Here is a 57,671-nt window from a genome sequence, read left to right on the forward strand (position 1 = left end):
AGAAACGGTTAACATGAATATTTTGCACTCGTGCCGCCATAAAGTGACCGAGTTCATGGACGAAAATCAAAACTGCAAGAACTGCGATCGGTGCCAAAACGGACATGAATATACTTCGCTGAAACAATAAGTGTATTAATTTTATTTATTGTGACACACTTTATCCAGTCACCCGTTAGGGAGATGGGGAGGTGGGGAGGTGGGGTGCAGGGGAAGAAACTGTTTACTGAAAACTGAAAACACACTCTGACTGGTGACTGGTAATGAGTGACTGTAAAAGACTCCCAACTCCCGACACCTTAGTTCTGACAACTGCGGCAATTTACCGATAAAATCGAGAGAACCGAGCAGAATAATGGGATAGATGACCTGTGGCTAAGTCAACTGAAGTTAAACACACAGAAACCGAACACAATGAGACACAACCGCTTTCTCGTACTCCTTTGTACGATGTCGCTGTAGCACTCAACGCTCGCATGGTTCCGTTTGCCGGATGGGAGATGCCCGTGCAATACTCAGGAATTACCAAAGAGCATGAGGCGGTGCGTTCACAAGCGGGAATGTTTGATATTTCCCACATGGGTAAGTTTATTTTGATCGGAGAGAACTTAATTGAAACGCTACAACCGTTGGTTCCTTCTGATTTGAGTCGTTTAAAACCCAATCAAGCTCAATATACCGTTTTATTAACCGAGCAGGGCGGTATCCTAGACGATATTATTTTTTATTATCAGGGCGAGGATGCAGACACGGGGACTCAACGAGGGGTGATGATTGTCAATGCGGCGACTTGTTCTCGCGATAAAGCTTGGATCTCAGCCCAGTTAGAACCAACCGATATTACCCTCGAAGATTTATCAAAATATCAAGCGTTAATGGCCGTTCAGGGGCCACAAACTCTCGAAAAGTTACAGCCTCTCGTGACTGAAAACTTAGATTCTATTCCGTTTTTCGGACATCTCAACGCTACAGTTTTAGGACATCCCGCCTTGATCGCCAGAACTGGATACACCGGAGAGGATGGCTTTGAAATTATGGTTGCTCCCGAGGTCGCAGTACAATTGTGGCAGCGTTTGTTAGAAGCTGGAGTTACCCCTTGTGGGTTGGGGGCTAGAGATACTCTGCGTTTAGAAGCGGCGATGGCGTTGTATGGTCAAGATCTTGATACCACAACAACCCCTTTGGAAGCCGGATTAAGTTGGTTAATTCACTGGGATAGCAAGGGTGATTTTATTGGTCGTTCTATCCTCGAAAGTCAGAAAACAGAAGGAGTATCCCGGCGACTGGTGGGGTTGGAAATGCAAGGTCGTCATATCGCCCGTCATGGGTATCCGGTGAAGCTCAATGGAGAAATCATCGGGGAAATTACCAGTGGGACTTTATCTCCGACTCTTGGAAAAGCGATCGCGCTCGCCTATGTTCCCACAGATTTTGCTCGAATTGGTCAGTCTCTTGATGTGGAAATTCGCGGGAAAACTTATTCTGCGGAAGTTGTTAAGCGTCCTTTTTATCGTTCAACCTCTCGTCTGTCAAAAATAAAACGGTGATTTTCTCTGAGGGGGTTATCTTGTTTCTAACTGACCTGGAATTTTCATCGTTATCAAAAAAAAGCCTAAAACCCTTGTTATGTGGTGAAAGAGCAAATTTTATTCAGCATTAGCTTTCCCTGGGAATGCTAACCTATAACCTTTACATAACCCTGGTGAATGTAAAGAAGATCTGTTTAAAATGTAAAAGATTGATGAAAAGATCCCTGCTATCCTTGCATTCTCAGGAACTATTCGTATACTAAGTGATAGAAGTGATAAATTGACATATCAAAAAAACTTAGCTTAACAAAAGCTAGGTCACAAAATATCACTCAACTCACTTAGGTTTTTCTTGCCTAAGTGTTTGTTTTGTATAGAGCCATCCTTTCAGAGTGTAGACCTTCAATATGAGAACATCTTTTCTAATGTCGGGCGTTTTAGCAGCAACGACTGTGTTTGCCGTCTCTACTCCTGTTTTTGCTTATAGCATTGGCGGAAATGGTGATTTTATGGGTATTAATAGCGGTGATATTAACAAATATTTCCAGGTCAACTTTGATGGTAGTGTCGAGAAAACAGACGTTGATGGACTCTCAGGAAGTGCTAAGTTTACATTAAACGATTGGGGCTTAGAAAATATCAACGGAAACGACTACACTGTTGCTTCATTTAAAGTTGATTTGACTAACACTTCTACTGATCCTATTACTTCAAGAATTTCTCGTTTAGGGTTTGATACTGACCCGAATATTGACAAAGTAGCCTCCAGCGTCACAGGAACGTTTACTGAGATTAGTACAGACAAAAACATTAAATTTCCCAATGGAGTGGGTAATCTGGAAGTCTGTCTGACTCCTGACAGCACAGGTAACTGTACAGGTGGATCCGGTGGAGTCGAAACAGGAAATACAGGAACTTTTAACCTCAAGTTAGCTTTTGCAGATACTTCCCTCAACAGCTTCAACTTTAGTAATTTCCACCTGCGTTATCAAAGTATTAATGGAACTTCTCTCGGAAAGAGTGGTACAGGAGACGGTTTAGTCATGGCGAGTTCAACCGATGCTCCCGAACCCCTGACAATTTTAGGAACTGGAATGGCACTTGGATTTGGTGGATTATTCCGCAAAGAACAACAAAAACAGAAGCAAAAACAGCAAATTAAAGCTTAATGACTTAATTGTGAGTTAGCCCCTCGACTACTTCTCCATTCTTAAGTTAAATCTTGAGGCTATGGATAGGAACGAGGGGTATATTTTATTGTATCTCATAATTTGAACAAAAATATTATTGATTTAGATTCAACAGATTATAAATATCCCTAAATCACCAGTCTAAAGTTCTGTTTAAATGAAAGTCTTTTAAACTCTCCAATGACATTAAAATGAGTTGGAGGGTTTATCATTAGGGTGAAAGGTTGCATTGCTCAAGTGACACTCAATGAAAACACTAGATTCACTCTCCCTCAAATCTCTTACTGAATCTTGGTTCTGGCTGTTAGGGATTGCAGCCGGATTGATGGCAATTCATCTGACACTGACTCTATATCGAGGAAGTTCAGATTTACAAGCAATTAGTTTATTATTCTGGTTGGCGACGGCTTCACTCCTCTGGCAAAAACGCGATCGCTTACATCTAGAAAGCGGGATTTTTCCGAGTATACTGGGTTTGCTGATGATTGCAGCAGTATTACTCAAAAGTTCGACTCTGGCGACTTCTAACTTTTTAGGCGTATCACCTTTTATCAGTGGTATCGGTTTAGCACTCTTAGCGTCGGGTTTTCGAGGGTTTCAATATTATTGGCGGGAATTGCTAATTTTATTTTTTCTCGGAGTCCCAAAAGTTTTAATTTGGCCCGTTATTGACATTTCTGGATTAACAGCCCGCTTCACTACGTTTATTCTTTGGTATTCTGGATTTAATGTCTCTCGTCGTGGTTTTGAAGTGATCATGCCTGGGGGCGGAGTTAATGTAAATATGGGATGTTCAGGCTTTGCTGGAATGTTTTATTTACTCGGATTTGCGGTATTGTTTCTGATCATGTTTCCCCTCAAGAAACTGGAGAAAAAGATACTGGTTTTGAGTGCTTCTGTTGTGATTGCTTTTATTGTCAATGGCTTTCGAGTCGCAATTATGGCACTTTTTGCGAATGTTCAAGATAATGAAGGCTTACAATATTGGCACGTTGGGGAAGGTTCACTCATTTTTATGATGATTTCTGTGGGAATTTTTGGTTTACTGTGCTGGTTTCTACTGCGTCAAGAGGAACCTCAACCCCAGGAAATATCAAAGCAATAAAACACTATGAAGTTATGGCACTCTCTGCGGACTTCCTTATTAATTTTCACCTTTGGAACCGTTTTTTTTGTTTTAGGAAAATCGGCTATTAATCCGGCTCCAAAACAATTGATAGAAACACCTTTTATCTTTCCTCGTGAAGTTCCTCTCTCTGAATGGAAAGCTGTTCAAAGTAAAAATTTTGAAGATAAAATACCGAGAATTTTATATGAATATACGGCTTCCAATCTAAAACTAGAGATTGAAATGAAGTATGTTGATCATCCTCATGTCAATGAAAAAATATTTCGTCAATATGATCCCCGTTTATCTAAGTTTGGTTTAGACAAACCCCAAATGAAACAGCAAGATAAGACAGGTTTTTATAGTGTAGAAAAAGTAGAAGATCGAGTCTATTTGAGGTCTTGTATTAACCCCCGCGCCCCAGGAGTGATCACCTATGAACAGTTCATCCAAAACCGCTATACTTATGATTGGCAGCCCTCTCGTTTACTTCCTGTGCTTTTGGGTCAGGAACCCTTAAGAGATCATCGCTGTTTATGGACTTATTTATCAGTACCGCTAGAGAATCTTTCTGAGCAACAAGCCTATTCAATTTTAGAAGAAGTTTGGTTATCTTGGTATCAATGGTGGCATCCTCGCTTTCCTAACATTTAATGCTCATCATCAACACTATTTTCATTCGTTAAACCCATGACTTCATCTCCCAATAATCCTTTAGCCGAAAAAGTCGATACGCTGTGGAAATTTAGCTCAACTTTACTTCAAACTATTCCTCCTTTACGTTGGGTTGGCTATACCCTTCTATTCTTGACGCTGATTGATTTAATTGTTTTAGTTATTCCCCCTCAATTTACTAACCCTGTGTGGGAGTTTCAAACCATTGGTGCTATTGTTGAACGAGTTGCTGTTCCTTTAATCGGATTTGTTTTAGTATTTTATGGCGGACAGAATCTGCGAGCAAAATGGGAACTTCCTCTGTTAAAGATATTATCTCTTTTAACCTTATTATTTGGTATTATTCTCCTGCTGTTTATTCCTCTAAGTGTGATCAATACCTTCAGAATCAATCAACAGAGTAATACTCAAATAGAGACTCAAGTTGAACAACGAGTTACTCAAATTCAGCAAGTACAACAACAACTTCAACAAGCCACCACACCCGAACAGATGGAAGAACTCTTAAGTCGTCTCGATACTCAAGGACGTTCTCCAGATATTCAATCTGCACAAGAGTTAGAAGAAATCAAAAATCAACTCTCTGAGTTTGTTTCCCGCTCAGAAAAAGCCACCCAAACTCAAGCCCAAACCACCCGTAAAAACCGCAAAATAGTGTTATTCAAAAACTCGATTAAATGGAATTTAGGTGCCTTAATTTCTGGGATACTCTTTATCGCCATTTGGAAAGCCACAGCTTGGACACGCCAACGCACTTAAACCCTTGTCCCTTGATTACCCAAAATCCCGTCTAGAAGCCACAGATTTCATTATTCAAACCCAGAATAAACGATGGGCAGCTTTAGTGATTGCTGGAGAGATCACCGAACAGGATACAATATTGAAATGAAGAAATGGCTTCAACGCGAACTCGACAGGGTACAAACTCAATGCGCCCTAAAGCTGTTAGTTGTTATCATGCTCAAGTCCAATCTGCATTCTTAACTCCGACAGGACTGAATCAAAAAAGAAGTTCTGATTGAGATAGCTTTTGATAAAAGAGAATGTTACGCATTTTTAACTCAGTCGCTTACTAAGTCCAGATCAAGGGTTTTGCTCAGTTTCGACCCATGTTAACCTAAACTGTCCCAATGGTTCAACACAAGCTGAATCTCAAAAATGTCAGAGATATTAAGACCATGAAAATTGCAATCTTATCCCAAGACTCTAACCTTTACTCCACAAGACGACTCCGAGAAGCTGGAGAACAACGGGGCCATGAAATGTATGTGATTGACTATTTACGTTGCTACATGAACATTACCTCCCATAAACCGATGGTAATTTATGGCGGAAAACCCCTAGAAGGATTTGATGCTGTGATTCCTCGGATTGGGGCTTCACAAACCTTTTACGGTACCGCAGTGGTGCGACAGTTTGAAATGATGGATGTGTTCACAGCCAATGAATCCCAGGCGATTTCTCGCGCCCGTGACAAATTACGCTGTTTACAACTCCTCGCCAGAGAAGGCATTGGTTTACCTGTGTCTGGTTTTGCTCATTCCACAAAGGACATTGACGGTTTGATTAATACCGTTGGGGGAGCGCCCTTAGTGATTAAACTGTTAGAGGGAACTCAAGGCATTGGAGTTGTATTAACGGAAACCTACCAAGCTGCAAAATCTGTAATTGAAGCCTTTCGGGGGTTACATGCTAATATTTTGGTGCAGGAATTTATTCAAGAAGCAAAAGGGGCTGATTTGCGCTGTTTTGTGATTAATGAACGAGTTGTCGCCTCCATGAAACGACAGGCACTAGAAGGAGAGTTTCGCTCAAATCTACATCGGGGCGGAACGGCGGAGATGGTTAAATTAACTCCCGAAGAACGTTCAACGGCAGTACGGGCGGCGAAAGCTATGGGACTGAAAGTGGCGGGTGTCGATCTGTTACGATCAAATCATGGCCCAGTTGTGATGGAAGTGAATTCTTCACCGGGACTTGAAGGGATTGAAAAAGCAACGGGGACTGATGTTCCTGGGAAGATTATTGAATTTTTGGAGAAAAGTGCAACCAAAGGAAAATCCCGCGATCGCATTCAAGGTTAAGGATGTTAAAAGTTTGTTATGAACCAATAGAAGCCAATCAATGTTATGCTAAGGCTTATTGATTTTGATTGTTGACATCGAGGCTGGGTATCATGGAAGTTAATGATCTTGGATTTGTCGCAACTTTATTGTTTGTGATTGTTCCTTCTGTTTTTCTATTGATTCTGTTCATTCAAACTCGTGGTGAGACTGAAGGATAATCATTCATCAAATGAATTGAATTGTTGAGAAAAGCGCGGCGAAGCTATTAACTTCACTGCGCTTTTTGTAATCAAATTAATCTTCTAAGGGGCAGATGTTCTTGCCAATAACACCGGACATTCAGCATGAACCCGAACGTAATCAGAAAGTGATCCTCCCACTAAACGATCCAAATCAACTAAATTTTTCGCGACAGTCGGACGGCGATCTGGAGATCCTAAAATCAATAAGTCCGCCCCCACTTCATTGGCAATCCGACAAATTTCTGGCCCCGGTTTACCGATCGCACTGACACAACGATAATTCACACCCATCCTTTTTACAGATTCAAGGGCAGCAGCGATAATGGGATCAGCTTGGGCATTATCCGAAAAATCTTCACTGGATTTACCCGAAATATCTTTGTTGACATGAGCTAAAATCAATTGTCCGCCCTGAACATCCTTCACCAGCGACAACGCCAAATCTAGATATTCTTTCGAGGAGGTCGAAGCGTCCAATGCAATCATAATATGCTTGAGCTTCTTGACATAAGTATCATCTTTGACCAACAACATCGGTCGGGAAGTCAACTGAAAAACGTATTGACTAACGGAATTTTCCAAAATCGCTCGCAGTCCTTGTAACCCTCGTGATCCCATAATAATCAAGTCAGAATTTTCTTCATCTGCGACTTGACAGACAATATCTTTGGGATCTCCTTGCTTCAAACGGGGATTCACTTTAGTCGGATCAACCTTAATCGACTGTACCGCTTGAGCTAAGATTTTACCTCCCTGTTCTAATTTTTCTGACATCCCTTCTGCGGAAGCTTGAGAAGGGACAGCGTGTAAAACGGTTACAGATGCTTGCTGAATAGACGGAATATCCATCAACATATTAAGCATCTCTTCACAGAGTCCTCGTCCGGCTACTGCGACTAGAATTTTGTTGATATTCATTGCTTTTCCCTATTGTGTCGTTCAAGTGATTTGTTGAATGTGCTTTGAGTACCTGTTATCGCGTCTAGTGTAAGAGTGACACTTCACTTTACAAAAATCAGTGTTGGAGGGGTTTAATCAAACGGTTGATCAATCATTTGAGGGTGATCCTTTCGTCTCAACCAATCCCAACACAGATCCTTGATAATACGTCACTCTGTACTATTGACGGATAACTGGTCTATACTTCAGCATAGGCCTGATGACTGGCTGATAATTTGTAGAAATGTAGCGTTTTAAAACAATTTGTAACGTGTCCTTTACTCAACCTTCTCAACCTCAACCCCATTCTTCTCTGATTTCCTTCTCCGACGGTTGGTTTATCCTCCCGAGACGAGTATTTCCCCATCATACAGACTATGCCGGGATTGTCTGGCATGGTACCTATATGACTTGGATGGAGGAGTTACGGGTTGAGGGTTTACACTGGCTTGGGGTTAATTATAGTGACTTAGTGGCTATGGGGTGTGATCTTCCCGTGGTAGAGTTGAAGGTACGCTATCATTTATCCGTAAAAATGGGGATGACAATTTTAATTAAAGGACAACCACTCCCAATCAAAGGCGTGCGTATGGTTTGGGACTATCAAATTGTCTCCGAAGATCATCAACAACTCTATGTCAGCGGACAAGTAACTTTAGTTCCTCTGAGTCGAGAAACGGGTAAAATTATGCGTCGTCTTCCTCCCCTTTTACAAGATGCGATTGCCCAAATTCAAGGATAAAAAAGCACTCTAGACAAAAAAATCAAGCTTAATTCTTTATTTTAAATAATCTTGGGTTAACTCATTTTCCAACAAAATCTCCGTATCATACTCTATATTATCGAGCAAGATTGAAAAATTCGTGCGATCATATTCTCCTTCAAAAAAAGTCTCTAAAATTAAATCATCGTCTTCATCTATATAAGCTTTCAGAAACGTAAAATACAAATTCAACTCATTCACATATTCTAAAATATCTAAGCGCTCAAAATCTGGCTCAAACGAATAAACAATACTAATCAAAACTCCGCGATCAGAAATGGCATTTAAAATTAAATTTGACTTGCGAGAATGACGACAGTAAAGCCGATCTTCTATTTCTTCTACCCGATAACCATAAAATTCAAGATGGTTACGATACTTCGCTAACGGATGAGAAGTCGCCTCATTCAAATCCAAATCACTCATCGTTCACAACCCTTTATCTAACCGGACACTATTCTATTATAATCTGATTTGTAGCCGCCGTATATTCGGAGTAAAACATCTAAAAGAGAGGAAAATGTACGGTAAACTCACCTCAATCACTAGATAACCCCCAAAATAATAAACAAAAGTTATGATCAAAAACTGAACTCAATTCAGTTCAAAACTTGACTTGTTCTCTGTGCAGTATGGCATCTCAAATTCAACCCTTACCCGAAGATATCATCTATTTAATCGCCGCCGGAGAAGTCATTGACTCTCTAGAAGCCGTTGTGCGAGAATTAGTCGAAAACTCCCTAGATGCCGGAGCCACTCGGATCAGCATTTCAGTTTCACCCGAACAATGGCTCATTCAAGTCGCAGATAACGGCGTTGGTATGGATTTAGCGAACCTCAAACAAGCCGCTACTGCCCACAGTACCAGCAAAATTACCAGCATTGCCGATCTTTCCCAGATTACCAGTTTAGGATTTCGGGGAGAAGCCCTACACAGTTTAGCCCAGTTAGCCCAACTCGAAATTCTGAGTCGTCCCCAGGGAGAAATCGGATGGCGAGTCGTCTACAACCGCCAAGGCGAACCCCTAGAACCTGAAGCCGTAGCGATCGCCCCGGGCACCGTCGTCACCGTCTCTGACTTATTTGACAATTGGCAAGGGCGTCGTCAAGCCTTACCCTCTGCCACCCAACAACTGCGAAGCATTTATCGGATCGTCAGTCACATCGCCCTTTGTCATCCTCACGTTAACTGGCAAGTCCGTCAAGGTTCGACTTCTAGGTTGCAAATTAGTCCAGGTGGCGCGGCTGCCTCTATTTTACCGCAGATCCTTCGGGGTGTGCGTATCGGTGACTTACAACGTCTTCAAGTGGAACTCAACCCTCCCACCGCCGATATAGCCTCTCCTCGCCCCTCCTCCCTAGAAGGAGTTTTGGGTTTACCTGATCGCTGTCATCGTCATCGCCCGGATTGGGTTAAAATTGCTCTCAATGGTCGAGTGGTGCGAACAAGCGAACTTGAACAATCTATTTTAGCGGCTTTTAGCCGTACAGTCCCTCGCGATCGCTTCCCGGTGTGTTTTATCCATTTACGAATTAATCCGGCTGAGATCGACTGGAACCGTCATCCTGCCAAAGAAGAAGTGTACCTCCATCATCTCAACTATTGGCAAGAACAAATACAAGCTTGTATCGATCAGACTTTGCGTTTGAACCCCGCAACCGCCGAAGCTAAACTTCAACGTGTGGATCAATTGCTGAAAGTCTCCGAAAAACAAGGCCATTATCATACAACTCGTTCTATTCAGGCGAAAAAAGATCAAACCTCCACTGAACAATTAAGTTTAATCGAACTCCAAGCGATCGCCCAAGTTCATAATACCTATATTGTGGCAGAACATCCTCATGGTTTATGGTTAGTCGAACAACATATCGCCCACGAACGAGTCTTGTATGAACAACTCTGTGAGGCTTGGAAACAAGTTAGTGTTGAACCGCCTATCCTCTTGCAACACCTTTCACCTTCTCAGTTAGAACAACTCCAAGGTTTAGGTTTACAAGTTGATCCCTTTGGCGAAGGGTTGTGGGCAGTGCGAACAGTACCGGAAATGTTAGCCCAACGAGAGGATTGTCATGACGCCTTAATTGAACTGAGTTTAGGTAAAGATTTGCAAGCAGCTCAAGTGGCAACGGCTTGTCGGAGTGCGATTCGCAATGGTACACCTTTAAGTTTAACAGAAATGCAAACCTTACTTGAACAATGGGTGAGAACTCGTAATCCTCGGACTTGTCCCCATGGGCGACCGATTTTTTTGCGTTTAGATGAATCTTCTTTATCGCGATTTTTTCGCCGTCATTGGGTGATTGGAAAAAGTCACGGGATTTAACAAGGTTTGGTAAAATTTAACTATAAATTCATTCAGGTTATTCCCGTGAATTCTGAGCCACCATCTCCCCCAGTTCCGACTCATTCTGAAGACTCTCAATCGTCTTCTCAGTCTGTAGAGCGTTCGGGAAGTTATGCTGAAAAAACGGCTCGAATTTTAGCTTGGGTGCAAATCATTCGTTCGATTTCTCCCTTGATTTGGGTGATTGTAATTCTGGTTGTGATTATTCCTTTAGGGGGAGAATTATTTATTCATCAAGCCTTTTCTTCTGATCCAGTGAACCGCCAATCTAAACTTCCTCAAACTGTGGTGATTGAGTCAAGTCAAGTCAATTGGCAAGATGTCGATCTAGCAGTCGCTCAAGCGTTAAAAACGGCTCACAATCAAGCGGAAAGTTATGCGTCTCAAAACCTCGATCTTTGGATAGATGATTTAAAGGGTCGAATAGACGATAATTTCCTTGATTGGTATTTTGGTTATTTTAATCAAAAACAGATAGAATTCAAAAGCGTTTTTGTACAATTGAGTTCAGGTGTTGTTAATCTACTGAATCCAGATTTACCCAGTCCGTCGGAGAAGGTTGCAGAGGTGATTACCCGAGATTTTCAAGAAGAATTTTCAGCGCGAGTTCTTCGTCCTCAAATTGCTCAACTTCAACTAGAACGATTGACTCAAACAACAGTCAAACAGTATTTACAAGACTTGTCGGTAAATCTCAATCAGATCCCTTTATCCTATCAAATTCCTCAAGCCGATTGGAATCGCTATTTAAGTGATATTGCGATTAGTATTTATGAGACTGAGGGTGAAGTTTCAACGTTATCTCTAAAAGTGTTAGTCGGAGGAAGTGCTTATTTAGCCATGAAACCTTTAGTGGCACCTTTAGTTTTAAAAGTCGGGAGTAAAGTCGCGGCTAATCTTGCGGGAAAAGCCGGAGCAAAAATTGCTGTAAAAACGGGTGCTAGTTTAACCGGAAAAATGACAGCAGGATTATTAGATTGTACAGTAGGAGTCGGGATTTTACTGTGGGATATTTGGGATACTTACCACACAGCGAATATCGAGAAGCCAATTTTACGAGAGACTCTTACTGAATATTTAGAACAGGTGAAAGCTTCAATCTTAGATAATCCTGAAACGGGAATAATGACGGCAATTGATCAACTGGAAGCTAAAATTATTGATGCTCTTGATTTTTCCGAAAAAATAAGTTTAGAGTTAGATTCTTTCAATGGATTGATCGCGTCTAAATTATGGAATACAAATTAAAAAATAAGTGACTCGGAAAAAAATATGAACTTTTCACAAGCAAGACAACAATTTCATCAAGAAACCCATCAGTCAAATCAACAGATTGATTTGGCAAAAGCGGCTCTTTATATGGCTCAAGAACAGTTTCCGGATCTTGATCCAGAAGAATATCTAAAGGCTCTCGATGAAATGGCAGCAGAGGTGTTAGAAAGACTCGATGAAGAGCGATATCCTTTGCGAGTGATTCAAACTATCAATCAATATTTATTTGACGATTTAGAATTTGTCGGAAATGAGAGTAATTACTATGATCCCAATAATAGTTACTTAAATCAAGTGATTGATCGACGCACGGGAATTCCAATTACCTTATCTGTGGTTTATTTGGAAATAGCTAAACGCATTAACTTTCCGATGGTTGGAATTGGAATGCCCGGACATTTTCTGATTCGTCCTGATTTTGAAGACGTGGGAATTTATGTTGATGTTTTCAATCGAGGAGAAATCTTATTTCCAGAAGATTGTGAAGCAAAGTTAGCAGAAGTTTATGCTCACAGGGTAAAACTGCGTCCTCAATTTCTCAGTCCAGTAACATCTCGACAAATTTTAGCCCGGATGTTAACAAATCTCAAAGTTATTTATATGAATGCGGGTGAGATTTTGAAAGCCGTATCTGCGATTGAACGAATTTTGTTAATATTTCCAGAAGCCCCGAACGAACAACGCGATCGCGGAATTCTCTACTATCAACTTGAACGATGGACAGAAGCCCGCCAAGACTTAGAAAATTATCTTAAAAATCAACCCCAGGCTCAGGATGCGATGATTATCCGCCAACTGCTTGATCGGATGAATTCTAACAGATGACCCTTTTAAAACTGACCTGTAGGGAACATTAATCAAGTTTTAGCAGACACATAAAGGATATGATCAAAACAGTCATTTCAGACTTAAAGCAATTGTGAGGAATGAATTAATGAATCTTAATTTTGGGTGGCAGTCTTCGCGCCTTCAGCATTTGTTGAAGTGGATCAGTCGAGGAGTTTCTAAGTATATCGCTTTGGGATTAGCATTGGTATTGGGCTTAACCGCAAGTGTAGCAATCTTTACCCAACCGGCACCCGCCATCGATGAACTTCAACTCAGATACGGTGCGGCGAATATTCCCCTCGCCTTTGAAGAACTACAAACCTTCGCAGACACAGGAGAACAATCTAACCAATTGCGATCGCTATTTACCCTTGCCGAACTGACTCCTGAACAAATTGCGAGCTTTCGGACAGCATTGAACTATGGAGTTAACGTTCCTTCTGATATTGTAGACAGCTTATTGAATTCTAGTTATGGCCGATTGGCAGTTGGAGCATTAAATCTGTTTATTGCTCCTGATAGCGAGATTAGTAACATTGTCGATGGTTTGATTCAGGGTTTACAATCGGCCGCTAGAGACGGCAATATTACCCTAGTGGAAGTCATACTGAGCTATCAAGGACTAGAAGTAATCTCAGTCGATGTTGAAGATCTCGTTGGGCTTTATAATGATGTAGCAGCACTCGGAGACCAAGCGATCGAGTTTCTCAAAGCACAGCCAGAAGTTCAAGAACTCCTGTGCAACTAATAGAAACTGCTCAGTGTTTTGATTGATTTTTTAAGGATTTTTAAGCGATCGCAAGCCCTGATATTGTTCTTCCGCCACTCGTTTGAAACGGCGGAGTTGGGCTTGCATATCTGCTTTTGTCCAAGTCGCTGCAAACTGATTAAACCCAAACTTGACTACAGGGTTCGGAATCTGGAACTCAAACCGATTCAAAAGCAAAGTTCCTTCAGTTGTCGGTTGACATTCCCAGCGATCGCTTCCCTGAAAAAAGCCTTGAAATCCCCAAACAACGATCCCCGGTTCCCGCTCGATCACCACAGCCTTTAAGGTGGGTTCCACGAGGGGAATATTAAGGACAAAGCGAAATTTCCCTCCGACATCAGTATTCCATCGCCCTACAGGATCACAGCGGAGAGCGGGATTAAGCCAGCGGTGCATCAAATCGCGATCGATGATGCAACGTTCAACCGTCGTGGCACTGGCACAAATGTTAATCGATTGTTCAAATACTTGACTAGATGGCATTTACCCTGCAAGCTATAGGCAGATTATGACTCACATAACGGATTATAAACCGTTAAATAGATTAGGAGTCTGGAAGAACACCAAAAAACGAGCAATTTCTCTCTGAGATCCTGCTTTTTCAGAAAATATAGGGTTTTTCCCTATTCTGATGTATTTTATGAGTTGAGATGGGGATGGCAATTTTAGCTATGAGGTTTAAATGACCCACCTTGATCTTCAACATCTTAGGTACAATTGCTCGAAATCTCCAGCATTTCTATCTAAAGCCAGATGTGAAGAAAACAACTTTCTCTCACAATTCTAGACTTCAAGATTATCTCACAGAGAACTATGAATGGAACTTGGCACGAAATCACATCAATATTGGGGATAACAATACCCACCCTTTCTCATCTGAGATTGGCTCAGGAAACAACATCTAATCCTTTTGACTTAACGACCTACTCATTAGGTTCCGTTAGCTTAGTTGATCTGGGATTTGCCCTACTTATTTTGTTAGTAGGCTATTTAATTGCTCTATTTGCCCAGTCTTTAGTCAAGAGTCTCCTGAAGAAAACCGAAGTGGATAATAAGGTTGCTTCTTGGGTCACAGGACGTTCGGATGGGGGTGAGAATATTCCCGTTGAGAATTGGGTGGGAACCATCGTATTTTGGACTATTTTCCTGTTTGCGATTATTGGTTTTCTCGAAAGACTACAACTCTCAACGGTATCTAGCCCGCTGACCTCTTTACTCAATGAGGTTACCTCTTTCTTCCCCCGAATTATAGCGGCCCTGATTTTATTGGGGATTGCTTGGGTGGTGGCGACTCTCTGTAAAGCAGTGACAGTCAGAGTCTTGAATGCGTTTAGAATTGATGAACGCCTCAATCAGCAAGTCAATGATGGCACGACTCAACCTCGGTTTTCTCTGAGTGAAACCTTTGGAAATGCCATTTATTGGTTTATTTTCCTGCTGTTCTTACTGCCGATTCTCGATACTCTGAGCTTACAAGGATTATTAGACCCTGTGCAGCAAATGCTCAATCAGGTGTTGTTTATCCTACCCAATATTTTAGGTGCGATTATTATTGCGGCAGCCGGATGGGTGATTGCTCAAATTGTGCGTCGCATCGTTACCAATTTGTTAATCGCAGTCGGTACTGATCGCGTGGGTGATCGTTTTGGCTTGGGCGAAACCACAGGCGGTCAAAGTTTATCTTCAATTATTGGAACGGTTGTTTACGTTCTGATTTTAATCCCGATTGCAATTGCAGCTCTTAATGCTCTGCAAATTGAGGCGATTTCTGTTCCGGCGATTGAAATGCTCAGTCGCATTCTCAATATTATTCCTCAGTTGTTTGCAGCAGCGGTGATCTTAATTGCTGCTTATGTGATTGGACGTTTTGTTAGTGATTTGGTCACAAGCGTTCTAACAAGCCTGGGATTCAACCGATTATTTTATTGGTTAGGCTTGCAATCAACTCCACCCGCAGATCCTGGCGCACCTGATCAAGTCCAAGTTGTGGATAGAACTTCCACCACTCGCACCCCTTCAGAAATTGTCGGTATTATTGCCTTTGTCGGTGTGATGCTGTTTGCTGTGGTTACGGCAACAGATATCCTACAATTAACCTCACTGACATTGATCATTGAGCAGATTATTCTCATCTCAGGTCGAGTCCTGATTGGAGCAGTTATCTTTGCGGTTGGCTTGTATTTTGCCAACTTAGCTTATCGCTTTGTACTGAGTTCGGGTACGGGTAACTCTAAACTATTGGCTCAAATCTCCCGAATTGCGATTATTATCTTTGTCGGTGCGATGGCTCTCCAACAGATGGGCATTGGTACTGATATTGTTAATTTAGCTTTCGGACTCTTACTCGGAGCAATTGCTGTTGCTATAGCGATTTCTTTCGGCTTAGGTGGACGAGATGTAGCGGCGGAAAAAATCCGGGAAGCACTCTCGAAAGTTCAGCAAAAATAGAATTTAGCGCTACGAGTTGGGTTTTTAGCTACTCTGTACTCTTTTAAATGTTGAGAAGTCGCTGGTTTATTTGACCTCACGGGGTTGAGTAACCAGCGACTTTTGATATTCAGTTGATTTTCGGGTTTAGTAGTTGTTGTAGATGCTTTCTGAACCTGATGAGGGTTCACGAGAACCTTTAACCCGAGCTTTAGCTTTGGATGCACTCCGTTTGAGAGCTTGTAAACGGGCTTCATAACGAGCGCGTTGTCGCTTTTTGGGAGTTTGCTCAATTAACATTTTTAAAGCACTTCCTAAGCTCTTGTAGGCGTTCGGTAGACTATAACCAAATCGAGTCGCGATGGCGATCGCTTTATCGTCTGCATCGATTGATTCTTCTAGGGTTTTCTCGCCGTTATTTTTTTGGTAGAGGCGATAACCTGAAACCCCACACAAGGCTAAGGCTAACAATAACAAGAGTCCATCTTGTACCCAAAGTTCGCCGACGGCTCCCCCTAAACCAATGGCTAAAGCAGCCATTTCCCAACCGTCTCGGGGAATAGTATCATTTTGAATACGAGCGACTTCATGCCAAAATAGCAGGTTGCGCTGATCCATTGCCAGTTGTTCCCAACGAACTAAGTCTATCTGGATTTCGACTTGATCTTTGCCAATTTCTTCACTACGGACTAATAAGGGATTGACTTCTATGGTTTTCTCAACCGTCACCCAACTCTGTAACTCTGGCGGTAACAAGCCTTTCAGTCGCCGCAGTTCACTCATCTCGGCTCGGGCTGTGGAGGTTGCATACGATGTCATAGTCTCGGCTCTATAAAATTTGTTATACAAACACAGTGGATCTAACTATCCTATCTCAAACGATGACGGATCTCCTTTCTATTCTACCATGCGAGCTTCAATACTTTGGGGTTTCCTAGTATTAATGGGTCTAGGATGGAAGGCTATTTTTCGGTGTTGAATCTCATTCCAGATTAATCCGATTTGAGTTGTAGAGTTTCAGGATTGATTTTGAGAATCTAAATTATTTTGTTTTACAAAGCTAAGAATCTAAGGACAAATACATTCTGAGTATTGAATTATTGTTTTTGTGCTAAAAAACCAATATGTCCGGCTGAAAACGTCAATTTATCATAACTTTCAAGCATTTGAACCTGAAACCCAATCTGGTTTAATTCTGCAATAATTTCTGATTGTTCTAAAAGTTGTAAATGATGAACTTCGCGATCACGGCGATCAAGTTCCCCAACTTTCCGAAAAGTAGTGATCCATCGGGTTAATTGTTTTTGTTGCTTATTTTCCTTTGCTTCAACTAACACCGCCCAATCTTCAGTTTGAGTAAAATTTCGATAATTTCCCATTCCGGGAATTCGTCCGGGTTCAGCAATATCAAAGACAAATAAACCCTCAGAAGACAAACTATCATAAACTCGCTGAAATAACTTTAAACGTTCTGTTTTTGTGTCCTTGTCATCAACCAAATAATTCAAACATTCACCAATAGCAGTCACCGCAATACAAGGAGGAATTTCAGCTATTAGAGATTGGATTTGTCTTGAACTGAGGGAAGACAAACGACCGCATTCGATACTTGTTTTTCAAGCGAGGAAAACCGTAACCCTTTTCTTTCATGCTGTTAAATGCTCTTTCTAAAGTTTTCAAAACTTGTTGTAAAACTTGAGCATTTACTTTCTTTATTTCCGGGTTGGTTTTTTTTGCTTTTGTTAAGTTCGCAGCTTGTACGTTGTAGTTGGGGTAAGGAGCATCTGCTGAGATGATGTATTCTTGTTGCAATGAACAATAATTAATCGCACACTTTCTACTGTTTATCCAGTCTTTTCGCTCTCTCAAGGCGTAATTCCACACCTTTCTACAGACCACCAACATATTCTCAATGATGGTAATCTGTTCTTGAGAGGGGATTAACTTAAATTCGTAGGTTAGTGTTAACATTCCAGTATGTTAACATAATTCTATCCCGTTATTCTAACCCGTTAGACTTTTGTACAGGAGAACTTCCGTCGGACTTCCCAAAACCGAGTCTTTTTTGTTGGTCGCAGTCCTCTTGCTCCATTACGATAGAGGACAGAGAAAATTGATAATTGATCACGGGTGGTTACTGGTCACTGTTGAGTAATCTCTTGTCACCTCTACAACCATCAGATAAGCTAAAGTAGGGACATCTCCACCAAACGTTGCTACTATGCTTCAAACAGCCACGCAAAATCCAGGTGCGATCGGGACAGACTCTCAACTCGATGTCGAACTTCGCAAAGTCTTCAAAGTCTTTAACGGAGAAACAGCCGTGCGGGGTGTCGATTTAGAGGTGCATCGAGGGGAATTTTTTAGTATATTAGGGCCTTCTGGCTGTGGTAAAACCACAACACTGCGTTTAATTGCTGGGTTTGAAACCCCCTCAGCAGGTGAGGTTTTAATCCGAGGACAGTCAATGACCCGAGTTCCTCCCTACCTGCGTCCAGTCAACACCGTCTTTCAAAGTTACGCACTCTTTAGCCATCTCAACGTTCGCGATAACATTGCTTTTGGCTTACGAGTCAAACGGCGAAGTCAATCCGAAATCGAGGAAAAGGTCAAAGAAGCCTTAAAACTGGTGAAAATGGAAGCCTTTACGAGTCGGTTTCCGGGTCAAATGTCAGGAGGACAACAGCAACGAGTCGCTTTAGCCCGTGCTTTAGTTAACCGCCCTGCGGTATTGTTACTCGATGAACCCTTAGGCGCCTTGGATCTGAAGCTGCGGAAGCAAATGCAGGTAGAACTGTCCAATCTACACAAAAATCTGGGCTTAACGTTCGTCATGGTAACTCACGACCAAGAAGAAGCCATGAGTTTATCAGATCGAATTGCGGTTATGCACGAAGGCCGGATCGAACAAATTGGAACACCCAACGAAATCTACGAACATCCTCAAACTCCCTTTGTGGCTGACTTTATTGGTGATACCAACTTATTCACAGGACAAGTAGAAGCAGTCGATCAAACCAGTCAACTGATCGTTACAGAAACAGGTTTAAAAATCGAAGCCTACCCCAACCAACACACTCAAACCCCGCCCAACTCCGATATCCAAGTGGGAGATGCAGTTGTTGTTAGTGTAAGACCCGAAAAAATTTCTTTAAATTCCTATCCGGTTAGCGGTGCGGTGAACTGTTTTGAAGGACGAGTGATGAACACCATGTATTTAGGAACTCACCTACAATACATTGTACAATTAGTCTCCGGTGAACAACTAACCGTTCAACAGTCCAAAACCAATGAAGCGATCACCGATGGGGAGACAACCGTATATGTTTGCTGGAAGCCAACAGACTGTTTAGCTTTGAGTCAACAAAACTAAAATCCGACTTGGCTGAGTTCACCTGCTCTTGAGCAACAGTCGTTTGTGAGAAAATAAAATCTGTTAGTTTCAATGCGTTCGACTCGAACTGTGCTGAGACAGTAGCTCCAACCATCAGACCATTACCCAATATGATCAGGGCGGTTCTTACCCGACGTCAATTTCTTCAGACTACACTTGTGACTGCTGCGGCTTCTACCCTTTCTAGCTGCGGTTGGACTCTGGCTGAGGTCAAAACCACACCCAACACCAGAGTAGACTCAGATACCCTTTATATCTATACTTGGACGGGTTACACCGATCGCGATTTACTGGATCGCTTTACCCAAGAAACGGGGTTAAAAGTGGTCGCAGATGTGTTTGACTCCAACGAATCAATGCTTGCTCGTATTCAAGCCGGGGGAGCAGGAGCTTATAGTATTATCTATCCTTCTGACTATATGGTTCAGAAGATGGCAAATCTAGGCTTTCTCACGGAGTTGGATCACTCGCTGATTGTGGGTTTGGAAGATCTGTTCCCGATGTTCCAAAATCCAGTTTATGATCCCGCCAACCGCTACAGCGTCCCCATCAGTTGGGGAACAACGGGATTAATTTACAACAGTCGTCTACTCAAAGACGTTCCTCAAGACTGGAAATATCTGTGGGAACATCAACGCGAAATCTCCAAGCGATTTACCCTTCTCAATGATGTTCGTGAGGTGATGGGTGCGACGTTGCGAATGTTGGGCTATTCCTACAACTCGACTGATCCTCAACAAATTCGCCAAGCCTATGAAAAACTGGCTGAACTCCAACCTGCAATTGCTTCGTTTACCACAGATGCTTGGCGTCCTCAGATTATTGTCGGGGATTTGTTGATGGCGATGTGTTATTCAGCAGATGCGGCGGAAATTATGCCGGAAAACGAAGATTTGAGGTACATTACTCCTAAAAGTGGATCATCGCTGTGGACAGATACTTTGGTGATTCCCAAATCGGCACCCAACCCAGATGGGGCTTATCAGTGGATGAATTTTATGCTTCAGCCCGAAATTGCGGCTCAAGTTGTCGAACGCCTCAGTTTTGCAACTCCTTCCCAACTGGCTTTTAGAAAACTTCCGAAAAGTTTGCGAGATGATCCCACCCTGTTTCCGCCTGAGTCTGTGATTGAAAGAAGTGAATCTTTAGCTCCTATTTCAGCAGAGGTGAGTGAAATTTATGATCGCTATTGGACAAAACTTACCAGTGCTTAATCAACATGGCTGTATCGAGTAAAAATCCGTCAAATCTTCCTCATCCGACCCCCAAAACAGGTTTAAAACAAAAAGCAGGGGATCTACTCGGCCCGTTGGTGTTGTTGGGGCCTGCGGGGTTGTGGCTATTGCTGTTGCTCGTTCTCCCGACGTTAGTGATTTTTCAACTCAGTTTAGTTGAGAATATTCGACCCGGTGATGTGGTAATTCCCGATGGAATTGCTAACTATTTACGAGTTTTTGATCCAGTTAATTTACAAGTGATTGGGCGATCGCTATTTTATGCTTCAGGAACGACGGTTTTCTGTTTAATCTTGGGGTTTCCGGTTGCCTACTGGATCGCGATTAATGCTCCGGCTCGTTGGCGAAATTTGCTGCTGTTGGGGTTTGTTTTACCCTTGTGGACTTCTTCTCTATTGCGAACCTATGCCTGGATTACCATTTTACGACCCACAGGTGTATTAAACTCGTTTTTAGGCTTTTTAGGTTTACCTGCGTTGGAGTTGCTCAACCGAACTCCGGCTGTTTTAATTGGGATGGCTTATAGTTATTTGCCTTATATTGTCACGGTTCTTTATGCGGCGTTAGAAAAGCTAGATCGGCGTTTATTGGAGGCTTCTGCTGATTTAGGGGCAAAACCAACGGAAACGTTTTGGAAGGTGACTGTACCCCAATCTCGGGCGGGTATTGCGGCGGGATCGTTATTGGTGTTTATTAGTGCTTTAGGAGATTTTGTCGATCCAGAACTGTTGGGTGGTGCTTCGAGTATGACGGTTTCTCGGTTAATTTACAATCAATTTTTGGGAGCGACTCAAAATTGGGGCTTTGGTTCGGCGTTAAGTATGGTGTTAATTATGGGGGTGAGTATTGCGATCGCACTGCTGTTGAAATATGGGGAGGGTAGACCATCGAAGTAGGGAGATGGGGAGATGGGGAGATGGGGAGATGGGGAGATGGGGAGATGGGGAGATCGCCAGATGGGGAGATGCCGAGATGGGGAGATGGGGAGATGGGGAGGAATTACTTCTGAACTTTTCCGATGGGCGATTGCCAGACTTGATCTAACTTAATAATTTTCTCATGCAACAAGATTTAAAACAATCACATCAAAATGAGGATATTCCAATAGAAATGAGAGACACCAAACCGAAATTAAAGGTTTCTTGGCAGGTCATTTTTGTGGGATTGATGTTTTTTTATATGTACCTGCCGATTTTTGTTTTAACGTTTTATAGCTTTAATAAATCTCGGTATAGTGCGGGATGGCAGGGATTTACATTAGAATGGTATACTAAACTGTTTCAAGATACTCGCATTTTATCGGCGCTACAAAATAGTGTAATTGTGGCATTTTCTGCGGTGGGAGTATCGGCAGTGATTGGGACTTTAATGGCGGTGGGATTGGCTCGGTTTCGATTTCGAGGAAAAAGTTTATATCAAGGGGTTTCCTATTTACCGTTAATTGTTCCTGATATTGCGATCGCTGTTTCTACATTAGTTTTTTTGGCGGCGGTGGCAATTCCTTTAAGTATTTGGACTATTGTTTCGGCTCATATCGTCTTTTGTTTGGCTTATGTGGCGTTAGTGGTTTCGACTCGTTTAGCGGATCTCAATCCTCATTTAGAAGAAGCAGCTTTAGATTTAGGGGCGACTCCGGTGGAAGCGTTTATTCAGGTTTTATTACCGGAATTAATGCCTGGAATTTTATCGGGTTGTTTGCTAGCTTTTGTGCTGAGTATGGATGACTTTTTAATTGCGAGTTTTACGGCGGGAAGTGGCGCCACAACGTTACCGATGGAGATTTTTAGCCGCATTAGAACGGGTGTTAAACCGGATATTAATGCCTTGAGTGTTATTTTAATTATCGGTTCGGGATTTGTGGCTTTTATTGGTGAATTTTTGAGAACTCAAGGCGACAAGAAACGTCAAGGCTAACTTTGACTTTTAGGGTTTAATCCCAATGATTGTACGATGACGGGGATCACTCGCAACAGTCGTTTTATACTCAAAACCGATGTCTTTTAAAGCGGCTTCTACCTCAAAGGTATAATAATCATCACTCCAAGGTTCGGTACTTTTCATTAGGGTAAACAACACAGGCGGTAAATTCTGAATAACGGGAGATTTGGGATTATTATCAACGAGGGCTAAACATCCACCAGGGCGAAGAATTCTCAAGACTTCTTGAAAGATATTTCGTGTAGCTTGACGGGGAAGTTCATGGATGAGAAATTGGAGGGTAACGACATCAAAGGAATTATCGGGGAAACCTGTATTTTCAGCGTTGGCGTGTTTCCATCTTATTTCCGCTTGAGTATCTTGGTGTTTGGCGACGGCTAACATATAAGGTGATAAATCTAAACCGATAGTCTGAACGTTGGGGTGAGAATTTTGTTGTAGATAATGATGTAAACTGCGGGTAGAAACTCCGACTGAACAGCCAATATCCAAGACATGATTAACCGATTTGGGGAGATAGTCTTGGAGAACTTGATGAAAACTAAAACGTAATCTCTCGTGGGCGGTTTCCCAAGTAATCTGTTCATTTTTCCAAACTCTCAACCCCATTGAATACGTTGCAGACTCGGCTTCAAATGCGGCTTTCCAACATAAGTTTCCGGCTTCGTAAGCATGAAAAGGTTTTTGATAGTAGTCGGGATAAATAATATTTTGATTGTTGATTTCTGAGAATATATTTTTAACTTCAGAGGCTGCTAATTGTTGATAATGTTTTCGCCAGGGAATGCCATTTTTTTCGGCTGTTTTAATTAAAACCTGTCGGGCTTGATGTTTCATTACGCTGTAAATGGGTGGAGTTTTAATCAACACATTCACCAATCGAGATAACACATCGCCCCCCGCCCAGTCTGGTTTTATTTTGACATTCATAGGTTAGAAAAAAAGTAAAAAGACACCCGAGAGTTTTATTAATTGAGAATAGATTAATTTTAAGTCAACTCGATCAAAAGACCTCTAGATTCTTCGCGTTGCTCAGAATAACAACAGACTTAGTTGTAGGATTCAAGTTTAGCTCGAACTCCATTTCGATTGAGCAATTGTATCACTTCGTCGGCTTTATAACGACTTTGAAAAGCACCAGCTTGAATAATTGAACGTCCTCCAACCACTGTCCGAAACGCATCGGGAACTACCCTTCTCACCTGTCGATAAACCCGTTCACTATTGTTCTCAATCACAACCCGATACTGTAAACTTCCTCTCAAAGCTGTTCTCAGAGGAGTCAACTGACGGGTCGCCGGACTCGCAGAAGGCCCAGTATTCAACCCGGTGGGAAGATACCCCTCACCGCTAATCGGAATGCCAGAACCCGGAACAGGTAATACACCCGTGCTGAACGCCTGTGGGGATGTATTTTGGGCGGGATAGGGATTCAACACTCGTCCGTTTTCAGGGGGCGGAACCGTGATGGGAATGGCGGTAGACTCATTGGTGGGGCTTGAGGAGAGGTTGGAAAGTATTAGGGGTTTGTTGGGAGAGGGATTTGACCGACGAGTAACGGGGGGCGGTGTCGAAATCGGTTGAGTTTCTGGAGGGGGAACCGCAATAGACACGGGGCGAGGGGTTTCTGCGGAACGACGACGATTGCGGGTGGAAGGGCGAGAAGTGGATGGTTCTGGGACAAAAACAGGTAAGGCGGCGCTGGTATTAATCGGAGAAATGGCAGAGGGGTTATTAGAAGCGGTTGAACGGTCAGCAGAGTCGTCACTAATGCGGCTAGCGAGGAGTTGTTGGGCGATGGGAGAGGGCGCATCTGGGGCGGTATAGTTACCGCTAACTTGAACTGAACCTGTGGTATTGGCGAGGGTCAGTTGATTTCCGTAGGCTTGAATAACTTGGGTTTTAGTCCCGTTGTTGATGTCATAACGGCCATTACTGCGAATCACATTTTGACCCGGTTCGCTCGTTGTTCCTAAGTCGGGTAAGGCGGTGGCGATCGCCACAATTCCATCTCGTTCGTTGCGTTCGATATAATTATCTCTTAAAATCGGACGGGCGTTGGCTTGGATAACTACACCATCTTTATTAAAAATAATCCGATTTCCGGCAATAAACGGAGCGGCATTTTGGGAGATATTAATTCCAAACCCAGTATTTTGAAATTCATTATTGCGAATTTCAGGGCGAGAGGAACCAAACACTGTAATTCCATTGGCACCATTGGCGCTAAAATTATTTTCTTGAATTAAAGGCGCCGCTGTCCCGACAATGGAAATCCCATCATGGGTATTCCCTGTAAACGTGTTGTTGGAGACAATCATCGAAGTCGATTCCACCCATAATCCATACCCTCTAGGATTGGGATTTGTGACTGTCACCCCGCTAATTCTTGCCCCGTTGGCACCGAGAACCGCAATGTCTTGTTTGGCAAAGGTGCGACTGGTATAGAAACCGCCACCCGAGATGATAATCCCTTCTCCGCGAGTGTTGGGGTTTCCTTGAACGGTGATATTGGGTCGCAGCATCAGGGGAAACTGTTCGCCTGTTTGGGCGCTGTAGGTTCCCGGTGCGAGGATAATGGCGGTATTGGGTTGAGCCAGGTTGAGCGCTTGAGTAATGGTTCTCAAGGGAGACTGTTGGGAACCGTCCCCGCTATCATCTCCGACTGAAGCACTCACGTAAATAATATTACTGGGAGTATTGGGAGACTGGGGGGTTTGAGCCACTTGTTGGGTGAGCAACGGTTCTGCTAATGTCTCTGTAGGAGCTATACCCAGGTGAAAACCGGTTAGAGCAACGAGCAAAAGCGAGAGTCTTTGAAATCGAGAACTCCATCGCCGATGAGTAGACTCATAGTTGAGATTAGAGCGATGAAGTTTAGAACGTTTAGTCAAGCTCAACTTTTGATGATCAAGCTTGAGATTGAGATTGTGTGAGGTAAATTCACAGTTGCGGTGGGATGCTGAACTCACGGCGGTACTCCGACAAACTGTTGTAGAATTGCAAAATTTAACGAAAAATTGGAATTGCGTCATCCGTTCACAGCCTTGAAAGGGCGGTGCTTGCGTATGACTCGATTCCCGAGTCAAGTATGCCCTATTATGGGACGCTTTAAAAGCTTCGGTCATTTTATATCGTTAAGAATTTTTAAGGTATGTACTCTCCAAAAATCTGATATAGTAGCCTGCGGTTCTTTTGTAATCGGGTAAGGTAAATACAGATTGAGGTGGGTTTGATGGCCGATCAACAAAGTTGGGATAAACGGGTACAGCCCGCCCTCTATCGCATTCTAGACGCAAATTTAGATCGCGCTCGTGAGGGATTGAGAATTATTGAAGAATGGTGTCGCTTTGGACTCAATAGCGCGGAGTTGGCGGAGGAGTGCAAACAGTTACGACAAGAATTGGCTCACTGGCATACGATGAAATTGCGTCTATCTAGAGATACTCCCGGTGACTTAGGGACGGAGTTAACTCATCCCCAAGAAGAAAAACGCGATGGAATTGATAGCGTATTACAGGCGAATTTCTGCCGCGTAGAAGAAGCTTTACGGGTACTGGAAGAATACGGCAAAATTTATCATCCCGATATGGGTGTCTCGTTTAAGCAAATGCGCTATCGAGTTTATACTCTCGAAAGTCGGTTATTGGCTTATCAACGGTATCAACTCCTTGATGATGCTTATTTGTATTTAGTGACTTCTCCATCGGATAAAATGTTCTCGATAGTGGAAGCTGCTCTGCAAGGTGGCCTGAAATTGATACAATATCGAGACAAACAAAACGATGATGAAACTCGGCTTCAAAATGCTGAAAAACTTTGTGAACTTTGTCATCGGTATAATGCTTTATTTATTATGAATGATCGCGTCGATTTAGCGATCGCTTCTAACGCCGATGGAGTTCATCTCGGACAAAAAGATATTCCGATTAGTTTAGCTCGTCAGTTACTCGGCCCGCAACGAATTATTGGACGTTCAACCACGAACCCCCAAGAAATGCAAAAGGCAGTTGAACAGGGTGCGGATTATGTTGGAGTTGGGCCTGTGTATGCAACCCCGACGAAAGCGGACAAACCTGCTGCGGGCTTAGACTATGTGCGTCATGCGGCTCAAAATTGTACAATTCCTTGGTTTGCTATTGGGGGAATTGATATGAATAATTTTGATGATGTGATGTCTGTTGGCGGAGAACGAATTGCGGTTGTTAGAGCGATTATGCAAGCCGAACAACCAACATTAGTGACGCAATATTTTCTGTCTCAACTCACTCGTGTTCAAACGTTACGGGCTTACAATATTTTACCTAATCCTTCATAAAGTTAACCGTTCAACTCCGATGTCTGATCAAATACAACTTCAGGTTAATGGAGACGTAAAAACCTGTTCTCCTCACACCAAATTACCTAATTTTTTAGAGCAAATGGGGTTAAATCCCCGTTTGGTAGCTGTGGAATATAACGGCGAAATTTTGCATCGACAATTTTGGGAAACCACAGAGATGAAAGCGGGAGATATTTTAGAAATTGTCACCATTGTTGGTGGGGGAATCACAATTTAATCAATGCTTTTTAGTCTAATTATCAGGGGTCTGAATTTAAAGTTAATTAAAGATCGCTTGAGCGTTTGAAACTGATAGTTTTTCAGGACAAGGAATTCCGGTGTGAATCATAAACACAGAACAAGAGGCGTTATTCAAGACATAACTACTGACGCGCCGTGAGAGAAATTCTGACCATTTGAAGCGGTTTCGTCGTCCGATCATCACTAAATCTGCACCCCAATGTTCAGCTTGCTCACAAATTGATGCACTCGGATGTCCGACTTGATATTTGTATTCTACGGAAACCCCTTGAGAGATTGCCTGATCCCGATAAGCTTGTAAACTGTGACGAACTTTGTCTACTTCCTCGCTCCAACTGTCTTGACAAAACTTTTGTAGGGTTTTGTGTAAGTTGATATTTCCTAATGCTCCAATTCCCACTAAAGGATTGATTGTTTCTTCGTTTTCCCAAGAAATACAATGAAATAACATCAATTTACTTCGTTCTGTTTTGGCGAGTTTGAGAGCTTCTTGAAAAACTGTTGCTGCTTCTAAACTTGAACAGTCTAAGGCGACTAAAATTTTCTGAAAAGCCATGATTTTTTCCTCTCTTAATATTAGATATTGATCTTGAACTCTATCTTTAAAAATGTAAACTTTTGCTCAAAGTGAGATTACACAGATACCCGGTATCCATTTTTCACTTCTAGATTTGAGCCGTGCATCTAACGATAAACTGAGTTTGTGAGCGGGTTTGATCGGAAGGAGATTTTTTAGGAATAAATTCAGATTTGAACGGATAATTGGTAGCCTAATCTACAGATCCATTTATAACTTATCTTCATTGTGACCGAAAATGGAGATTTTAGATAGCTATTTTTCAGTTTATTTACAAACTCTTGTCAAAACCTATACTGTGTAGTAGTTAATGACAACTCTCAATTTTTAAGGCTGAGAATTTTCTCTCATAAAAGAAAAAAAATAACCCAAAAACTCTGGGTTAGACATAATTTCAACTTATACAAATTGATAGAATTTTATTGACTGTTTTTCTCTAAACAGATAAAATCTTGTGGTTATAAAATTGGGTTAGTCTTCCCGCCAATCCTCAGAGCCAATCAAGTCAATAATCCGATCTCGTAGTAAAAAGTCGTGATCTTCTAATTCACACTCAACGCATTCCCAGTCTCGGGCTGAAATATATTGACAAAGGGTGTAAATGGGTTGATGACAGCCAACAACGCCCTGACAAACAAGCTGACGGGCTTCATCTTTGATTAGATCAATGGAATAAACTTTGGTTTGAAGCATTGTTCATCTCTCTCCCCTGATATTAAAAGAACTATCTAACGCCATTTCAACTCCGAACAGAACTCAAGAACAAAACGGCTGGAAATCAAAATTCAATTTCCAACTCAATTGTCCTCGATATTGAGCATTTTTATCTATTTACTTTAAGATTGTTAACACAAAGTTTCTATCGCTTAAATTAGCAATCTACTCAAGGTTTGTGTTAAGCTGTAGCTAGAAAGATAAAATGGGTCGTTATTTTGCCAGTTGAGCTTTAGCGGCTTGCCAAAGGGCTTCTAATTCTTCTAAGGTGTAGTCCGATAAAGGACGATTACAAGCTTGTTCCAGTAAAGAAAATCGCTGAATAAATCGCTGATTCGTACCTTGTAACGCAGCTTCAGGATCAAGTTCAGACCATCGCGCTAAATTCACCAAAGTAAATAAAATATCTCCTAGTTCCGCTTGTTGGTTAGCTTTTTCCTCATACAAAAGAGCGTGTTTAAACTCAGCTAATTCTTCGCGAAACTTCTCCCAAACCCCCTCAATATTATCCCACTCAAACCCTACAGATGCCGCTTTTTGAGAGATTTTCATCGCCCCCATCAACGGTGGAAGTTGACGCGCATACCGACTCAGTTTAGACGATAACAGTTGAGTTTCTGGGTTTTCTCCCTTTTCTACCGCTTTAATTTTTTCCCAATTTTCGTGAACTTCTTCGACTGTTTCTACCTCAACTTCTGCGAATACATGAGGATGACGACGAATCAACTTTTCGGTAATGCAATTGGCGACATCTTCAAGCGAAAATTGTTGAGACTCGCTAGCAATTTGGGCTTGTAAAACCACCTGAAGCAATAAATCTCCTAACTCCTCCGCGATCGCTTCTACATCACCACTGCGGATAGCATCCACCACTTCATAGGCTTCTTCAATGACATAAGGAGTCAAGGTTTGAGGCGTTTGGGCGAGATCCCAAGGACAACCCCCATCCGGCGATCGCAACTGGGCGACAACATCAATTAAACCTTGTAAAGCAGTTAAAGTTGGGGATAAAGCTTGAGGATGAGAGTTTTGAGATTCAGACATGATTGGGTATTATAGCACTATTAGAAAAGGTTAAAACATATTCTTGAAAATGGGTAGGGTACATCAAACCATTATTTTTTATTTCTCCCATCAAATTATTTGAATTTGGCGCACCCGACGAAGTTAATAATAAATATGTAGGGTACATCAAACCATTATTTTTTATTTCTCCCATCAAATTATTTGAATTTGGCGCACCCGACGAAGTTAATAATAAATGGGTAGGGTGCATCAAACCATTATTTGGTTATCTTGCCAACAAATTTCCCGAATTTGATGCAGCCGACGAAGTTAATAATAAATGGGTAGGGTGCATCAAACCATTATTTGGTTATCTTGCCAACAAATTTCCCGAATTTGATGCAGCCGACGAAGTTAATAATAAATGGGTAGGGTGCATCAAACCATTATTTGGTTATCTTGCCAACAAATTTCCCAAATTTGATGCAGCCGACGAAGTTAATAATAAATGGGTAGGGTGCATCAAACCATTATTTGGTTATCTTGCCAACAAATTTCCCAAATTTGATGCAGCCGACGAAGTTAATAATAAATGGGTAGGGTGCATCAAACCATTATTTGGTTATCTTGCCAACAAATTTCCCAAATTTGATGCACCCTACTGGAAACAAACCCGGTTTTTGATGAGGATCTTAATAAGATGAATTCCAGATAAACACTCCCTCAGAAGTCGCCATAGCAAATAAATTCCCCTGTGGGCTAAATAAACTCTGTTTAGCATTATAAATTGTCAGAGGAGAAATATTAGGTGGGAAAACCAAATCAAAAGTATCATTGTTTCCGACATAAAAAAAGTTAGCCCCTGCGACTGTACCACTAGCATAGTAAGTTCTTCCATCGCCAGAAAGAGTTCTGTTTTCACTGGTTCGATCTACAGGTAAGTCAAAGTTAAATAGTAACATTGCCGTTGACATATCCCAAACTCGAACATTAGTAGAAATGGGAAAACCACCAGTAAAATCTAAAACTACACTCAGTAAAAATTGACTATCTATACTAAATGTAATATTATCAACAGTTTTTTCCTCATTCAATGTATACAGTAATTCACCTGTGCTAATATTCCAAACTTTAACTTCTCCTTGAGTGTTATAAGTTGCGAATTTTTGATTGTCGTGACTAAACACCAATTGCGATAATCTCGGAGAAATTGTTAAAGTTTGAATTGTTTTACCCTGCTGAATATTCCAAAGTTGAATGTCTCCATAATCAGAGTTTTGAGGATCAATACTTCCGGCAAAAGTTGCTAAAATCTCTCCATTTTGGCTAAATTCTATTAGAGTCAAAAAGTTTTCGTCTAAAACAAAATAATCCAAAAATTGGTTTTTTTCAAAGGTTTGAATAACTTTACTCGTTCGATTTAAAAGTTTAATGCTGAGTTCTTTTTTCTCGGTGTCATAAACATAGAATGCGATAACTTCTGCTGTGTTATTGAGGGCAAAACTCAGATAAATTTGATTATTTTCCTCTGCAATTGTCTCTAAAGAATTTCCTGTTTTAACATCCCAAAGTGTGATTCCAGTTTGAGGCTGATAACTTCCTAGAACTTGTTCGTTATAACTCCATTTAATTGCGGTTGCAGATTGAGATAATTTCCGAGCAAATTTATTGTTTTTCCAGGGGTTAGCTGGAGGAAAATCAGGAGAAATTAGCGGTTCAGTAATCAAGAAAGAATCGACTCGATCTATTTGTCCCGGTTGTAAACGAGATTGAGCAATAAAAACAGCAGTTTCCGCTCTTGTTGCGGGTTGATTGGGGGTAAGTTTTTTTAGACTCCTATTAGGATCACGAACAATAATTCGCTGTTCTAAAGTTGCTGCAACGCCAGAATTTGCATAATTTGGAATCTCTGCAAAATCTTCAAACAATTGACTCAAAGAGTTGATCAGTTGAGGATTTGCTGATAAATTTAACCCACTGGCTAACGCCACTAATGCTTGCACTCGGGGAATGTTTTCTTGGGGCTTAAATACTCCGCTCGGATAACCCGAAAGAAACCGCCGTTCATAAGCCCAACGGATAGCTTCAAACCCCCAAAAACTGGAGGAAACATCGGAAAAATTGATCGCCTTTCGTTTGGATGGAGTATCAGGAAATGCTCTTTTTAAAGCGGCTGCAAATTCCGCCCGAGTCATTAAATTATCGGGTTTAAACTTGCCATCAGGATAACCATTAAATAAACCTGAATATCCTAACTCTTTCAGACAGTTTTCTGCCCAATGATTTTTAATATCTAACCAGATTTCATCGGGAGTTAGAAGATTAAAAGGTTGTTCTTTATTTTCGGAGTTCATTATTTTATTTTGATTAAATGTTGCTTTTAGAGACACGCTATAACGCATCTCTAAGTTGCTTTTATATTAGTCTTCCGGTAATTTTTTGAGATTATAACAAGAAATTAAATCGGAATTATCGATGAAAGGATTTCGATTTCCTTGGAGTTTTTCGATGCGATCATTACGAAGTCGTTCCGCTTCATCTACCGGGTCAGCACAATGCCAAGCCGTTAATAAGTCTTTCAGTTGATCGTCACCACCAGGAGGCGCAATTTTAGCCCCATATTCTTTGTTCATATAAAAGATAGAACGAGCAATATTTCCACGGGAGACTGGGCGAGGTTCAACTAATTCTTGTTTCCCATTCAGTTCAAAATCACAATCTTGAATGATTGAATTTCCAGGGATAATAGCAAAGCTATAACTGGATCGTTTGCTGTTATAATAGCTTAAAGACGGATAGAGATTATGTAAATCTGCTTCCATCCGATTAAAGCGATCGCTCACTTTTCGACATTTTTTGCGAGACGTTCCCGCACACCCTGCGGCTTCTTTCATCCAAGAGGCAGGATAAACGTGTTCAATATTAAAAGAGCGATCGCCAGGGGTGAATTTTTCCCCACAATACAGTTCTTCTCCGCCTTTTGAATAGAGTTCTCCCCAAAATAAATCTTGGGCTTTACTATAGTTACGAATTTGAGTTTGATCGGCTAAAGCTGGAGTTGTAAACGACAAGATCAGCAATAAAAGAATAGTCGCTAGAGTTCTCATAAGTTAAGGTTTTTTAGAGTTGAGGATGCAAGAGCGTTGGTTTGTTCAACAGATGTGATCGCTAAACTTTCTGTCTACTTCGAGGTGATGTCGAGTCTTACCGGAAGAAAAATCTGAATTCAATTTTCAGTTTTACTTTTAGGAGTAAAAACAACAGGCGATCGCAGACTTGCAGTAGTATAATCCAATTCGATCACGAAAAGATCAGTGTTAAAATTTTTAATTAGAGGTGAAGGTTATTGCTCTTAAAAACGATTCCCCCTAGTGTTTGATATCCCTCAATACAGATTTCAATCAAGAGGATAAAAAACCATTATTGTTCTAAAAATACACAGTTTATGATTTCAGATGCAGCCCGAGCACACACTCCTATTTCTCCTAAAGATTGTCGCATTTCTTGATAGTCTGCTTGCATTTGTTGGCGACGTTGAGGATTATTTAAAAGTTCCATAACTTCTAATACAATCCTTGACGGTGTAGCTTCTTCTTGTAGTAATTCAGGAACAATAGATTTCATTTGAACTAAATTCGGGGGTGACATAAACGGAATCGAAAATTTCAAGAGATGTCGAGCGATCCAAGCAGTCACCCGACTGACGCGATAAATGACAACTTGCGGAACATTTAATAACGCAATCTCTAAGTTAACCGTTCCTGATTTTGTAAGCGCTAAATCTGCACTGGCTAAAACATTTAAAGTCTGATTTGGATCAATGTCAGTCGGGACTAATTTAGCATTTAAACCGTATTTTTGAATTGACTTTTCAATGGAATCTTGGTATTCTGATAATGAGAGAGGAATCCAAAACCGAACTTGAGGCAATTTAGACTGAATAATTTTTGCCGCCTCAAACATGACAGGCATTAAATACTTAATTTCTTGCCAACGGGAAGCAGGTAATAATGCGATCGCTATTTCATCGGGTGGAATTCCTAAGATTGTTCTGGCTTCTTCTCGACTAGGAGCGGTTTGCATCCGATCAATTAAGGGATGACCCACCCAAGTTACATTTGCCCCTTTTTCTTGAAAATAACGGGCTTCTTCGGGAAATATCGCTAACAGTCGGTTTGTAATTTTGACAATTTCAGCCGTATTTTTAGACCCCAAAGACCACACCCATTCTTGGGGAGCGATGTAGTAAATAATCGGAATTTCAGAAAAATGACGACGGATATAATTGCCAAGATTAATATTCGGCCCCATGTAGTCAATTAATACCACTAAATCAGGCTGATTTTGTTGTAAAGAGTTCTGAATTTGTCGCTGAATTTTGAGACTGGGAAATATATAAGGCAAAGATTCTAAAATTCCCACTGAACCAATACTCGCTGTATTTCCTAACAATTTTGCTCCGGCTTTTTCCATCCGAGTTCCGCCTAAAGCCATAATTTCTAATTCTAGACCTAAATTGGCGGCTTGACGATAAAGGCTTTCAATTAACATCGCCCCTTGCAAATCACCCGACACTTCACCTGTACTGATTAAAATTTTCATTTAAGTTAGGAAAATAAAAACAAATATTTAACTAAATTGTTGAGCATAATAGCGAGCATATCGTTCCCCTTTTTCTAATAACTGATTGTGGGTTCCTGTCTCCACAATTTTACCTCCTTCGATCACTAAAATACGATTTGCCCGTCGTACTGTTGCCAAACGATGAGCAATAACAAATACAGTTTTATTATTCATTAATCGTTCTAATGCTTCTTGAACTAAAGCCTCTGATTCTGAGTCTAAAGCAGAAGTTGCCTCATCTAAAATTAAAATTCTGGGGTTTAATAATACAGCCCGAGCAATTGCAATTCGTTGTCTTTGTCCTCCTGATAAATTTACTCCTCGTTCCCCCACTAAGGTTTGATATTCATCTGGAAGTTGAGAAATAAACTGATGTACATTGGCGATTTCTGCGGCAGTTTGTACCTCTTTTAAATCATAATAAATTTGACCGAAAGCAATATTTTGAGCAATCGTTCCTGAGAATAAAATCACCTCTTGGGGAACAATACCAATTTGTTTTCTTAGACTACTCAGAGTCACTTCTCGAATATTGACACCATCAATTAAAACTTGACCTGCTTGGGGATCATAAAATCGAGGGAGTAAGTTCACTAACGTTGTTTTTCCAGCCCCAGAAGCCCCGACTAACGCCACCATTTCTCCGGGTTGAACCGTTAAATTGAGGTTGTTTAAGATCGGTTTTTCAGAGATATAAGCAAAGTTAATATTTTGATATTCTACTTTTCCTTTAACAACTGGAAGTATAGTCGCGTCTGATCTTTCTCTGACTGTGGACTGAATGGCTAAAAGTTCAAAGAGGCGATCACACGAGGCTTCTCCTTGTTTAAATTCACTATAATTACTGGTCGTTAACGCAATCGGATCTATTAATAAAGCAACAGCCGTCACATAACTAATAAATTCAGTTCCAGTTAAGTTATTTTGGGAGATTTGCCACCCTCCCAACAAGAACAAAAACACAATACTCATTGCTTCTAAAAAACCAACCACCACAAACTGAATCGCTTTAATTTGTTCAGCCCTAAATTTGGCGCGTCGGTTGTATTCTGATTCCAGTGTAAAACGAGAAATTTCGTAGTCTTGAGCGGAAAAAGCTTGTACTAAACGAATCCCATTGAAAACTTCAGTTAAGAGTGAAGCGAGGTTAGAAGTGCGAGTTTGACTATGGCGACTAAAAGTTAGCAACTTTTCCCCAAACCACCCAATTAAAACCGCCATTAACGGAGCAATAATTAAAGTACCGAGAGTGAGTTGCCAGTTAATATAAATCATGTACCCCAACACCACAATAAGCTGTAAAATGCAGGGGGTAAACTGATGAAAGAATTTATAAATCACTTCACCAACCCGATCAATTTCTTCAGTGAGACGGTAGGAAAGATCGCCAGTTTTTGCGGTTTCAAAATAACCGACACTGAGTTGATGGAGATGGGTATAAACCTGTTTTCTGAGATCCAGGGCGATCGCTAACGCCGCTGAAGCCATTAACGTATCTTGACCATATTGAACCGTACCGCGAATCAGAAAAATAATTGCCGCTAAACCTGCAAATTGGCCGATCGCATTTACATCACCCTGGCCAATATAACCAGCAATTTCACCAACCAGCCAAGCCAGCAACGGCCAAAATGCCGTAAAACCAAGTGTACAGGCTAAAGCTTTGGCGATCGTTTGCCAGTGGGGGCGGAAAAAGGGGAGAAGTTGCCAGTAAGAAGACGACTGTTTCAAGTTGCGTTCGCCAAAAGAACGGCTATTAGGATTAGCTTTTCAGGATTTGTCCGTTCTGTCAATGAAATAGATTTGACGATCCCAATCAACTGTTATACAGTCCAATTTGAACAGATTACTTTCCCGATTTCCCCATCCCTCAAATTTGAGTTCAACGAGTGCTTGCGGATCTATTCTAGAAGAATCAGGAAAATGAGTTTAATCTAATCAAAACCATCAGTTTATTTAATTTTGCAGTGCAATAGGCGACTGACTGGGGGATTGACCGATCCAATGATTACAGAATGATTACAGAATGTTCAATAATGGGTTTCTCTAATTTGTTAATAAATGTTAAAGTAAAAAAAGTAAAAGCTGAAAACCTTGTCCCTGAGCCTAGCGAAGGAGCTGCAACAGAGGACTTACTGTATAAAGGACTTACTATGCTACCTCAACCGATTTTCGACAATCGCGCTCTCAACGAATCATTCTATCAAGCTTTAGTCAATCGTTTTCACGACTCTTTGAACCTCGCGACCCAAAGCCGACTCGGAGAATGTAGTTATGGTATGGTTCCGAGTCCAACTGGAGTTATGACCTTTATGATCATTGCTCCTTCTCGCCTAATTGCAGAACAATTGGTTCAAGAGATCGGGATCATTTTGCAGCGAGTCAGCACCCTGATGGCAGGTATAGGACAAGTTGGAGTATGTATTGCTCCTTCCCAAGAAGCAGGAGAGTGTTCAGACTCATCGAAACAATCTGAACACTCTGATCAAGTTCCACCTCGTAATATGGCTTGTAAAATCTTTCCCATTACTTCAGACTTAGATCCTTAAGCCTTGATCCTCAGCTAAGAACGCGGGGTGAGATGCTGAGATTTGGAGTTTTTTGTCGTCACTACTTCTCGAACTCGATAAATAGGTCGATTTTGAGACTCGTGGTAAGTTCGCATCAACACCTCAGCTAAGAGGCCAAAGCTGAACAGTTGAATACCCGTTAGAGTGAGTAAAACAGCGAGGATCAACAGAGGACGATCACCAATACTCTGACCTAAACCGTATTTGAGGAACGTCAAGTACATTCCAGAAAGAACCCCAATTAACAGCGAAAGCATACCCAGTAACCCAAAGACGTGCATGGGCCGAGTCAGGAACTTTTTCATAAAAGAAATCGTTAACAAATCCATCACAACTCGGAAGGTACGATCCAAGCCATACTTGCTGTGACCGAACTGACGAGCATGATGACGCACAGGTATTTCTGTAATTCTCGCCCCTTCAATGACGGCTAAAGCGGGTAAAAATCGGTGTAACTCTCCATAGAGTTTGAGATCGGCCGCCACCTCAGCCCGGTAAGCTTTCAAAGAACATCCATAGTCATGAAGTTTGACATCTGTCATCCGTCCAATGATCAAGTTGGCAATTTTTGACGGAAGTAATCGCGTTAAAGCCTTATCCTGTCTGTTTTTACGCCAGCCACTCACCACATCGTAGCCTTCATTGAGTTTATCTAGCAGCATGGGAATATCTGCCGGATCATTTTGCAAGTCCCCATCGAGGGTAACAATCACCTCACCCCGAGAATGATTAAATCCAGCCGACATCGCCGGAGTTTGTCCATAGTTGCGTCGAAGAATCACCGCTTTCAAAATGGGATTAGTCGCGGCGAGTTTTCGGAGAAGATCGGTTGATCCATCTCGGGAACCATCATCAACACAAATCAATTCATAGGTTAAACCGGTTGGATCTAAGCTGTTTTGAATAGCCTCAATTAGTCTAGGAAGACTCTCAACCTCATTGTAAATCGGCACAACAATAGAAATTTGAGGGGTTTCGAGAGTTTCTGGGGAGAGAGGGTGAGAGGAGAATGGCTCTACGGAGGTGGGTAAACTATCCATAAGTTGTTACTTCAGCAATCAATGACGGGTTGAGGTTTAGGTGTTCAACAGAATTATAAATTATGAATTATCAATTACAAATTGATGACCTGAAAGTTTAGGGGAAATCCAACGAATGATCAGTGATCAATTATCAATTCTGAAAATTGGAGAATCGAGAGGAGAACAGAGATCTCTATCCTTGCCTCAATCAATCTCGCGCTTCTGAACGCGATTGGGCACCGGCTGTGGTACTTGAATTGAATTCAAGTGAACAGACAAGTTCGGCAATTCTACATTCATAATTTTTTTCCCTTTCATTATTCAGAATTCTACATTCATAATTGAGTTAAACTCTGTCTATAAAAAGCGGCTGATCTGTATTCAATCAAGCCGTGAGTTGATGCGAACTGAAACAGTCTGTGATTTTGTATGGAGAAGTTGAGAAATAATGAAATTCTCAAGCAACGCCTTATTTACGAGTGTAACTCTAGGAGATATTACGAGAACGATTTTCCTCGCTAGATTGAGTCGAGGTTGTTTGAACAGAATTCAGTGTTCTTAGAGATACACCAACCCAAGATGCTTCTATACTTTTGAACACTTGACTATCTTTGACCTCAAACGATTCTCCGAGCAAAATCTGGGTTAATTGATCCATTTCGGCCGTTTGTTTGCAATAAGACCAACATAATAACCAAAGGCGATTAGGAGTTGAGGAAGATTCACCCTCGCCTTGTTGCACCAGAAAAGCCTTTTGATCGGCTTGGAATTGGGGAATTTGATCTTTCGGCCCAACACGGTAGACAGGTTGTGAACCCTGATAGTAACGTTCAAAAGCATAGTCGTAACCTACAGGCGGAGCGTAAACCATAATCACATCTTTAGGCTGCTGATTGGTTGTGATTAGTTCAATTGCCCCTTTCCAATCTGTACGATACAGGGTTGTATAGTAAGCTGACACCCCTCCGCCCACAGCGACAAAATAGGCAACTGCTACAACGATACCTAAAAATCGTCGCCAATGCCAAATGATGACAAAACCTGTTGCTAAGAGAATCAGGAGATACGGATCAACAAATAGCAAGTAACGGGGCTTCCAAATCGGATTGGAAATGTAGGAAATAATCAGTGTACAGGCAATCGGTAAGAATCCCCAGGCCGCTACCCAACGCAATTTTTCCGAACGTTGTGGGTCGGCAAACAAAGAGTACAATGCCACACCCATCACCCCAATTAACACCAAGGTAAAACCTGCATAAAACAGAAGTGTCAAAGTTTGAGTCGAGAATAGATTGCCCAAGAGGGAAGTGTCGCCCAGCTCGTTGTTTTCCAGTACAATTTCATTCGACTTGAGCAAATGTCTCATCGGCCAATAAACCGTCATTTGGGTCAGTTCACCCAGAACTAAAACTAAACCCGGCTTAGAATACTCAGCAACGGTTTCTTCCATATACTCGCCATATTCACCTCCGGCAGTCATCGACAACACCACAGGTAAAAACGCAAGACAAATCAACACCATGCTAAAAGCCGACACCAAAAACCAATGAAGTTGTTTGCGGTATTGCCAAGCTAATAAAATCGTATCGGGTAATAAAATCAAGACATTATTGGCATTACTGAGTAGCAAACCAATTCGTGCCACGACCCACAGACCCAAAGCCAGATAAGTTGGACGTTCTAGGAAATGACACAGGGCTAAAGTTCCCGCGACACTCAAGAAGGTAATCAGACCATACATCCGAATTTCTTGAGCGTGGTTGAGAAATAGGGGCGATAATGCCATGATTAAGGCAGCAATTACTCCTGTAGCTTGACCCACTACCCGACAGCCCAGCCGATAGGTCAACCAAATTGCACCCAGCGCAAACACAACAGACATTGACCTCAGCCAAGCGTCACTGCTTCCCAACTGCATCCAAAACTTGAGCAGCATATAGAACAGAGGACGATTGTAGGGAAAGCTGAGTTGAAAATTTTCGGAATCCCGGATACTGAGCATTTCATCATACAGTACACTCTCGGTACCGAGTTGATACAAACGCAGCACAATCGCTAATCCCATAACAATCGTGATGGGAAGCCACTGTTTAATTGAACTGTCTTTCAATAAAAATTTGCTGTTGTACATTAGGATGTCTATACCAAGTTAATGATGAACTTGAAACTCAGGCATTTGGTGCAAATGTAGCCTTTTAAAAGAACTTTGGAACTTTAACGCTAAATCAACCGACGATCAGCGCTATGTCTATTGAGTCTATTGGCGATGTGTAATCCCTGTCTCTTGACTCTGACCAATAACTTAGAGTTTTTAGCTCTTGACTAGATGCTGTCAGAGTACAACTGAATCTCAATCCCTTATTTCTGTTTTACTCTAAATCTTTCATAGCTCCAAATCATGATTGAAAATTGGTTTCAATATAGAACCTCTTAGGCAAATGCTGAAGGCTTCTCTCGGGATGCTTTCATCAGAGAGTGGATGCCAACTCAGTTGAATTGTTTTGACATCTTCAAGCGTGGGAAGTGTTGGACTTTTGCTTCTGATTGGCAGAACTTAATTGGACAACTCCTTTTTCTATCCCACACTTTTTTCGAGCAATATTATAACAAACTTGAGATATTTTTTACAGTTGATAGTTTTCCGGTTTAACGGTGCGAAGTTACTCAACTCAGAACTCAGGCTTATTCCCGCAGATACTTTACAATAACTTTAAAAACAGCGACAAGTTTAAAGCTATTGTAAAAATGGAGATCCCAAGAAAAAGTCGATCAATAATGAGTTCAGTATTTTCTCTGAGTTGATCATAACTTTATTCCAGATTATATAACTTAAAGATTCTGTAAAAATAGTTGATGGTATCAATTCTCAGATTTCTATGTTGTTAGCGACTCTCGATGGAAACCCCCCTTTGGACACTAACGAATTCTCTATTGTTGCCTAATCAATCATTTCACGTTCTTTAAACTTTTTAGATCACCATCAAACTCTTAGGGTGTAGTGAGTGCGCCCGATGTTTTGTGATTGAATTGATCAGAAAGCAAGCAAATTCCCGGCTTCTCTAGAAAACCGGGAGTGATGAGCATTAAATTCTACAATTCCAATGGAAGAATTTGAGGTGACAATTCTCAGCTTAGGAATATCTAACCTCAGAATCTATCCATTTGGGAAAGTGAGAATAATCAATTATATTTTTCCCGGAGATGTTTGTTGAGAACCTGTCGGAGAAACAACCTTCCGGAAAAAGGTAATTTGTTGCTCAAAGTCTAAGGTTTCTATTGCCGCTAACAAGGTATTCGCTTTTTGATCGAGTTTATAACCCTCGGGCATCGGAACGATTTCTCCAGTTTCCATTCCCTGAGCTAAACGATACCACAATAAAAGCTTAGTATTATCGCTTAAGGCACCATATTCACGGGCAATTTGATTGTTGCTTTGTTCCAATAAATCCCGTTGAATTTGGAGTTGATCATCGCGAGAGAGTTCTTTGATTTGATTATACAATCCCTCTGCTATCGGGGGTTCGGCTGCTCCTGGAGCGGCAGGTGTGATCGAACTTCCCATTTTTTTATATAGAAACCACAACAGCGCAAGTTGAGTATCAGTTGTAAAACCTTTAAACTCATTTAATGCGGGAGTAACATCATTTTTGAGTTGAGCAAATGTCATAGAATATCCTCCTATTTAATATCAAAAAAGTTGGAATATGGTCAAAAACCAAAATTAAAAAGTTGTAACTTAACCAACCTGTTACATATCTTAATAAATATAAATTCTCCTCTCATCCTCCTAGAGTAAGAGAGATCAATTAGAAAAACAAATGCTTGTTGTCAAAGTGAAATAAAGTATCTATTCAACGACAAGCATCCCCCAAAAGAAAGATTATTTACTAAAGTCGAGTTGATCACAATCTTTGATTAAATCTGATTCCAGACAAAATAGAAATAATAATCAATGAACGCACAGACTCATTTTCGAGGGTTGATGGCAGAGTAAAAAGATGAGATAGTGACAATACGACTTAAATCAGTTACCCTACAAAAGTCAAGTATAAAAGTTGAATCGTGGTATACTGGCTATTCCAAGGAAATCCTAAATATTATCGAGTCCTCAACGCGATCGCTGACTTTGAACAGATGCCCTGGTTAGTGACGCGCTACGGTAAGGAAATGAATATCGGTGAGGGGGTTTTAGTTTGGGTTTCCGGAAAAGAAGCCGGAATTTATGCTACAGCGGAAATTGTCTCTCTAGCTGAGAAATTAGAGGATATACCGGATCGCAATTACTGGATCGATAAAAGTCGTTTAGGAATCAAACCGCAAGCGATCATACGCTTTACTGCTAAATTCATAGAAAAACCGTTATTGCGGGAACAATTAAAACTCGATCCCGTCCTTAAAGATTTACTGGTAATTCGCGCCCCCAATAGTACAAATTTCAAAGTGACTCCTCAACAGTGGCAACGAGTTCATCAAGTGTTATCATAAAAAACATTAAAGTAATTTACTTCCTCCCTAAAACTCGTATAAATTATCGTGAGTTTAAGTTATACAGGTTGAGAGAGGTAGTCCCTTAAATCTATGCCCATCGGGCAGATAACACGCTTTTAAAGATTCAATAATATAAGATTTTTCTGAATCTGTAAACTCTCCGGATTATAGAGATAAATCTTGGAGAATAGATACAGATGTGGGTAAAAATCTCAGCATCAGAGTTGAAGAATATCAGGGTAATCCAATTAACTTTCTAATTCAACTTATCACATTGCTCAGGGAACAGCTTACTGCATAAACGCTTTAGTTTAGCACATAACCGTATGAATTCTGTAAGTTCCTAGAGAAAATAATGTCTCAAATTATCACAACCCCTGAAATTACGCCATTACCTGGCGGTGGCTTTCTATTTCGAGGCGCGACTGAACAACCTAATAGTTTCCTGGGTTCAAATATTGATTACTATTGTAATCGCGCTCAGTCATTGACTGGAAATGATGAACTTGAAAAAGCAATTATTGCTTGTGCCAATTTTTTAAATTCTTTACAAGTTGATAGTGACTTTTCTCGAATTATTGACTATCTTAATCAAACCTATATTCATCTCGGGAATACTTTAGTTGAATCAAAACAATATCAAAAAGCAGAACCTTATTATCACAAATCGCTGCAAATCAATCCTCGATCTGATCAAGCAGTAAAAGCTGATCGCAAAGCCATAAAACTACAGCCAGATTTACCAAGAGTTTATGAAAAAGTAGGGGCTGCTTTGCAACAGCAAATGCGACTTTATGCAGAAGAAGCAGTTAATTTATATCGTCAAGCTATACAGCAAAATCCAGAGGATGTAGAACTGTACCATAAAGCCTTAGAAATTCAACCCAACAACGCAGAGTTATATTTGCAATTATGTCAGCTATTAGTAATAAAAAATGAATTAGACGAAGCTATTATTTTTTATAATATGGGATTGCAAGCTGACTCAGCAAAGTCAGATTTATCTGCAAAATTTGACTTAATGGAGTTAGGAAATAGTTGTTACCCCGTTGGCTAACTGTTCCTATTGCTGCCGAAGCAGGCTCACCCGAGTAGAAAATAATTTTTTATAAACAATAAATATTACTTCAAGCATTTAGGCTTTACTACTCCTAGATTTAACCACCGTCATCCGTCGCAATAACTGTTTCCACTCTAGAAGACTGTTTAAATTACGAACTTCAAACTTTTATCCCTTCTGTAAAGAAAACTCACTCCAACTTTTTACCCAGTGAGACACCGTTTTAGTGCGCGAGAAAGAGGTATATTTCAGAGACTTTTGTAAACAATCAACCATCTGATTCCTCCTGAGTCTCATTTCCTTTGGCGTTCACATTCTGTAACTTGACGGACTCCATTTCTCTAGACATCTGATGCAACTGAGTGTGGGATTATTCGTTTGATTCAATACACTTTCCACAGCTTGCCCGATATAATCCGGACAATTGTAGACTGGGATAATCACACTAACCCTTGGTTTCTCTGTCGGAAATCCCATTCAATCCCCATGCAGAAGTGTTGAACATCGCAAATGTTATTCAAGCGACACCAGTTTTAATAAAATGAGGGTAATAATTTTGTTTGATTCTATTTTAGGTTATCTTGAGTTAAAATTAAATCAAATTTACCTATGCTTTTAAAGATGCTTTGAAGTATCCGTCTTGCTGTGATTACAGTTTTTTCCCTCAAAAATCAATAGAATCTGTGAAACCTCAAGCCGATGAGAATTTGCAATCACTAATTGTTCAAGAAATTTTCAGTTAAGACTGAAGAACTTCTGACTTTCCATTTTGTTCGGAATTGATTAAAGGTTCATCCCAATAAATCCTACGAATATCTTCGGGTAAATTCTTCTGAAGTTGTTCATATCCCTGTTTGAGTACATCCTTAACTTCATTGGGGGAAATTGCTTCTCCTTCGGCTTGTAAATACGCTGCAATACGAGTTTCACTCCAATGAAATGTCTGCGCCATAACAACCGCCAAACGTAACAATGGATCGAGTTGATCTAAGGCTTGTCCTACATAACACCACAACGGCGAAGGTGCGGCTTTGAGAGAATATTGAATCGACTCAACCGGAGGAAGATCAGCGCGATTAATACAAATCGCTGTGATATTAATTAACCAATTTTGTAGGGTTGCTTCCCCTTGTATGTCTTGAGACTCTCGTAGGTTTAACCCTCGCATTTCATAAAAAATATGTCGCCAAGTCTGAGAAAATAAATACTCAGCTTGTACAGGCGATCGCACAGAATGACTCACCAATGTGTATACAATCAGCGCATAACGACAGAAAATAGTCACAAAATATTTCCCTTGATCTGGATGATTTTGAAACATCGTTAGCAACTCTTGATCGCTATGATGAGATAGCGACTTCACCAGGGGGTGATTTGATTCGGAGAGATGAAGCGTTTGCACCATCAGTAGAGATTTGTTCAAAATAGACTTAACTCTGCTGAATCATAGCCCATTTGCTCTCACAGATCAAGCCATAATTTTACTCACCCTTTGGATGCAGTTGTCACCGTAGAGATTACTCCTAAATTATCCTTCCTCTGTTACTCACTCCTAATGACTTTGTTACCGCAAAATCAGCCGAGTCCTAAATCGGTAGAAACCCGAAAACGGACAACTTTATTAATCCTCCTTTTACCCACTACAATTTGGCTATTTATTTTCTTTGTTTTACCGCTAATCTTTGTTCTAGTTTGTAGCTTTCTCCAACGGGGAACTTATGGCGGAATTAACTGGATATTTACCCTCGATAACTATCAACGTTTAATCAGTCCTTTGTATTGGGGTATATTTTGGCAATCGCTTCAACTTGCGGCTTTAACGACTATTGTTTGTTTAATGATCGCTTATCCCTTAGCCTTTTTTATTGTAACTCGTCCTGAACGGTGGCGTAATATTCTTTTAGGCTTAGTGATTATCCCCTTTTGGACAAACTTTTTAGTTAGAACCTATGCTTGGATTGTCATTTTAGGGAACGAAGGTGTGATCAACTCTATTTTACAAAGTTTACAATTGATTGATGAACCGATCAGTTTACTCTTTACCCCGTTTGCTGTTATTATTGGTTTGATTTATGGCTATCTACCTTTTATGATATTACCCCTTTATGCAACATTAGAACGTTTTGATTTTTCTCTCGTTGAAGCCGCCCAAGATTTAGGGGCAAATAATTTTAGGAGTTTTTTGCGAGTAATTTTTCCCTTAACTCGACGAGGAATTCTCGCCGGATCGATATTGGTTTTTATTCCCGCAGTCGGGGCTTTTATTACTCCCGATATTTTGGGAGGGGCAAAAACATTAATGGTCGGAAATCTAATTCAAAATCAATTCTTACAAGCGCGAAACTGGCCTTTTGGTTCAGCCTTATCAATGATTTTAATGGGAGTAATATTAATCCCAATTTTGATTTATTTACAATCTCAAACAAATGACTAATGATGATCAAATTACCTCCAATAAAACCAGGAACATACTGGCTATGGATACAAGCAACACTCGCCCTGGCTTTTCTGTATCTACCGATATTGATTTTAGTCATTTACTCATTTAACACCTCTCGATTTAACGCGATTTGGACAGGATTTACCCTCGATTGGTATCGAAGTTTATTCGGTCAAACGACTGAGACAACTGCTAACTTTTCCACCGTTAAAATTTGGCAAGCCTTAAATAATAGCTTAATTATTGCAGTAATTTCTACAGGAATCGCTACAATATTAGGAACAACTGTTGCCCTAGCCTTGGAACGTTTTCGGTTTCCAGGTGATCAAATCATTGCGGGGTTAATTTTACTTCCCATTATTATCCCTGAAATCACCCTAGCGATTTCTTTACTGGTCTTTTTCACCCTAATTTTTAGGATTATAGAAAATCTCACCGGAATTCGTTTAACTTTAGGATTACCCTCGGTTATTTTAGGGCATATTACCTTTAATATTGCATTTGTTATGATTACGGTTAGGGCGCGTTTAGCTGAATTAGATCCAGCTTTAGAAGAAGCCGCCCTTGATCTCGGGGCGAATGAATGGCGAACCTTTACCCGCATTACCTTCCCCTTAATTTTACCTGGAATTGTTAGCGGTGCCTTGTTAGCCTTTACCCTTTCTTTAGATGATTTTGTTATTACTTTCTTTAATACCGGAGTCGGCGCCACTACCTTACCTCTATTTGTTTATGGAATGATCAAACTTTCCGTAACTCCCGCTATTAACGCCCTTTCTACATTAATGCTATTCGCATCCTTGCTTCTTGTGCTATCCTCATTAACAATTAACCGTACTCAACCGACAACAAAACCTTAACTGTTCATATTCACTCAAAAAAATGAAACGACTTTTAACTTTTATTCTATTATTCCTTATTAGTGTACTCTTACCCATTGGTTGTACAGTCAGCAATTCTAACCTCTCACAATCGGGTCAAACAGGAGACAATATTCTCAATATTTACAATTGGTCTACCTATATCGCCCCGGAAGTTCTCACTCAATTTGAAGACGAATATAATGTTAAAATAAATTATGATACCTACGATAGTAATGAAAGCCTTTACGCTAAACTAAAGCCCGGAAATCCCGGTTATGATATTGCTTTTCCCGCCGATTATATGGTGAAAGTAATGATTGCGGAAAATCTGCTTGAAAAAGTTGATAAAAATAATATTTCCAATCTCAACAATATTGATGAAAAGTTTCTCAATCCCCCTTATGATCCCCAAAATCAATATAGCATTCCCTATCAATGGTTAACGATGGGAATTGGCTACAATATTAAAGTAACCCAAGCAGAAATTAACAGTTGGGCGGCATTATTCGATCCTAAATTTGCAGGAAAAGCAGCATTATTAGATGATATGCGTCACACCTTTGGGGCGGTATTAATTTATCTGGGTTATAATCCCAATACAACCAATCCCGAAGAAATCGAAAAAGCCAAAGAATTTTTAATTAAAAACCAGAAAAACATCAAAGCATTCGTTCCCGATACAGGGCAAAATCTTCTCAATCAAGGTGAAATTGATCTGACGATGGAATATAGCGGTGATTTGTTTCAAGTCATGGCTGAAAATCCAGATTTAAGATATGTTATTCCTCAAGAAGGAACGCTGGTTGCAATTGATAGCATGGTTATTCCTAAAAATGCACCCCATAAACAACTCGCCGAACAGTTTATTAACTTTATCCTTGAACCCGAAATTGGGGCAAAAGTCTCTAACTTTATTAACTATGCTTCACCGAATAAAATCGCTATCCAAGAAAAGTTAATTAAAGCAGAAAATCTAGAAAATCCCGGTATTTATCCTAGCCCAGAAGTCTTTGCAAAACTTCAGTATCTTGAAGATGTCGGAGAAGCAACCATTCTCTATGATGAAGCTTGGAACGAAGTCAAACTAAACTTTGGGACTTAGGATAATCTCATCCTTTAAATCTGATCAATTTACACATTAATGAATTCTATTAATCTCGCCGTTGAACTGGTAAATGTTTCTAAGCTTTATCCAGGAACACCAAGTCGAAAAACATTAGCTGTTGATTCTCTCAATCTTGAAATTAAAACCGGAGAATTCTTTTCACTTCTCGGCCCTTCGGGGTGTGGAAAAACAACCACTTTGCGGATGATAGCTGGATTTGAAATCCCTTCCTCGGGGGAAATTTATATTCACAAACAAGCAATGAATCATCATCCGCCTTTTCATCGTCCAGTGAATACCGTCTTTCAAAACTATGCCCTATTTCCCCATCTAACGGTTAGCAAAAATATTGCTTTCGGACTCGAAATGGAAAATGTACCTCGCCCAGAAATTCGTCAACGAGTTTCTGAAGTTTTAGAATTAGTACAGTTAATAGACTTACAAAATCGTTATCCCCGTCAACTTTCAGGCGGACAACAGCAACGAGTCGCCCTCGCCAGGGCGTTAGTGAAACAACCCAAAGTTTTACTCTTTGATGAACCTTTAGGGGCGTTAGATTTGAAGTTGCGAAAGGAAATGCAACTCGAACTTAAACAAATGCAAAAACGGCTAGGAATTACCTTTATTTATGTCACTCACGACCAAGAAGAAGCCCTCACCATGTCTGATCGAATTGGGGTAATGAACCAGGGTAAACTCTTACAAGTGGGAACCCCTGTAGAAATTTATGAGTATCCAAAAACTCGATTTGTAGCTAATTTTATTGGTGAAAGTAACATTCTTACAGGACGAGTAATCCAATCTCAAAAAGGTCAAATTAACTTATTAGTTGATGAACAATTATCAGTTTCTATGGTTTCTCAAACCGAAGTCTTTTCAGGACAACTTTTAACGATTGTTATTCGTCCTGAAAAATTGAGTCTTGTTTCCCCTGAAAACAAAAGCCATAATCATTGGCAGGGAATAATAGAAGAAGCCATTTATCTCGGAACAGATACCCGTTATCGAGTCAAATTAACCCCCAATATTTCAATAATTATTCGTCAACAAAACCTGCAACGCGATCATACTCAACAGTATACTATTGGTGAAACAGTTAATCTTTGTGTTTCTCCTGAAAATATCAGCTTTTTACCTGAATAAAAAAACGGCTTCTGTATTCAGAAACCGATAGTTTTAAGTTTAATTGTTTGGAAATACAATTTTGTTGAAATCAACTTCAAAATTTAGAAACGGAATTGAGTTCTAAACGTTGTTACAACAATCGTGTCATTGTCATCGGTATGTTCAGGGTCAGTAATAATGAAAACCGCCGGAATTAAAGCAATGTATTCGCTGAGTTGGAAACGATATAACGCCTCAATGTGAATCCCGGTTTTTTCTTCTTCTAAATTATCAAGGGTGTGATAAACCACTTTCGGCTGCATCCCCACGATAATACCGCCCAAGTCCCCTTCTTTGAGGAGATCCGGGAACGCTAATGTTACCGCAAAGTTGAGGATGGTTGCATCGAGGTCATCCCCTTCGCCAGTCGGCTTATCATCAGCCCACGCGACACCCAACCAACCGCCTAACTCAAAACTATCAGAGATTCTCCAATTCGCCTGGAAGCCCAAGTTATCGCTAGTTGTAGGGTTATCGCCAAAGGGACGGTTGGCGAGGAAACTTCCGGTTCCGCCACTAACACTGACATCACCCTCGCGGAAATAACGACGGTTATAATCGAGAGCGAGCGCTATATTATCCGTCGGTTCAAAGACAACTTGAATGGCTGCCGAGTGGCTACCATCAAACAAACCTCGACCTTCAGTGGGATCGGGAGCATCATCTTGACTGGCGAGATATCCAAGATTTATACGGATTCTATCATTAAGCTGATACTTGAGTGCCAAACCCGTTCCTTCCGGTCCCCGCAATGAAGTGGGGTTGTAACGACCGAAGCGAGAGGACGAACCGCCACCTGTACTCTGGAAGGGGCTAAGAGGATCTTGAACATCGTCTAAATCCAAACTCTTGGCACCGAAGTAAACTTGACCTTTACCGTTCATAATCGGGAAGCGATAATAAAGGTCATCAAGAGTAAAGTCTCCATCTCCGCCATCAGTACCCAAACGAGTCATCAAGGTGTTAGTCAGGCCTTCACGACTCAAGTTGGGAACATCTCGGGCTTGCAAACGAGTTCGTAGTCTATCTTTTCCGGTAAAGCTGGTATCGAAGTTTAAACGCGCCCGATAACCGAAATAGCTTTGTGTCGGGTCGTCACTATCCTCAACGTTTGGCCCTCCGACAGTCGTATATTCAGCGCGATCGCCAAACGTATCTCCAATAAAGAAGATCACTTCCCCGTTGAGTTTGGTGGTTGTGGAGAATTGATTGGCTTCGAGTTCAGCCGCCCGGGCTTCGAGAACCGTGACCCGACCTCTTAAAGCGGCAAGTTCAGCGGCGAATTCTTCCATTAACCGTTGCAGTTTCGCCAAATCTTCGCGCGTCACCAGATCCGCAGTAGACGCATTAATCAGTTCGTTAATGCGTTCTAAACAAGCGTTGATACCCGCCGCAAACTCATAACGAGTTAAAGCCCGGTTTCCTTTGAATGTACCATCCGGATATCCCGCAATACAGCCATATCGTTCGACTAAAGACTGTAACGCCTGAAAAGCCCAGTCTGTGGGTTGAACGTCTGACAGTTGGGAAACAGAGGTGACTTGCTGTTTTTTCTGAGAATTAGACCGCCGACCCTCCCGAAAATATTGGTTGAGTTGGTCAGAGGTTTCTGGACTCACAGAATTATCTGGGGTTTCCCCAGAGTCGAAGTCAGAAACTTGTACCGGAGATAAACCCGACTGTGGCCCAACTTGACCACTATGGGGGTTAACCGGAACTTGGGCCAACAGTTCAGACTGATGATTGCCTCTAGCCTTGACTTGAGTTTCTCCCGGCTGAATGCTTGAGGCTGAAACTTCAGCCACCGCAGTCGAAGACAAAATTAAACTCGCCCCTAAGAGAGCTGGACTGAGCAGCCAAGCTTTCAACGTTTGTTGTGACATACTCTCCTCACACAAATATCAGTTCAATCAGTAGGTCTACTGAAATACTTTTAAATTTCCACCGTCATTTTACTCGTCTTTTCTTCTAGAGGAAAGCGCAGTTCCCTAAAAATACCAAACTTCTTGTAAAATTGCCTCGGTGGACATGAATACAGCGATTCAGTGGACATCTTGATCTCTTTTGATGGGCCATTTTTCGGGGATGACCCATTACCCTTTTTAGTCAAAGTTGTAGATTGGGAAGCGGGAGTTGAAGTTTAAAGCTTATTCCCTTTGATTTGCGATCGCTGTTAATTGATTATTAACTTATGATTAACTTTTTGTTAACCGACTGTTCGTTAAGCCTGACAACCGGATACTCTATAGCACTACGCGAATACATTATTGTCATTTCTAAATCCTAAAACCACTACCCAGTCTACTGTTCCCTAAGATTGCAAAGTTGCTCATGGGGGAAACCCCCAAGACCGCACTTTGCGCTGTTCCCTGTTCCCTGTTCCCGATTCAAGTAGCGCTATAGTACAAAGATTCTTCTCGAAAATCCCTATAATAAGGATCAAATCAATTTAGGGGACTATGCAACCATTGGCTAGGGCTGATGATCACGCTTTCGATTGGCAAGAGTTCAACTTAGAACAGCAGCCAGAACTAACTCAGTTAGATGACATCACGATTCGATTAGAATTAGTCATGTTGGCGTTGGCCGCCTTGACTGGAGTGGGATCAGAAAGTCTAGTAGAAGTTGCCGATCAACTCAATTTAAACTCAATTATTGCGGATCGACTGACTCAACCCGAGAATTCACAACAACAGAAGCCCTTAAGCGTTGATGAAGCCCGAGCATTGGTTTTAATTATCAGTGATCTCGCCAAACAAAATCAAGCCCTCATCCGACGGGCGATCGCTCTTTTAGAACAATACACCCAATCAGAAGACGATATCCATCAAGTCGCTTTATTGCGGGATTATTTTGATTCGTTTAGCCAAATGTATCAAGAACAAATTGACCACACCGCTTCGCCTCCCTCTAAAACCCTCAATCCATTAGCCATTAAACTTTTAATCGAGCTATTATTTTACAGCAATTCTAATAGTCATCAACGCTTTTGGTTGGCATTGCTCAGTCCCAATCGATAAGCCCTAAATTAAACCCTAAATTAAACCTCAAATTAAACTACAAATTATTGACCTGATCTAGAAATGACAACTCGCAAATACACTCCCCCCACCTGTACATTAGAAGTCATCACGAAAAAGCCTTTACTGGGTCGCTCTAAAAAAGAAACTGCAACTGATCCGTTCCAGTTTAAATTAAGTTTTGATGATCCCCGCCTACCCGAAGAAGAATATGTCACCATCGAAGGCGATCGCCAACAGTTAGAAAGCCTCGCTCAAACCGTAACATCCTACGTGCAGAATTTCCTCAACAATTCCGCCTGGTTTGACACCCTCTACAAAGAAACAAACAATTCCTCCAAACCCCTTCTCCCCGATCCAGATGAGATTTATCTCAAGCCGGATGGACTACTCTATCATGATCTCTTTTTAGGAGCGCTCGCGACTCAAAATTCCGGGCCTTTTGTTCATCTTAGTGCATTACAATTATTTGATTTAGTCACTGCATTAGAAGACTGTACAAATAGAGTTGAAGAAGTCAGCGATAAATCCTTTTCTTTGCGGTTTAAACCTGTGATTTGGTTGCGAACATTACTGATGATTTTCATTAGTATTGGTACTTTAACGGGAATCATTGAGTTAATCAACTTTTATCGACAGCCCGCAGAAACCCTCAGCGCTTCAACCGAGGAAACTGAACCCACTCCCATTCCCCCCCCTAACCTAAACTCACCGCCAGCGCTTCCCGTTTGGCCCTCTCCAACTCCAACTCCGCCCGCTTCTCCTCCCCCCGTCGCCGCCAATTTACCCGGAGTCGATGCCGCCCCCCTGCCAGTACCGCCCCCGTTATTTCCTGCACCGGTCAGTCCGCCTCCCCCTCAAACAATCCCCAATGTTTCTCAGCAAGAGGGAATGATGATCATCCTACCGGAACCCCAACCCCAACCCCAACCGACAAGCCCGCCCAACCCCTCTACCAATCCTTCTACCAATCCCTCTGTTTCGCCCTCAGCGACCCCTCCTTCTGTCGCATCAGTCCCCCCACCCATCGGCCCACAAACACCTCCACCCATCCCTTTTAACCCCATTCCTCAAGTTCCGCCTGTGATCCAACTTCCCCCCCTCCAAGATTCGCCACCCCCCGAAATTGTGACGGTTTTTCCAGAGGAAGAATATCAAGACAATTCCACCATGAATTCTGAAGGGATTGATCCTGAATTCAGCGAAAATCAAACTTCAGAAGATCCTGCTTTAACCCAGTTAAATAAACGTCCCCAAACCATTGCAGCAACTCGTCAAGAAGACACCACATTATTTGATCAAATTCCACAAGTCAATGAAGTCAGAACCTATTTTCAAGAAAATTGGTATCCACCCAAAAATTTACAGAAAGCACTTCAATACACATTACAACTCAATGCTGATGGTACAATTGCGAGTATTATGCCTGTCGGTCAACCCGCAGTTAATCGCTTAGTTCAGCTTGAATTACCCAATGTTGGTGAACCGTTTGTTTCCGCGACAGTAGATGGAAGACGACCTAAAATTCGGGTGATTTTAGAACCGAGTGGGCGGGTGAAAGTGTTCCTTGAATCTTTTAATAATTCTCCGCCTACACCTCCAGAAAATTTATCTAATCAAGTGTGAAAATAGTCTTTGCTATTTCCTATTCTCTATTTTTGCCAATATTTATAAGCTGAATAAGCCAAGGTGACAACACCTGTAATAATGGCAGATTCATCAATTTCAAACTTCGGATGATGCAGAGGATAATTCGGTGCTTTTGGGTGTCCGACTCCGAGGCGAAACATCATTCCCGGCGCATGATTGAGATAAACTGAAAAATCTTCCGCACCCAAAGACGGTTCTGATAAAGTAATAATGTTATCCTTGCCCAAAGCTTCCGCGACTGATTCTGCTACTAACTGAGTAACTTTTGCGTCATTCTGTACAGACGGCACACCCCGGCGATAATTCATCTCATAACGCGCCCCGTACATCTGACAAATATTAGCAACAATATTCTCGATCCAAGCGGGTAAACTGTCGTGAGTCTCAGGATGAAGCGATCGCACCGTTCCCAACAGTTTAACCTGATCAGCAATCACATTCGGCGCTCGTCCACCTGTAATTTGACCAATCGTTAACACCACAGGTCTTAAAGGGTTATGAGTGCGACTAATCGCTTGTTGGAGGGTGGTAATCACTTGAGCCGCAATCCAGATAGCATCCTTTGCTTCGTGAGGACGCGCACCATGACCCGATTCTCCCATAATCGTTAATTCTAAATCATCGGCGGCGGCTGTCAATGCCCCTTGACGAATCCCCACACATCCAGCGGGAATACTCGGAAAGACGTGGACTCCCAAGATAGCCGCCACATCACGCATAACGTTATCTGCAACCATCCAACTCGCACCTTGGGCAATTTCTTCGGCCGGTTGAAATAGAAACCGCACATGACCCGCTAAAGGCTCCTCTAGCTGCGATAAGACCATCGCCGTTCCCAACCCAACCGTTGTATGCACATCATGGCCGCAAGCGTGCATAATGCCGGGCTGACGGGAGGCGTAGTCTAACTCTGTGAGTTCTTTAATGGGTAACGCATCCATATCAGTACGAATAGCTAACCATTGCGGTGTATTGCTTTTTCCCTTCAACTCACCCACAACTCCGACTTTCCCAACGGCTTCGGTGACATGAAGCCCACAGGAGGATAATACACCCGCGACATAGGCAGCAGTTTGATATTCTTGACCACTGAGTTCAGGATGGGAGTGAATATGGCGACGAATTTCGATTAAACGAGGGGCGAGATCAGTGGCTAATGCTTTAATTTGATTCAGCATGGATAATTGCGTATTGTATAATCTGGCGTTAGATCTAGTTTAAGAGGATCACCCCAGAACCTAAAGCCAGAGATGAACAAAATTTTGCTTATGGTTATCTTTTTTTTAGGGGCAGAAAGAATCACTCCATCATTTATAATGAGCAGGTGACAGATTTGTGATTATAGATTTGAATTGATCGGTTTCAGGAGAGGGGTTAGTTATTCCTAATTTCTAACTATTCGTCCTCAGTCCTAATTTTGCGATCGCTAAAAACACGATTAACTGTTTATTGTTCACGGCCTACTGTAAATATAGGTTAAAATTTTCATGTCAACTCAAACCTCCTCACCGTTACTTCTTAGCTCTTTTGACTTCAAAGATTTAACCTTAAAAAACCGAGTCGTGATGGCTCCGTTGACTCGTTCAAGAGCGGGAACCGAACGTTTGCCGAATGCTTTAATGGCTAAATATTATCACCAAAGGGCATCAGCAGGTTTGATTATTACAGAAGCAACTGTGGTTTCCAAACAGGCGATTGGATGGCAACAAACACCGGGAATTTATTCTGATGAACAGACAGCAGCTTGGAAACAAATTGTTGACGCGGTTCATTCTCAAGGAACACCGATTTTTCTGCAACTTTGGCATTGTGGTCGGGCTTCTCACAGTAGCTTTCACGAAAATAGTCAACTTCCGGTTGCCCCTTCTGCGATTAAAATTGAGGGAGACGAGATTCATACCCCCATTGGTAAGCAACCCCACGAAATACCTCGGGCGTTAGAAACAGAGGAAATTCCTGGAATTGTAGAAGATTATCGTCGCGCCGCCGAACGGGCTAAAATAGCAGGCTTTGATGGGGTGGAAATTCATTCTGCCAATGGTTATTTAATTGATGAATTTCTTCAGTCAAAAACAAATCATCGCAGCGACAAATATGGGGGTAGCATTGAAAATCGCTATCGTTTCCTACAAGAAATTGTAGAATCTATCCTCACAGTTTGGTCGTCTAATAGAGTCGGTGTTCGACTGTCTCCCAACGGCAATTTTAACGATATGGGTTCGCCAGACTTTCGGGAGACTTTTCTTTATGTGGCAAAACAGCTTAATACTTATGAATTGGCTTATTTACATCTACTAGATGGTCTAGCATTTGGCTTCCATGAGTTGGGTGAACCGATGACATTGGCTGAATTTAGAGAGGTGTTTGATAATGCTTTAATGGGAAATTGTGGTTATACTCAAGAAAGTGCAGAAACTGCGATTCAAGAAGGTTATGCTGATTTAATTGCCTTTGGACGACCCTATATTAGTAATCCTGATTTAGTTGAACGTTTTACCCATGACTGGCCTTTAAATCCCCCTGCGGAGATGAAAGTTTGGTATTCTTTTGATGCGGAAGGGTATACAGATTTTCCAACTTATCAAGAATCTCAAGACTTAACAACAGCAAATAGTTAACAGCTTAACCTGAGTTGTCGGGGCGGGTTCCGAGTTGATGGAAGTCTACTCATCAATAACCGACATAAACCCACCCTTCTTACTATTAACTATTGACAGCTAGAATACAACCGCTACGTTCAGGAATATTTAACGTTAACTTGTCTCCTTCCCAAGAGAGTTCAGCCTCACCATACAATAAGTTTTCAGGACGAGATTTCAGGCTATCTGCTTGCACAGTAATATTTGCTGATTCTATTCCACTATTAACCGCAACAATCACTTCTTGATCTTCTGAAATCCGAGCAAAAACATAAACCAAACCTTCAGCAAATAAGATTTGATAACCCCCGGTTCTTAAAGCCGGATACTGATGACGAATTGCGATTAACTGTTTATGGTAATTTAGAGTCGGTTCATCCCAGTCTTTTTGAAACGGAAATCCTCGCCGACTATCAGGATCAAGTTCTCCCGGTAAACCCACTTCATCCCCATAATAAATACTCGGCGCACCCGGAAAAGTTAATAATAACAACGTTGACAACTCTACACTCGCTTTATCCCCATCAACAATTGAAAGGACACGAGCAGTATCATGGCTATCGAGTAAGTTCAATTGAGTGAGTTGAATTTCCCAAGGATAGAGGTTTAATAACTCATAAATTTGGGTAGCATATTCACGCGCAGAAAGCGCCGGATAAGGGAAATAAGAAGGCTCTTCTACCAACTCCATTCTGACTCGATCTCCGCCAGTAAATGCAAGCGTTGGTGCTGTAAATAAATAATTCATTACCCCGTCAAATTGCGTCCCATCCAACCAAGGACGAGAATCAGTCCAAACTTCTCCAACAATATAAGCTTCCGGATTAACTATTTTGACTCGTTCTCGAAATTCTTGCCAAAAACCCGGAGTTTTGATTTCAAAAGGAACATCTAAGCGCCAACCATCAATTCCAAACTTGAGCCAATATTCTGCAATTCGCATGATATATTCTCGCACTTCTGGATTATCATGGTTAAATTCCGGTAAGGCACGATTTCCCGCCCAACTGACATAATTTGCAGGTTGGTTGCCATCATAGGCTGATAACGGCCAATCCTGGATTTTGAACCAATTTAACCAGGGAGAATTAGAGCCATTTTCGAGGATATCGTTAAAAAAGAAAAAGCCCCGACTGGCGTGGTTAAAAACTCCATCCAAGACAATTTTAATATTGCGTTGGTGAGCCGCATCGAGGAGTTCTTTCAGCGCTTGATTTCCCCCTAAAATAGGGTCAACTTGGTAATAGTCGTGAGTGTGGTAGCGGTGATTGCAAGCAGACTGAAAAATAGGTGTAAAGTAGATGGCATTGATGCCGAGATCTTGGATATAATCTAATTTTTCGATCACTCCCCACAAGTCGCCCCCTTTGTAGCCTTGAGGGGTTGGAGGTGCATCCCATTCTTCCCAGTTGGGCTTGATGAGAAATTG

The 57,671-nt window shown here is 41.4% G+C and carries 55 protein-coding genes (2 of these 55 cut by a window edge); 31 read left to right on the forward strand and 24 right to left on the reverse strand.

From position 1 onward, the window contains the following. On the reverse strand, positions 1-106 hold the beginning of the coding sequence (rseP, locus tag L8106_RS00225; protein ID WP_009782125.1) for an RIP metalloprotease RseP. 989 nt of this gene lie to the left of the window's left edge; only the first 106 of its 1,095 coding nucleotides appear in the window; the start codon lies at positions 104-106; the stop codon falls past the left edge of the window. A gap of 265 nt (positions 107-371) precedes the next feature. On the opposite strand from rseP, the gene gcvT reads away from it, so the two are divergent. The 8 genes from gcvT to psbM all read left to right on the forward strand — a co-directional run bounded on the left by gcvT (position 372) and on the right by psbM (position 6,786). Next, on the forward strand, positions 372-1,547 hold the full coding sequence (gene gcvT / locus L8106_RS00230) for a glycine cleavage system aminomethyltransferase GcvT (protein WP_009782126.1): 1,176 nt from the start codon (positions 372-374) through the stop codon (positions 1,545-1,547). 389 nt (positions 1,548-1,936) lie between these two features. Beyond that, positions 1,937-2,698 (forward strand): cistern family PEP-CTERM protein, encoded by a 762-nt coding sequence (locus L8106_RS00235; RefSeq protein ID WP_083798351.1) that lies wholly within the window; start codon positions 1,937-1,939, stop codon positions 2,696-2,698. Positions 2,699-2,966: 268 nt separating this feature from the next. Beyond that, positions 2,967-3,824, forward strand: a complete 858-nt coding sequence (gene crtA / locus L8106_RS00240; protein WP_009782128.1) for a cyanoexosortase A — start codon at positions 2,967-2,969, stop codon at positions 3,822-3,824. A gap of 6 nt (positions 3,825-3,830) precedes the next feature. After that, positions 3,831-4,481, forward strand: coding sequence for a cyanoexosortase A system-associated protein (locus L8106_RS00245; protein ID WP_009782129.1), 651 nt, complete (start codon positions 3,831-3,833; stop codon positions 4,479-4,481). A gap of 36 nt (positions 4,482-4,517) precedes the next feature. After that, positions 4,518-5,261: an HpsJ family protein gene (locus tag L8106_RS00250; RefSeq protein ID WP_009782130.1), complete on the forward strand. Its 744-nt coding sequence runs from the start codon at positions 4,518-4,520 to the stop codon at positions 5,259-5,261. 4 nt (positions 5,262-5,265) lie between these two features. Continuing rightward, positions 5,266-5,391 (forward strand): hypothetical protein, encoded by a 126-nt coding sequence (locus tag L8106_RS34125; RefSeq protein WP_255348872.1) that lies wholly within the window; start codon positions 5,266-5,268, stop codon positions 5,389-5,391. Between the two features lie 289 nt (positions 5,392-5,680). Beyond that, positions 5,681-6,586, forward strand: a complete 906-nt coding sequence (gene rimK / locus L8106_RS00255; RefSeq protein WP_009782132.1) for a 30S ribosomal protein S6--L-glutamate ligase — start codon at positions 5,681-5,683, stop codon at positions 6,584-6,586. A 92-nt stretch (positions 6,587-6,678) separates the two neighbouring features. Beyond that, on the forward strand, positions 6,679-6,786 hold the full coding sequence (gene psbM / locus L8106_RS00260; RefSeq protein ID WP_009782133.1) for a photosystem II reaction center protein PsbM: 108 nt from the start codon (positions 6,679-6,681) through the stop codon (positions 6,784-6,786). Between the two features lie 84 nt (positions 6,787-6,870). Here the strand turns inward: psbM and L8106_RS00265 are convergent, their stop codons facing one another. Continuing rightward, complete coding sequence (locus tag L8106_RS00265) at positions 6,871-7,728, reverse strand: universal stress protein (RefSeq protein WP_009782134.1); 858 nt, start codon at positions 7,726-7,728, stop codon at positions 6,871-6,873. Positions 7,729-8,020: 292 nt separating this feature from the next. Here L8106_RS00265 and L8106_RS00270 point away from each other — a divergent pair, with 292 nt between their 5' ends. Beyond that, entirely contained in the window at positions 8,021-8,491 is a 471-nt protein-coding gene (locus L8106_RS00270; protein WP_009782135.1) for a thioesterase family protein, read from the forward strand. Positions 8,492-8,527: 36 nt separating this feature from the next. Here L8106_RS00270 and L8106_RS00275 read toward each other — a convergent pair whose 3' ends face one another. Further along, on the reverse strand, positions 8,528-8,938 hold the full coding sequence (locus L8106_RS00275) for a YbjN domain-containing protein (protein WP_009782136.1): 411 nt from the start codon (positions 8,936-8,938) through the stop codon (positions 8,528-8,530). 206 nt (positions 8,939-9,144) lie between these two features. On the opposite strand from L8106_RS00275, the gene mutL reads away from it, so the two are divergent. From mutL to L8106_RS00295, 4 genes are all read left to right on the forward strand, one after another. Beyond that, complete coding sequence (gene mutL, locus L8106_RS00280; protein WP_009782137.1) at positions 9,145-10,836, forward strand: DNA mismatch repair endonuclease MutL; 1,692 nt, start codon at positions 9,145-9,147, stop codon at positions 10,834-10,836. Between the two features lie 45 nt (positions 10,837-10,881). Beyond that, positions 10,882-12,105 carry a hypothetical protein gene (locus tag L8106_RS00285; RefSeq protein WP_198012875.1) on the forward strand — a complete coding sequence of 408 codons (1,224 nt, stop codon included), beginning with the start codon at positions 10,882-10,884 and terminating at the stop codon, positions 12,103-12,105. A gap of 24 nt (positions 12,106-12,129) precedes the next feature. After that, on the forward strand, positions 12,130-12,954 hold the full coding sequence (locus L8106_RS00290; RefSeq protein ID WP_009782139.1) for a SirB1 family protein: 825 nt from the start codon (positions 12,130-12,132) through the stop codon (positions 12,952-12,954). A gap of 109 nt (positions 12,955-13,063) precedes the next feature. After that, positions 13,064-13,705 carry an alpha/beta hydrolase gene (locus L8106_RS00295; protein WP_009782140.1) on the forward strand — a complete coding sequence of 214 codons (642 nt, stop codon included), beginning with the start codon at positions 13,064-13,066 and terminating at the stop codon, positions 13,703-13,705. Between the two features lie 30 nt (positions 13,706-13,735). Here L8106_RS00295 and L8106_RS00300 read toward each other — a convergent pair whose 3' ends face one another. After that, positions 13,736-14,209 carry an SRPBCC family protein gene (locus L8106_RS00300; protein WP_009782141.1) on the reverse strand — a complete coding sequence of 158 codons (474 nt, stop codon included), beginning with the start codon at positions 14,207-14,209 and terminating at the stop codon, positions 13,736-13,738. Between the two features lie 330 nt (positions 14,210-14,539). Here L8106_RS00300 and L8106_RS00305 point away from each other — a divergent pair, with 330 nt between their 5' ends. Next, the gene (locus L8106_RS00305) at positions 14,540-16,174 is read left to right on the forward strand and encodes a mechanosensitive ion channel (RefSeq protein WP_009782142.1); all 1,635 of its coding nucleotides are present in this window, start codon (positions 14,540-14,542) and stop codon (positions 16,172-16,174) included. A 126-nt stretch (positions 16,175-16,300) separates the two neighbouring features. Here the strand turns inward: L8106_RS00305 and L8106_RS00310 are convergent, their stop codons facing one another. From L8106_RS00310 to L8106_RS00320, 3 genes are all read right to left on the reverse strand, one after another. Continuing rightward, a complete protein-coding gene (locus tag L8106_RS00310) occupies positions 16,301-16,972 on the reverse strand; it encodes a DUF3318 domain-containing protein (protein WP_009782143.1) in 672 nt (223 codons plus the stop codon). Between the two features lie 278 nt (positions 16,973-17,250). Beyond that, entirely contained in the window at positions 17,251-17,745 is a 495-nt protein-coding gene (locus tag L8106_RS00315; protein ID WP_198012876.1) for a hypothetical protein, read from the reverse strand. After that, positions 17,702-18,124: a helix-turn-helix domain-containing protein gene (locus L8106_RS00320; protein ID WP_009782145.1), complete on the reverse strand. Its 423-nt coding sequence runs from the start codon at positions 18,122-18,124 to the stop codon at positions 17,702-17,704. Before L8106_RS00320 ends, L8106_RS00315 begins: the two co-directional genes overlap by 44 nt. A 250-nt stretch (positions 18,125-18,374) precedes the next feature. Between L8106_RS00320 and L8106_RS00325 the strand changes: the two genes are divergently transcribed. From L8106_RS00325 to L8106_RS00340, 5 genes are all read left to right on the forward strand, one after another. Beyond that, on the forward strand, positions 18,375-19,526 hold the full coding sequence (locus L8106_RS00325) for an ABC transporter ATP-binding protein (RefSeq protein ID WP_009782146.1): 1,152 nt from the start codon (positions 18,375-18,377) through the stop codon (positions 19,524-19,526). A gap of 131 nt (positions 19,527-19,657) precedes the next feature. Further along, positions 19,658-20,761 (forward strand): PotD/PotF family extracellular solute-binding protein, encoded by a 1,104-nt coding sequence (locus L8106_RS00330; RefSeq protein WP_009782147.1) that lies wholly within the window; start codon positions 19,658-19,660, stop codon positions 20,759-20,761. Positions 20,762-20,766: 5 nt separating this feature from the next. Beyond that, positions 20,767-21,678 carry an ABC transporter permease gene (locus L8106_RS00335; RefSeq protein WP_009782148.1) on the forward strand — a complete coding sequence of 304 codons (912 nt, stop codon included), beginning with the start codon at positions 20,767-20,769 and terminating at the stop codon, positions 21,676-21,678. Positions 21,679-21,690: 12 nt separating this feature from the next. Further along, a complete protein-coding gene (locus L8106_RS31860; RefSeq protein WP_156803545.1) occupies positions 21,691-21,831 on the forward strand; it encodes a hypothetical protein in 141 nt (46 codons plus the stop codon). A gap of 10 nt (positions 21,832-21,841) precedes the next feature. Beyond that, entirely contained in the window at positions 21,842-22,696 is an 855-nt protein-coding gene (locus L8106_RS00340) for an ABC transporter permease (protein WP_009782150.1), read from the forward strand. A 9-nt stretch (positions 22,697-22,705) separates the two neighbouring features. On the opposite strand, the gene L8106_RS00345 is transcribed toward L8106_RS00340, so the two are convergent. After that, positions 22,706-23,650 carry a class I SAM-dependent methyltransferase gene (locus L8106_RS00345; RefSeq protein WP_009782151.1) on the reverse strand — a complete coding sequence of 315 codons (945 nt, stop codon included), beginning with the start codon at positions 23,648-23,650 and terminating at the stop codon, positions 22,706-22,708. Between the two features lie 119 nt (positions 23,651-23,769). Next, complete coding sequence (locus L8106_RS00350) at positions 23,770-25,848, reverse strand: DUF1565 domain-containing protein (protein ID WP_009782152.1); 2,079 nt, start codon at positions 25,846-25,848, stop codon at positions 23,770-23,772. Between the two features lie 107 nt (positions 25,849-25,955). Between L8106_RS00350 and L8106_RS00355 the strand changes: the two genes are divergently transcribed. Together L8106_RS00355 and thiS are read left to right on the forward strand one after the other, a co-directional pair. Beyond that, the gene (locus L8106_RS00355; RefSeq protein ID WP_009782153.1) at positions 25,956-27,038 is read left to right on the forward strand and encodes a thiamine phosphate synthase; all 1,083 of its coding nucleotides are present in this window, start codon (positions 25,956-25,958) and stop codon (positions 27,036-27,038) included. Between the two features lie 19 nt (positions 27,039-27,057). Next, positions 27,058-27,279: a sulfur carrier protein ThiS gene (gene thiS / locus L8106_RS00360; RefSeq protein WP_009782154.1), complete on the forward strand. Its 222-nt coding sequence runs from the start codon at positions 27,058-27,060 to the stop codon at positions 27,277-27,279. Between the two features lie 42 nt (positions 27,280-27,321). On the opposite strand, the gene L8106_RS00365 is transcribed toward thiS, so the two are convergent. From L8106_RS00365 to L8106_RS00395, 7 genes are all read right to left on the reverse strand, one after another. After that, on the reverse strand, positions 27,322-27,858 hold the full coding sequence (locus tag L8106_RS00365) for a universal stress protein (RefSeq protein WP_009782155.1): 537 nt from the start codon (positions 27,856-27,858) through the stop codon (positions 27,322-27,324). A 492-nt stretch (positions 27,859-28,350) separates the two neighbouring features. Next, on the reverse strand, positions 28,351-28,572 hold the full coding sequence (locus L8106_RS00370) for a DUF4327 family protein (protein WP_009782156.1): 222 nt from the start codon (positions 28,570-28,572) through the stop codon (positions 28,351-28,353). Positions 28,573-28,806: 234 nt separating this feature from the next. Beyond that, on the reverse strand, positions 28,807-29,637 hold the full coding sequence (gene mazG / locus L8106_RS00375; protein ID WP_009782157.1) for a nucleoside triphosphate pyrophosphohydrolase: 831 nt from the start codon (positions 29,635-29,637) through the stop codon (positions 28,807-28,809). A gap of 653 nt (positions 29,638-30,290) precedes the next feature. After that, on the reverse strand, positions 30,291-31,952 hold the full coding sequence (locus L8106_RS29185; protein WP_050779049.1) for an S-layer homology domain-containing protein: 1,662 nt from the start codon (positions 31,950-31,952) through the stop codon (positions 30,291-30,293). Between the two features lie 66 nt (positions 31,953-32,018). Further along, the gene (locus tag L8106_RS00385) at positions 32,019-32,705 is read right to left on the reverse strand and encodes an endonuclease I family protein (RefSeq protein ID WP_009782159.1); all 687 of its coding nucleotides are present in this window, start codon (positions 32,703-32,705) and stop codon (positions 32,019-32,021) included. Between the two features lie 313 nt (positions 32,706-33,018). Then, positions 33,019-34,200, reverse strand: coding sequence for a lipid-A-disaccharide synthase (gene lpxB, locus L8106_RS00390; protein WP_009782160.1), 1,182 nt, complete (start codon positions 34,198-34,200; stop codon positions 33,019-33,021). A gap of 27 nt (positions 34,201-34,227) precedes the next feature. Next, positions 34,228-35,952 (reverse strand): ABC transporter ATP-binding protein, encoded by a 1,725-nt coding sequence (locus tag L8106_RS00395; protein ID WP_009782161.1) that lies wholly within the window; start codon positions 35,950-35,952, stop codon positions 34,228-34,230. Positions 35,953-36,374: 422 nt separating this feature from the next. On the opposite strand from L8106_RS00395, the gene L8106_RS00400 reads away from it, so the two are divergent. Beyond that, positions 36,375-36,770 (forward strand): hypothetical protein, encoded by a 396-nt coding sequence (locus tag L8106_RS00400; RefSeq protein ID WP_039895205.1) that lies wholly within the window; start codon positions 36,375-36,377, stop codon positions 36,768-36,770. Between the two features lie 14 nt (positions 36,771-36,784). Here the strand turns inward: L8106_RS00400 and L8106_RS00405 are convergent, their stop codons facing one another. The 3 genes from L8106_RS00405 to L8106_RS00415 form a co-directional block, all read right to left on the reverse strand. Continuing rightward, positions 36,785-37,831 (reverse strand): glycosyltransferase family 2 protein, encoded by a 1,047-nt coding sequence (locus L8106_RS00405; RefSeq protein WP_009782163.1) that lies wholly within the window; start codon positions 37,829-37,831, stop codon positions 36,785-36,787. Between the two features lie 469 nt (positions 37,832-38,300). Continuing rightward, positions 38,301-39,944, reverse strand: a complete 1,644-nt coding sequence (locus L8106_RS00410) for a glycosyltransferase family 39 protein (RefSeq protein WP_009782164.1) — start codon at positions 39,942-39,944, stop codon at positions 38,301-38,303. 1,053 nt (positions 39,945-40,997) lie between these two features. Then, positions 40,998-41,480 (reverse strand): orange carotenoid protein N-terminal domain-containing protein, encoded by a 483-nt coding sequence (locus L8106_RS00415; RefSeq protein ID WP_009782165.1) that lies wholly within the window; start codon positions 41,478-41,480, stop codon positions 40,998-41,000. A gap of 395 nt (positions 41,481-41,875) precedes the next feature. Here L8106_RS00415 and L8106_RS00420 point away from each other — a divergent pair, with 395 nt between their 5' ends. Then, positions 41,876-42,298: an EVE domain-containing protein gene (locus L8106_RS00420; RefSeq protein ID WP_039895164.1), complete on the forward strand. Its 423-nt coding sequence runs from the start codon at positions 41,876-41,878 to the stop codon at positions 42,296-42,298. A gap of 358 nt (positions 42,299-42,656) precedes the next feature. Next, a complete protein-coding gene (locus L8106_RS00425) occupies positions 42,657-43,358 on the forward strand; it encodes a tetratricopeptide repeat protein (RefSeq protein WP_009782167.1) in 702 nt (233 codons plus the stop codon). Between the two features lie 312 nt (positions 43,359-43,670). Here L8106_RS00425 and L8106_RS31190 read toward each other — a convergent pair whose 3' ends face one another. Further along, positions 43,671-43,838, reverse strand: a complete 168-nt coding sequence (locus L8106_RS31190; protein WP_083798353.1) for a glycosyltransferase — start codon at positions 43,836-43,838, stop codon at positions 43,671-43,673. 262 nt (positions 43,839-44,100) lie between these two features. After that, positions 44,101-44,763 (reverse strand): RNA polymerase sigma factor, encoded by a 663-nt coding sequence (locus tag L8106_RS00430; RefSeq protein ID WP_050779055.1) that lies wholly within the window; start codon positions 44,761-44,763, stop codon positions 44,101-44,103. A gap of 153 nt (positions 44,764-44,916) precedes the next feature. Between L8106_RS00430 and L8106_RS00435 the strand changes: the two genes are divergently transcribed. Genes L8106_RS00435 through L8106_RS00450 form a run of 4 tightly spaced genes read left to right on the forward strand, consistent with a single transcriptional unit; the run spans position 44,917 to position 48,912 of the window. Continuing rightward, entirely contained in the window at positions 44,917-45,795 is an 879-nt protein-coding gene (locus L8106_RS00435) for an ABC transporter permease (RefSeq protein ID WP_009782169.1), read from the forward strand. Then, complete coding sequence (locus tag L8106_RS00440) at positions 45,795-46,661, forward strand: ABC transporter permease (protein ID WP_009782170.1); 867 nt, start codon at positions 45,795-45,797, stop codon at positions 46,659-46,661. Before L8106_RS00435 ends, L8106_RS00440 begins: the two co-directional genes overlap by 1 nt. Before the next feature lie 22 nt (positions 46,662-46,683). Continuing rightward, positions 46,684-47,766, forward strand: a complete 1,083-nt coding sequence (locus tag L8106_RS00445; RefSeq protein ID WP_009782171.1) for a PotD/PotF family extracellular solute-binding protein — start codon at positions 46,684-46,686, stop codon at positions 47,764-47,766. Between the two features lie 39 nt (positions 47,767-47,805). After that, complete coding sequence (locus L8106_RS00450) at positions 47,806-48,912, forward strand: ABC transporter ATP-binding protein (RefSeq protein ID WP_009782172.1); 1,107 nt, start codon at positions 47,806-47,808, stop codon at positions 48,910-48,912. Between the two features lie 83 nt (positions 48,913-48,995). Here L8106_RS00450 and L8106_RS00455 read toward each other — a convergent pair whose 3' ends face one another. Further along, the gene (locus tag L8106_RS00455) at positions 48,996-50,816 is read right to left on the reverse strand and encodes an iron uptake porin (protein WP_009782173.1); all 1,821 of its coding nucleotides are present in this window, start codon (positions 50,814-50,816) and stop codon (positions 48,996-48,998) included. A gap of 576 nt (positions 50,817-51,392) precedes the next feature. Between L8106_RS00455 and L8106_RS00460 the strand changes: the two genes are divergently transcribed. Both L8106_RS00460 and L8106_RS00465 read left to right on the forward strand, forming a co-directional pair. Further along, positions 51,393-51,953 carry a DUF3038 domain-containing protein gene (locus L8106_RS00460; RefSeq protein WP_009782174.1) on the forward strand — a complete coding sequence of 187 codons (561 nt, stop codon included), beginning with the start codon at positions 51,393-51,395 and terminating at the stop codon, positions 51,951-51,953. A 63-nt stretch (positions 51,954-52,016) separates the two neighbouring features. Then, positions 52,017-53,579, forward strand: coding sequence for a DUF4335 domain-containing protein (locus tag L8106_RS00465; RefSeq protein ID WP_009782175.1), 1,563 nt, complete (start codon positions 52,017-52,019; stop codon positions 53,577-53,579). A gap of 26 nt (positions 53,580-53,605) precedes the next feature. On the opposite strand, the gene L8106_RS00470 is transcribed toward L8106_RS00465, so the two are convergent. Continuing rightward, positions 53,606-54,781, reverse strand: coding sequence for a M20 family metallopeptidase (locus L8106_RS00470; protein ID WP_009782176.1), 1,176 nt, complete (start codon positions 54,779-54,781; stop codon positions 53,606-53,608). Between the two features lie 309 nt (positions 54,782-55,090). Between L8106_RS00470 and L8106_RS00475 the strand changes: the two genes are divergently transcribed. Beyond that, positions 55,091-56,221: an alkene reductase gene (locus tag L8106_RS00475; RefSeq protein ID WP_009782177.1), complete on the forward strand. Its 1,131-nt coding sequence runs from the start codon at positions 55,091-55,093 to the stop codon at positions 56,219-56,221. Between the two features lie 85 nt (positions 56,222-56,306). On the opposite strand, the gene L8106_RS00480 is transcribed toward L8106_RS00475, so the two are convergent. Next, on the reverse strand, positions 56,307-57,671 hold the 3' portion of the coding sequence (locus L8106_RS00480) for a glycoside hydrolase family 13 protein (protein WP_009782178.1). Its footprint extends 90 nt past the window's final position; the window shows 1,365 of its 1,455 coding nt (coding positions 91-1,455); the start codon falls outside the window, past its right edge — the gene reads right to left on this strand; the stop codon is at positions 56,307-56,309.

Origin of the sequence: Lyngbya sp. PCC 8106, from assembly GCF_000169095.1 — a bacterium.
GTDB lineage: Bacteria > Cyanobacteriota > Cyanobacteriia > Cyanobacteriales > Microcoleaceae > Capilliphycus.

Bases quoted from the DNA above. Each gene is read 5' to 3' on its own strand.
- L8106_RS00235 (WP_083798351.1), top strand. From the start codon at position 1,937: ATGAGAACATCTTTTCTAATGTCGGGCGTTTTAGCAGCAACGACTGTG.
- crtA (WP_009782128.1), top strand. From the start codon at position 2,967: ATGAAAACACTAGATTCACTCTCCCTCAAATCTCTTACTGAATCTTGG.
- L8106_RS00245 (WP_009782129.1), top strand. From the start codon at position 3,831: ATGAAGTTATGGCACTCTCTGCGGACTTCCTTATTAATTTTCACCTTT.
- L8106_RS00250 (WP_009782130.1), top strand. From the start codon at position 4,518: ATGACTTCATCTCCCAATAATCCTTTAGCCGAAAAAGTCGATACGCTG.
- rimK (WP_009782132.1), top strand. From the start codon at position 5,681: ATGAAAATTGCAATCTTATCCCAAGACTCTAACCTTTACTCCACAAGA.
- psbM (WP_009782133.1), top strand. From the start codon at position 6,679: ATGGAAGTTAATGATCTTGGATTTGTCGCAACTTTATTGTTTGTGATT.
- L8106_RS00265 (WP_009782134.1), bottom strand. From the start codon at position 7,728: ATGAATATCAACAAAATTCTAGTCGCAGTAGCCGGACGAGGACTCTGT.
- L8106_RS00275 (WP_009782136.1), bottom strand. From the start codon at position 8,938: ATGAGTGATTTGGATTTGAATGAGGCGACTTCTCATCCGTTAGCGAAG.
- mutL (WP_009782137.1), top strand. From the start codon at position 9,145: ATGGCATCTCAAATTCAACCCTTACCCGAAGATATCATCTATTTAATC.
- L8106_RS00290 (WP_009782139.1), top strand. From the start codon at position 12,130: ATGAACTTTTCACAAGCAAGACAACAATTTCATCAAGAAACCCATCAG.
- L8106_RS00295 (WP_009782140.1), top strand. From the start codon at position 13,064: ATGAATCTTAATTTTGGGTGGCAGTCTTCGCGCCTTCAGCATTTGTTG.
- L8106_RS00300 (WP_009782141.1), bottom strand. From the start codon at position 14,209: ATGCCATCTAGTCAAGTATTTGAACAATCGATTAACATTTGTGCCAGT.
- L8106_RS00305 (WP_009782142.1), top strand. From the start codon at position 14,540: ATGAATGGAACTTGGCACGAAATCACATCAATATTGGGGATAACAATA.
- L8106_RS00310 (WP_009782143.1), bottom strand. From the start codon at position 16,972: ATGACATCGTATGCAACCTCCACAGCCCGAGCCGAGATGAGTGAACTG.
- L8106_RS00320 (WP_009782145.1), bottom strand. From the start codon at position 18,124: ATGTTAACACTAACCTACGAATTTAAGTTAATCCCCTCTCAAGAACAG.
- L8106_RS00325 (WP_009782146.1), top strand. From the start codon at position 18,375: ATGCTTCAAACAGCCACGCAAAATCCAGGTGCGATCGGGACAGACTCT.
- L8106_RS00330 (WP_009782147.1), top strand. From the start codon at position 19,658: ATGATCAGGGCGGTTCTTACCCGACGTCAATTTCTTCAGACTACACTT.
- L8106_RS00335 (WP_009782148.1), top strand. From the start codon at position 20,767: ATGGCTGTATCGAGTAAAAATCCGTCAAATCTTCCTCATCCGACCCCC.
- L8106_RS31860 (WP_156803545.1), top strand. From the start codon at position 21,691: ATGGGGAGATGGGGAGATGGGGAGATGGGGAGATGGGGAGATCGCCAG.
- L8106_RS00340 (WP_009782150.1), top strand. From the start codon at position 21,842: ATGCAACAAGATTTAAAACAATCACATCAAAATGAGGATATTCCAATA.
- L8106_RS00345 (WP_009782151.1), bottom strand. From the start codon at position 23,650: ATGAATGTCAAAATAAAACCAGACTGGGCGGGGGGCGATGTGTTATCT.
- L8106_RS00350 (WP_009782152.1), bottom strand. From the start codon at position 25,848: ATGACCGAAGCTTTTAAAGCGTCCCATAATAGGGCATACTTGACTCGG.
- L8106_RS00355 (WP_009782153.1), top strand. From the start codon at position 25,956: ATGGCCGATCAACAAAGTTGGGATAAACGGGTACAGCCCGCCCTCTAT.
- thiS (WP_009782154.1), top strand. From the start codon at position 27,058: ATGTCTGATCAAATACAACTTCAGGTTAATGGAGACGTAAAAACCTGT.
- L8106_RS00365 (WP_009782155.1), bottom strand. From the start codon at position 27,858: ATGGCTTTTCAGAAAATTTTAGTCGCCTTAGACTGTTCAAGTTTAGAA.
- L8106_RS00370 (WP_009782156.1), bottom strand. From the start codon at position 28,572: ATGCTTCAAACCAAAGTTTATTCCATTGATCTAATCAAAGATGAAGCC.
- mazG (WP_009782157.1), bottom strand. From the start codon at position 29,637: ATGTCTGAATCTCAAAACTCTCATCCTCAAGCTTTATCCCCAACTTTA.
- L8106_RS29185 (WP_050779049.1), bottom strand. From the start codon at position 31,952: ATGAACTCCGAAAATAAAGAACAACCTTTTAATCTTCTAACTCCCGAT.
- L8106_RS00385 (WP_009782159.1), bottom strand. From the start codon at position 32,705: ATGAGAACTCTAGCGACTATTCTTTTATTGCTGATCTTGTCGTTTACA.
- lpxB (WP_009782160.1), bottom strand. From the start codon at position 34,200: ATGAAAATTTTAATCAGTACAGGTGAAGTGTCGGGTGATTTGCAAGGG.
- L8106_RS00400 (WP_039895205.1), top strand. From the start codon at position 36,375: ATGCTACCTCAACCGATTTTCGACAATCGCGCTCTCAACGAATCATTC.
- L8106_RS00405 (WP_009782163.1), bottom strand. From the start codon at position 37,831: ATGGATAGTTTACCCACCTCCGTAGAGCCATTCTCCTCTCACCCTCTC.
- L8106_RS00410 (WP_009782164.1), bottom strand. From the start codon at position 39,944: ATGTACAACAGCAAATTTTTATTGAAAGACAGTTCAATTAAACAGTGG.
- L8106_RS00415 (WP_009782165.1), bottom strand. From the start codon at position 41,480: ATGACATTTGCTCAACTCAAAAATGATGTTACTCCCGCATTAAATGAG.
- L8106_RS00425 (WP_009782167.1), top strand. From the start codon at position 42,657: ATGTCTCAAATTATCACAACCCCTGAAATTACGCCATTACCTGGCGGT.
- L8106_RS31190 (WP_083798353.1), bottom strand. From the start codon at position 43,838: ATGGGATTTCCGACAGAGAAACCAAGGGTTAGTGTGATTATCCCAGTC.
- L8106_RS00435 (WP_009782169.1), top strand. From the start codon at position 44,917: ATGACTTTGTTACCGCAAAATCAGCCGAGTCCTAAATCGGTAGAAACC.
- L8106_RS00440 (WP_009782170.1), top strand. From the start codon at position 45,795: ATGATGATCAAATTACCTCCAATAAAACCAGGAACATACTGGCTATGG.
- L8106_RS00445 (WP_009782171.1), top strand. From the start codon at position 46,684: ATGAAACGACTTTTAACTTTTATTCTATTATTCCTTATTAGTGTACTC.
- L8106_RS00450 (WP_009782172.1), top strand. From the start codon at position 47,806: ATGAATTCTATTAATCTCGCCGTTGAACTGGTAAATGTTTCTAAGCTT.
- L8106_RS00455 (WP_009782173.1), bottom strand. From the start codon at position 50,816: ATGTCACAACAAACGTTGAAAGCTTGGCTGCTCAGTCCAGCTCTCTTA.
- L8106_RS00460 (WP_009782174.1), top strand. From the start codon at position 51,393: ATGCAACCATTGGCTAGGGCTGATGATCACGCTTTCGATTGGCAAGAG.
- L8106_RS00465 (WP_009782175.1), top strand. From the start codon at position 52,017: ATGACAACTCGCAAATACACTCCCCCCACCTGTACATTAGAAGTCATC.
- L8106_RS00470 (WP_009782176.1), bottom strand. From the start codon at position 54,781: ATGCTGAATCAAATTAAAGCATTAGCCACTGATCTCGCCCCTCGTTTA.
- L8106_RS00475 (WP_009782177.1), top strand. From the start codon at position 55,091: ATGTCAACTCAAACCTCCTCACCGTTACTTCTTAGCTCTTTTGACTTC.